Origin of the sequence: Hahella sp. CCB-MM4, assembly GCF_002260525.1 — a bacterium.
Classification (GTDB): Bacteria; Pseudomonadota; Gammaproteobacteria; order Pseudomonadales; family Oleiphilaceae; genus Hahella.
This window is the reverse complement of the sequence record NZ_MRYI01000011.1, coordinates 115,343-173,013: the sequence shown is the minus strand read 5'-3', so window position 1 is coordinate 173,013 and position 57,671 is coordinate 115,343. Positions and strand designations below refer to the sequence as shown.

Genomic DNA, 57,671 nt, shown 5'->3' with positions numbered 1-57,671 from the left:
TGCCTCTCTACCAGCGGTGGATGTTCCCCGTGATTTTGTCAGTAATGGACAGATCGTGCTGAATATCAGTCCGCATGCTGTTAGAGGGCTTTCCATAGATAATGAGTACTTGGAATTTAGCGCCAGATTTGGCGGTGTTCCCCGGCAGGTCACGGTGCCCATTGTCTCAGTGTTGGCAATCTATGCTAAGGAAAATGGTCAGGGGATGGTGTTCGGGTCAGAGCCTGGCGGTGCGCCTGATCCTGATGGAGCTTCATCTGAGGGTGAGGCTCAAAAGAAACCAGCTTCCAAGTCAGGGGGCGGCAAGCCAACTTTGAAAATCGTGAAATAAAAAAACGGGCCTTGAGCCCGTTTTTTATAGCTGTATTCGAAATAGCTGTATTCGAATGTGAGCGTCTCTCTCAATCCACCGGTCCGAACAAGGAGCGGTCAATGTAGTCGCACAGGCTGTGTATCACTAAAAGGTGTACTTCCTGAATCCGGGCGGTTGAGGTCGAAGGTACTCTGATTTCTATATCGTCCTGAGACAGTAGGGAGGCCATATTGCCACCGTCTTTACCAGTTAGGGCGACTACTTTCATTTCGCGGTCATGAGCCGCTTGAATTCCTTGAATAACGTTAGCGGAGTTTCCGCTGGTGGAAATCGCCAGGAGTATGTCTCCCGCATGTCCGAGTGCGCGTATCTGTTTTGAGAATACTTCGTTGTAACTGTAATCGTTGGCGATGGAGGTCAGGGTGGAAGTGTCCGTTGTCAGTGCGATGGCCGGTAGGCTGGGACGTTCCCTTTCAAAGCGGTTCAGCAATTCAGAAGAGAAGTGTTGGGAGTCTCCGGCTGAGCCGCCGTTGCCGCAGCATAGTATTTTCTTTTCTTCTAGCAATGCTGAAACCATCAATTGTCCCGCCGCTTCTATGTGCGCAGGCAGGGTTTCGGCTGCCAACTGCTTGGTTCTGATGCTTTGTTCAAAAAGATGGTTGATTCTTTCTATGCAGTTCATGCTCTCTCGCTCTATATTGAGTCTGGCTTAGCAGCCAAACGCATCTTTAATCCAGTTAAAATTGATCTCGGAAGCTTCCCCTGGCCGGCTCTCAATGACGTCGAAGCGGCATTGTGGTTGAGTTTTCAGGGTTTGTAGAAAAAACTGGGCGGCTAAAATAATTCGTTGTTGCTTCTTGTAGGTGACCGTTTCGCCGGGTGTGCCGAAACGGTTTGATTTTCTGTGTCTGACTTCCACGAATACCAGTGTTTCATTGTCGCGGGCGATAATGTCTATTTCGCCGCCTTTGCAGCGAAAATTCTGTCTGACAATTTTTAATCCGTGCTCTTGCAGATGCCTGGCAGCCTGCTTTTCAGCAGACTGGCCAATGCTGGTAGTGTTTCTGATGGAGGCCAGCAGCTTCATTGTGGTGATAGTGTAAGCAAGGTTTTTACCTGACCATTTTCAAAGGTTGCCCACTCCAGCTGGCGACGAATCTGATTCTTTTCATTGATGGCAAGGTTGCCCGTCATGCCAGGCAGCTGGCTGCTGGGGAATCTTTCCATCAGCGCGAGGCGCGGGGCCAGGTGGTAGGCGTCGATACCCATAGCATACAGGCGCTCATAGCGGTTGATGCCGGCCAGATATTTGATATCGCTACGCAGCGGAATGGTTTGGCTTAGTAGCCAGGGAACTTCGGTGAATCGAATATTGTCCAGGTCGTGGTCTTTGTCTTTCTGTTGAAAGCCCGCATAGATCTGAGAAGTGGCGTACACCGGCACGTCTGACGCGTAATGGAAAGCCAGCAGTGGCTTCAGTTGGCGCCCGATGGTTGGCGTGGCAATCAGTATGGCGGCATCGATGTCCTGGCGGCGCCGAGGTTCAAATTCAACTTTGCCCAGTATGTTGCGAATATCCCGGAATCGTTCGTCGCTGTCTTCGATATCCAATAATGCTGATATTCCGTTCGACAGACTGTCTTCTGGTGTGTACTCGTAGGACAGGAGTTGGAAATTATCGTTACCTTGTTCGCGTTCTTTTAGAGTGTTGACTAACTCTTCTGCCCAGGCGGCATTTGGATATATGGCGGCAATACGTGATTTTTTCTGAGAATCCAGATAGTCGAGAATCTGGCGGATTTCATCTTCTGCAGCCAGTCCGTATTGAAAGAGACCGGGTGTTGCCAGCTCGAAGGTGTCGGCATAGTTCAAGGCGAGTACTGGTGGGTTCATCTGAGGGAGAAGCGCCAGTTCGGAAACCTGATCCTTTTGTAGTGGGCCGACGACCAGATCGTAGTCTTCAATCTGGAGCTGGAGGTAAAGGTCGATAATGGAGTCGTGCTGCTCGCTGTCGATGACGTTGATTTCAGTGCTGACTGAGCTTACTTCCGCGTCGGCATAGAATGCAGCAAAGAAACCGTCCCGGATCGCTGCTCCCACTTTTTCAAGGGGGCCTGAAAGAGGAAGAATCAATGCGATTTTCTTGGGGCGGGTGTTGGGAAGCTCAATGAGCATTTGCAGCTCGTCCGGCAGATGCTGGGATGCGGCGTGCGTTGGCCAGTTTTCTCTCCACTGATTTAACGCGACCAGTTGCTGGTCCAGGCTGTATTGGTTCAGGCGGATCTGATTGATCAGTTCCAGCCAACCCTGCCAGTCGTAGTCCTGGGGTTGTTCCAATGCTCTGCTTAATTCGAGGGCAGGCACCGCTCGCAAGGCGTTCCAGATTTTGTTGTGATTTTCCCAATAGGCTTCGCCAGTGAATAAGCCTGCATTGAATGCTCTGAATCTGGCGGCTTCCAGGGGGCGTCCTGCTGCCAGTAAGGCGTTGGCTCTTAATTCTACTGCATCAAGCTGTGTTGGGAGTGGGGCTGTGGTGAATGCTTCTGAGGGGGCTTCTTCAAAGTAAGTGATTGCCAGCTCAGGCTTGTCCAGGATCATTGCCAGCTTGCCCGCGAGTAATATGTAGCGTTCGTATTGGGGCGAAGAAAGCGTGGTGGTGTTAATGGTGTTTACCGTGCGCTCTGCGTTGCTATAGTCTTCGCGCGTCAGATAGATCTCCAGGGCATTTAACAGGTAGTCGGCCCGCTCTGTCGAAATGGCCCGCTGGGCTAGCCAGAGTTGCTGTTCTGCTTCGTCCTCAGGCATGGTCTCGGTAATTTCCGGACTGGTTTTGATGCCCTCCTTAGGGGTACATGCCGATAGCAATACTCCCAGGCATACAACTGACACGAGAGCGGCATGACCTGACCTGGAAAGGTGGTGGCGTATAAAAGTGAGCATTGACGAAGCTAATGGGTTTGACATCTTGTTTCCATGTATAGACTGGGCCGACAGTTGGCGGCATTCTATCAAAGTGGCTGGGCAGGGGAAAAACGATTCAGTGATTTATATCTGACTTTCCTGTTAGTCTGTGTAACTCAGTTAGCGATATTGTCATGCCATGTTCAAGTTAAAGTCTCGCAAGATGTCAGCGGTTTGTCTGATCTAGGTGTGTAAATCCTCATTGTTTCACTGAATTTCAACGATTGGTAATGTCATGTCTAAACCTTCGGAACCGGGGTTGCTGTATATTGTGGCAACCCCTATTGGTAATTTGGAAGATATAAGTGCCCGGGCTATTGCGACGCTTAAAAATGTCGATCTGATCGCCGCTGAAGACACCAGACACAGTGCCCGCTTATGTCGTCATTTCGGGATTGCTACCCCGATGGTGTCGCTCCACTCATTCAATGAAGCATCTCGCGCCGGCCATGTGATTTCCCGATTGCTGGAGGGAGAGTGTGTGGCACTGGTATCGGATGCAGGGACTCCGTTGATCTCAGATCCCGGCTATCCGTTGGTCAGGCAGGCCAGGGCTGAGGGTGTTAAAGTGACGCCGGTGCCGGGGCCTTGTGCAATGGTGGCTGCATTATCGGTGGCAGGAATACCAAGTGATCGTTTTGCTTTTGAGGGGTTCCTCCCAGCGAAAGGCTCGGCGCGCCGTAAACAGCTTGAGAGTCTTCAGTCGGAAACCCGTACCCTCATTTTTTATGAGTCACCCCACCGTATTCTGGATTTCCTGGAAGATCTTAACGTTGTGTTTGGTGATCGCGAGGTTGTCTTGGGGCGCGAAATCACCAAAACCTTCGAGACCTTTTTGAATGGGACGCCGGACAGCCTGATTCAGCGGCTGCATGAGGATACGGATCAGCAGCGTGGAGAATTTGTTGTTGTGGTGGCCGGGGCGGCGGAAAGTCCTGAAGAAGGGGCGGGAGTTGATGTGGACAAGTTGCTGCAAGCTTTGATCAGGGAGATGCCGGTCAAAAAAGCTGCGGCCATTGTGGCGGATGTGACCGGGCTGGGAAAAAACGAACTCTATAAGCGGGCACTGATTCTGAAGGGTGAATAGTTGGCTTTCGCTATCTAGATATTTTATTTGGTGGGGAGTACGGGTAGAGGTTGCATATAAGAGTCGAAGTGGCTAATCTGCCCGCGAGTCTGTTAGACAGTCGCTGTCCGGAGGGATCGCCTATTTTATAGGTTGTCTGCCGGAGGGAGGAAAGTCCGGGCTCCACAGGGCGAAGTGCCAGGTAACGCCTGGGCGGCGCGAGCCGACGGAAAGTGCAACAGAAAGTATACCGCCTAAGTGTATCGGTTTCCGATACAACGGTAAGGTTGAAATGGTGCGGTAAGAGCGCACCGCATGGCTGGTAACAGTCCATGGCGATGGAAAACCCCACTCGGAGCAAGACCAAATAGGGGTCCAATGGCGTGGCCCACGCTGGACCCGGGTAGGTCGCTTGAGGTGCATGGTGACGTGCATCCCAGATGAATGACTGTCCTAGACAGAACCCGGCTTATCGACAGACTCACTTACACTTTTTCCCACTTTGATGGCGCTGGCTGTCATCCAAGTGGGAAAATTCTCCACCTGTATATTCCTTTCAAGCAGCTCATGAATGGGTTGTGGAAAGTCCTTAGTCGCAATACAAAAGCTTTCTCCCATCTGTTTTTTAGATCAAAAAATTCTTAAACGTCACAATTCTATTGAAGATAGATTTGTACCCTTCTGAAAATTAAGCAATTTTGTCTCTTTTCTAGCCACTGTTTCCTAACCTGCTTTGATAACTCTTTGTCTTTGAAGGGGAAGTCTTCTTCATTACCAGTCCTTCATTGTCTTGAAAAAAAAGAGATAGCTTTCTATAGTGTGCAGAAGTGGGGATTTGTGGATATTAGTGCCAGAAAGTGGAAAACAAAGGCAGAAAGTGGCGAAAGGTGTCTTTCTGTTGATCCGCAAATCCCCAGACAGATACTTCATTGGGAGCCCGGCCGGCACACATGAGTAATTTTCAGGGTAGTCATTCCATTAATATGGATGCGAAAGGTCGCATAGCGATCCCCACGAAAGTGCGTGAGGATCTCCTGGCGTTATGCCAGGGGCGCATTGTCGTGACTGCCCACAATGAAGAACCTTGTCTATTGATATATCCGGAACCCGCCTGGGAAGAGATTCGTCCCCAGATCGAAGCGCTACCCAATATGAATAAAGCTGTGCGCAGGTTGCAGAGACTGTTACTTGGACATGCAACTCCCTTTGAACTTGATTCTGCCGGTAGGGTGCTGTTGCCGCCGACATTGCGCGACCACGCCAAACTGGAGAAAAAGCTCCGTCTGATTGGGCAGGGCAAGAAGCTGGAGTTGTGGAGTGAAGAGCTTTGGAACGCATGGCTGGAAGAATCTGATGATGACGGCGATATGCCGGCTGAAATGCAACAGTTGGCATTGTGATGTCTGACGTATTTGATGAGTTTGCCCACATCACGGTGCTGCTGAAGGAAGCCGTTGAGGCATTGGCCATCAGTAAAGACGGCAAATATGTAGATGGGACATTTGGCCGCGGTGGACATAGTCGGGCGATATTGGAGCAGTTGGGGTCGCAAGGTCAGTTGCTTGGTATCGATAAGGATCCAAGGGCAGAACAGAGTGCCCATGAGTTGAAAGCTCTGGATTCCCGGTTTCTGTTCTATCGGGGCAGTTTTGCAGATATCAGGAAGGCGGTAAGTACCCAGGGGTGGGAGAAGGTTGATGGTGTGTTGCTGGATCTTGGGGTTTCTTCCCCTCAATTGGATGATGCGTCCAGGGGATTCAGCTTCAACAAGGAAGGGCCGCTGGATATGCGGATGGATCCGGAGAAAGGAGAATCCGCGGCAGATTGGATAAACCGGGCGCCGGAAGAGGAAATTGCCCGGGTGATATGGGAGTACGGTGAAGAGCGTTACTCCCGGAGAATGGCCAAAGCCATAGTGAAAGAACGTGAGAACCAGGCAATTGTGACGACTCAACAACTTTCTGAAATTGTTGCTGCTGCGCACCCTCGCTGGGAGAAGGGAAAACATCCTGCGACTCGTGCGTTTCAGGCTATTCGGATTCATATCAACAGTGAGTTGGATGATCTGGATAAAGGCCTGCAGGAGGCGTTTGATTGCTTGGCGCCGGGTGGGCGTCTGGCGGTGATTAGTTTTCACTCGCTGGAAGATCGCAAGGTTAAACACTTTATGCGGGACATCGTTAAGGGACCGCAATTGCCGAAATGGGTGCCGATTCATGATGAAGGAGCGCCAAAGGCGAAACTGATTGGGAAGAAAATCAAGGCAGGAAAAGATGAGCTGGCTGTTAACGTCAGGTCCAGAAGTGCCGTGATGCGGGTAATGGAGAAATGCGCATGATTTTGATCAGAAATGCAGGACAGGCAACACCGCTGGCGCGCCGTAGCCGTAGTTCTTCTGCCAAATCCGTATCTGTGTGGCCATCCCTGGTGGAGTGGTGGAAGGAAACCTGCTTCCTGATGGCCGGATTTATCAAGGGGAAAACCATTGTGACAGTCGCTTTGATGTTAGCCCTGGTGGTATCGGGAATTGCTGCTGCTTATGCAGTGCACCTAAACCGTCAGCTATTTATTGAATTGCAGGGATTGCAACAGCAGGAAGACCGCTATGAGCGGGAATGGACGCAGTTGTTGTTAGAGGAGAGTGCCTGGAGTGCACATAGTCGGGTCGAGCAGATTGCGAGTAAGCAATTTGGAATGGCCGTGCCGCGAACAGATCAGGTCGAAATTGTGAGATGAAACGACAACCCAACGCCAAACTCCACACGACTGGAGCATCAAGCAGATCGCCTGCGGATCAGCCAATAGCTGCCGCGGGCGATTGGCGTTTTCTGCTGGTGCTTTTGGTGCTGGCAGGATGTTTTGCCGTGGTAGCTTGGCGGGCGGTGGATTTGCAGGTCATTGATCATGAATTTCTGAGTGGTCAGGGAGATCTGCGCACCGTCCGGGTAGAAGACATTCCGGCTACCCGGGGCAAGATTTTGGATCGCAACGGTGAGCCGCTGGCGGTCAGTGCGCCGGTGGTTACCCTGTGGGCTAATCCCCGGCAGGTAGATATTTCTAATCCAGGATGGAGTGCCCTGGCTGAACTGCTGGGAAGCTCTGCTGAAGAGTTGAAAGGGCGTCTGGAGCAGAACTTCGAGCGCGAGTTCATCTACATTCAGCGACAGATGGCGCCGGAGCTGGCTGACGCGGCAATGAAGCTCAACCTTGAGGGACTATACAGCCAGCGTGATTTCAAACGGTATTACCCGGCAGGGGAAGTGGCTGCTCACGTAGTTGGGATGACGGATATCGATGAGAAAGGCCAGGAAGGAATTGAGCTGATATTCGATCAATATTTGCAGGACACCCCGGGTAAAAAGAAAGTTCTCAAGGACCGCAGGGGCTTTGTTGTTCAGGACTTGAGCCTGATCCAGGATGCGCTGCCAGGTAAGGATTTGCAGCTCAGTATAGATCTGCGACTGCAGTATATGGCCTACCGGGAGCTGAAGGCAGTGGTTGAAGCTCATCGGGCTCATTCGGCCTCCATGGTGATTCTGGATGTCCGGACCGGCGAAGTATTGGCGATGGTGAATCAGCCTTCGTATAACCCAAATAACCGGGAAAGTATTCAGGCTGAAAAGCTGCGTAACAGAGCGGTAACCGACCTTTTTGAACCGGGCTCTACGATGAAGCCGTTTACTATGTCTGCAGCGCTGAGTTCAGGGATGTATACCCCGGATAGTGTGATAGATACCAGCCCGGGTTATTTGAGAATGAATGGCCGGACCATTCGTGATCATCGGAACTATGGAAAGCTGACGCTGACGAAAGTGGTCGTGAAGAGTAGCAACGTAGGAACCAGCCGGATCGCCTTCAAAGTTGGTGGAGAGGCGGTCTGGGAAACATTCTTTAATGCTGGTTTTGGGCAGTCCACGGGTATTGAGTATCCGGGGGAAGCCATTGGCAGCCTGCCCAACTACAGCAACTGGAAGCCGGTTCGATTGGCCACACTGTCCTATGGTTATGGCTTGTCGACTACCACTTTGCAGCTGGCCCAGGCGTACATGTCCATTGCTTCAGGTGGAATGCGTCACCCTGTCAGCCTGATTAAAGGCGGGCAGAAAGGTCTGCCTTCGCAGCGGGTGATGTCAGAAAAGGTGGCCGAGTCATTAAAAGGTATTCTGGAGCAGGTGGTTCTACAGGGAGGTACTGGAACCCGTGCCCATATTTCCGAATATCGAGTGGCCGGTAAGACCGGTACCGTACATAACATAAGTGCTGGAGGCGGTTATGCAGAGGACGACTATACCTCTGTATTTGCGGGTCTGGCTCCAGTAGAGAATTCTCGTTTGGCGATGGTGGTGGCAGTGAATGGTCCTCAAAGTGGTGAATATTACGGTGGCGAAGTTTCTGCCCCGGTATTTTCCCGGGTGATGGCAAATTCGCTGCGTCTTCTCAATGTTGCTCCGGATATTCATCCGGCGCTGATGGCTTCAGCTTCCAAAAAGGCGGAGCGGGGAGGATGAACATGGCGGGAAAAGCACAGAAAAAACTGAGCGACCTGTTGTCTGACTGGGTTAGCGTGCCGGCGTGCCTTGATTGCTGGGTGGGAGATATCCAGCAGGACAGCCGAAAAATTACCCGTGGCGCATTATTTATCGCCGCGGAGGGAGTTAGTAGCCATGGGCAGGACTATATAGATGAAGCCCTTGCGCGTGGTGCCAGCGCCATTGTGCTGACTGGAGAGCGGGCGCAGGTCTATGAAAGAAGCAATGTGGTGTTTGTTGAGCTGGAAGAAGTACGCCCGCTGATAGGACACATCGCCCATCGCTTTTTTGGTCAGGTGACTGCCGGAATGACAGTCATCGGGGTCACCGGTACAAACGGCAAGTCTTCGGTTACCCACTACATTGCCGAGTTAGCGGAAACCATGGGAACCTCCGCCGCAGTGATCGGTACATTGGGAATTGGTAAGCCCGGCGCTTTAGCGTCGACTACCCATACTACGCCTGAAGCGGTGACAACCCATCGACATCTGGCGCAGTTGTATGAACAGGGTATTCGTCTGGTGGCGATGGAAGTTTCCTCACATGCGATGGACCAGTATCGGGTTGCCGGAGTTCGCTTTAAGGTTGGCGTGTTTACCAATTTGAGCCGGGATCACCTGGATTATCACGGCACGATGGAAGCTTATGAAGAAGCCAAGAAGCAACTGCTGACGTTGCCAGGGATCAAGAAGGTGATCAACCTAGACGATGCAACCGGTCGTCGTTGGGCTTTGGAAATGGTGGGGGAAAATACCGTTACTTATTCTTCCACTGATGAACGGGTAGCCAGGGTACAGGCTCGCAATGCCATGTATCGGGATCAAGGAATCGGGTTTGATCTGGCCTATGCAGGCGACGCTATCCCAGTGAACGTCTCATTGGTTGGTGAGTTCAATTTGTCTAATGTGCTGGCAGCAACAGCGTGTCTGTTGAGTCTGGGGCATTCATTGACGTCAATCGCCCAGGCAATGACCAGTCTTACGGCTGTTCCCGGGAGAGTGGAGCGTTTGCAGACGAATGACACCGCACATGGCCGCCCTTCCGTGGTGGTGGACTATGCCCATACACCTGATGCCCTGAGCGTCGTGCTGCAGGCTTTGCGAGTTCATTGTCGCGGAACCCTATGGTGTGTATTTGGTTGCGGGGGGGATCGGGATCCCGGCAAACGCCCTTTGATGGGGGAGATTGCTGAGTCTCTGGCGGATCAGGTGGTGATTACCGATGACAACCCTCGCACGGAAGACCCTCAGCTGATTATTGCCGACATCCTTAAAGGATTGGAACAACCCGAGAATGCGGCGGTTATCCAGCCACGGGATAAGGCGATTGAATATGCCATCCGGCATGCAAAGCCCGGAGATATGGTGTTGTTGGCGGGTAAAGGGCATGAAGACTACCAGGAAGTGAATGGCGTTCGGTTGGCATTCTCTGATAGCAAAATCGCCAGGGAAACACTGGAGCAACTGATTGTAAAGAAAGGAAATGAACCTCGACAGGCGGGGGGATGGGTGTGATCGGCCACTGGACCAGTGAGGATATCGCCGTGAGTTGCAAGGGCCTGCATCAAGGGACCGTGCAAGTCATTGACAATGTGGTGACAGATTCCCGGAAAGACTGTTCCGGAGCGCTTTTTGTTGCGCTCAAGGGCGAACGCTTTGACGCCCATGTTTTTGCTCCCCAAGTTGCCGCAAAAGGGGTCTCTGCAATGTTGGTTGATCACCGCTTGGAAGGCGTGGATGCCACACAAGTGATTGTGAGTGATACAAACAAGGCGTTTGGTTTGATTGGCGCTGCCAACAGAGCAAGGTTTACAGGACCTGTCGTGGCAATCACCGGCAGCGTTGGCAAGACCACCGTGAAGGAAATGGTGGCCAGTATATTTGGACAGGTGTCGGCGGTATGTAAAACCGAAGGGAACCTGAACAACCATTTTGGTGTTCCCATAAGCCTGCTGAAGCTGTCGGATGAGCATGAGGCTGCGGTATTTGAGTTGGGCGCCAGTGGTCTTGGGGAAATAGCCTATACCGTTCGGCTGGTTCAGCCGGAGGTCGCAATATTGAACAATGCGGTCGCGTCACATATTGAAGGATTTGGCAGTCTGGAAAACATTGTTCGCGCCAAAGGAGAGATTGTTGAAGGTCTCTCTGACGCGGGTGTGGCAGTGCTCAATGCGGACGACCCTCATTACCTGACCTGGGTGGCCATGGCTGGAGAACGTCGCATTGTCAGCTTTGGTCTTGCGGATAGCGCGGATGTACGCGCAGAGAATATTGAGTTGGGGGCTGACGTATCGCTTTTTGATCTGGTGACCCCCATTGGAGAAGCGAGAGTGAGCCTGCCATTCGCAGGAGAACATAGTGTCCGGAATGCTCTATCTGCCGCCGCCGCGGCAATTGGAGTGAATATACCACTAAGCCAGATTGTTGCCGGACTTGAGCACACTCCGGCTGCAAAAGGCCGCATGAACAGAAAAGTGGGTGCGGGAAATGTGGTTGTTCTGGATGACACCTATAACGCGAACCCTACTTCGATGAAGGCGGCTCTGGATGTGCTGGCTCGGCATCCTGGTCGTCATATCGCGGTACTGGGGCATATGGGTGAGCTTGGCAGCGATGTGGAAGAAGCGCATCGGGACGTGGCTGAGTATGCAAAAAATCTGGGCGTGGATCTGTGCTATGTCACAGGTGCCTGGGCAGAAAGCTATCGGCAGGGATTTGGTGCCGGGGTATTTGCAGGAAGCAACAACCAGGAATTAATCGCAGAGTTGAAGCGAAACATTCGTGCGGGAGATGTGGTGTTGGTCAAAGGATCCCGCAGCGCCAGGATGGAAGAAGTCGTGGAGGCTCTGGTAGCCGGTGAGCAGTGAACAATCGCTGCTTGTGACGCGAGTGATGCGACAGAGTGGGTGCGAACTCACCTTTAATATGAACAGTGAACTTTTAAAAACGAATAGGAAACATCGCCGATGTTAGTTTGGGTAGCTGAATTCCTGGCGCAGTATTTCAGCATTTTCAGCGTCTTCCAGTATTTGACACTACGCGCGATTTTCGGCGTGTTAACCGCGTTGGTGATTTCGCTGGTGGTCGGGCCTGTGATGATACGGAAACTGAGTTACTACCAGATCGGCCAGGCAGTACGTGATGACGGTCCGGAAAGCCATTTCAGCAAAGCGGGAACGCCTACCATGGGTGGCGCGTTGATTCTGGTGGCAATTGCCGTCAGCACACTGCTCTGGTCTGACCTGAGTAACCGCTACGTGCTGATTACTCTGGCCACAACCTTGCTGTTTGGTGCCATCGGGTGGGTTGATGACTGGCGCAAGGTGGTTGAGCGTAATCCGAAGGGATTGCCCGCCCGCTGGAAATATTTGTGGCAGTCAGTATTCGGTCTGGCGGCAGCCTGGTTGCTTTATGAAACGGCTCAAACCGTCGATGAAACGGCGTTGATTGTGCCTTTGTTTAAGGAAGTGGCGATACCTTTGGGGGCTGGCTTCATTGTCCTGACCTATCTGGTGATTGTGGGCAGTAGTAATGCGGTCAACCTGACTGATGGATTGGATGGATTGGCCATCATGCCGACTGTCATGGTGGGAGGTGCGCTGGCAATATTCGCTTACCTGAGCGGCCATGTGAAGTTTGCGGAGTATCTGCATATTCCGTATCTGCCGGGAACCGGTGAGTTGATTATCTTCCTTGGTGCCTTGGTAGGTGCCGGACTTGGATTCTTGTGGTTCAACACCTATCCGGCCCAGGTATTTATGGGTGATGTGGGAGCTTTGGCGTTGGGAGCCGCTCTAGGAGTGGTTGCCGTTATTGTCCGACAGGAGATCGTGCTGTTTGTGATGGGCGGTGTGTTTGTGATGGAGACAGTCTCCGTCATTTTGCAGGTTGCTTCGTTCAAGCTGACCGGACGGCGTATTTTCCGTATGGCGCCACTGCATCATCACTTTGAGTTAAAAGGCTGGCCTGAACCGCGGGTAATTGTCCGTTTCTGGGTGATTACGGTGGTATTGGTTTTGGTTGGATTGGCAACTTTGAAGATTCGGTAAACACCGGATCTAAGTTGGTATTGGGCGGAGCCGAGTCAGTAATGAGAGCAGCTGAGTCGGTAATGAGAACAGCTGAGTCAGTAATGAGAGCAGCTAAGTTGGTATTGAGAGACAGGATCGAATGACCATTCTTGCGCGTGATCGACATATTGTGATCGTCGGTTTGGGAGTAACCGGGCTTTCCTGTGCTCGGTATCTGCACGCGAAGGGTATGTCGTTCTCGGTGATGGATACCCGTGATGTTCCGCCTGGTCTGGAAGAGCTGAAGAATCTTTGTCCGGATGTCGACATTGTGACTGGTAGCCTGGATCGGGAGAAACTCGGTGAGGCTTCGGAAATCTGGTTGAGCCCGGGTGTGGCGCTGGCTCACCCTGATATCGCAGCGGTGAGCGATAAGGTCATTGTGCGCGGCGATGTTGATGTGTTCAGTCAGGAAGCTAAGGCACCGATTATTGCCATCACCGGCAGTAACGGTAAAAGCACTGTGACTTCCATGGTCGGGGAAATGGCCAAGGCATGTGGTGTCCAGGTCGCTGTTGGAGGCAACCTGGGAACGCCTGTGCTGGATCTGTTGGCACCTGAAGTCGAGCTGTACGTGGTGGAGCTGTCCAGCTTCCAACTTGAAACCACTGAAAAGCTAGAGGCTAAAGCCGCGACCGTTTTGAATCTGTCGCAGGATCACATGGACCGCTATCCGGACATGATGGCCTATCACTTGGCGAAGATGAGAGTGTTCTTTGGTTGTCAGCATCTGGTGCTGAACAAGGACGATGTATTGGCTCAGCCTCCCATGATTCAGGGAGCGGCTGTCACCTGGTTTAGCCTTTCATCTCCAGAGCCGCGGCAGTTCGGACTGGTGAGTTCAGGTGACAAGCATTTTCTGGCCAAGGGCAATGAAGTGTTGCTGGATACTGACGAACTCCGAATCAAAGGGCGTCATAACTGGAGCAATGCTCTGGCGGCGCTGGCATTGGCGGAAGCTGCTGGGTTGTCGTTGCCGATTTGCCTGGAGACGCTGAAGGATTTTACAGGGTTGGAGCATCGGTGTGAGTGGGTGGAATCTGTCAACGGTGTCGATTTCATCAATGACTCCAAAGCCACAAACGTTGGTGCCACCATTGCGGCGCTGGAAGGATTGGGACCTGTCACCGCCGGCAATTTGATTCTGATATGTGGTGGCCAGGGCAAGGGTCAGGATTTTAGTGCGTTGTTTGACTGTATGGAGCGATATGTCCATGCGGCCGTGGTACTCGGAGAGGATCGTCAGCTGTTGAGGGATGGTCTGGCAGCGAAAATGCCGGTACACGAGGTCAATACAATGCAGGAAGCTGTATCTACTGCAGCTTCGCTGAGCAATGGAGGGGATCTGGTGTTGTTATCCCCTGCCTGCGCAAGTCTGGATATGTTCCGTAACTATGTGGAGCGGGGCGAAGAGTTCAAACGATGGGTGAGGGCGTTATGACAACAATGACGCTTAGTCATCATCGAATATCCCACGCGGTGGAAGTGGATCTTCCTCTGTTGGGAGCTGCAATTGCCTTGCTGGCGTTTGGTCTGGTGATGGTGACCTCTGCATCTTTGGATGTAGCGGATGTCAGAAACCATCAAGCGCTTTATTACTTCTGGCGGCACGGCGCATACATCCTGATTGGGTTGTTTGTCGGGTTTGCCATGTTACGGGTGCCGTTACGGTGGTGGCATGAACAGAGCTGGGTATTGCTGGCCATTGCATTGGCGGTGCTCCTGGCGGTTCTGATCCCGGGCATCGGCAGGACTGTAAACGGCAGTACCCGCTGGGTTGGGTTGGGGATTATCAATATCCAGCCATCGGAAATCGCCAAGGTATGCATGGTGATCTATACCGCCAGCTATCTGGTACGGCGGATGGACGAGGTTCGTGGCAGCTGGTGGGGATTTATCAAGCCGTTGCTGGTGTTAATGCTGGTCGCACTACTGTTGCTGATGGAGCCTGATTTTGGCGCGCTGGTGGTCATCATGTCGGCGATTGTCGGAATGATCTTCCTCAGCGGTGTGGCGTTGAAACACTTCGGGGCTTTGCTGGTGATGTGTGTCTCCAGTGTGGCCTTATTGGCGATATCACAGCCTTATCGTCTGAAACGGTTGACAGCTTATACCGATCCCTGGGCGGACCAGTTTAATTCTGGATATCAGCTTACCCAGTCGTTGATTGCGTTTGGGAGAGGGGAGCTGACCGGAGTGGGCCTGGGTAACAGTGTACAGAAGCTGTTTTATCTGCCGGAGGCTCACACAGACTTTGTGTTTGCCATTATTGGTGAGGAGTTGGGGTTAATTGGTGTGCTGGTAGTACTGGCTCTATACGGTGTGTTGCTGTGGCGGGGAATGTCCATCGCCCGCTCCGCCGAGAAAGCCGGTCAATTGTTCAATGCTTATGTGGGTTATGGCATCACGTTGTTATTGGGAGTTCAGGCTCTGATTAACCTGGGGGTAAACACCGGATTGTTGCCTACGAAAGGACTGACACTGCCGTTGATCAGTTACGGCGGCAGCAGCCTTATTATCAGTTGTCTGTGTGTCGGGATCCTTCTGCGCATCAGGGCAGAGCTTGGAAGTGCATCAGAATCTGAGGGAGGTCGATCATGAGTAAGACTTTCCTGGTGATGGCGGGAGGCACGGGTGGGCACGTTTATCCGGCCCTCGCTGCCGCTGAAGCACTACGGCAAAACGGTGCCCGCGTGGTATGGCTGGGCTCGGCCGGTGGTATGGAAGAACGCATTATCGGCAATACCGATATTCCGATGCAGCTTCTGAGCATCGGTGGATTGCGCGGTAAAGGGGTGATGACTTTGATCAAGGCCCCTTTGAATCTGCTGCGGGCACTTTGGCAGGCGTACAAGGTATACCGCAGGGAGCATCCGGATTGTGTTCTGGGCATGGGCGGGTTCGCTGCCGGCCCTGGTGGAATTGTGGCCATGTTGACCCGGACACCTTTGGTGATCCACGAACAAAACGCGATTGCCGGCATGACGAATCGTTGGCTGGCCAAATGGGCCAAAACAGTTTTACAGGCATTTCCCGGAGCATTTACCGGTAAGGAAATTGTCGGCAAGGATAAGGTGCATACGGTGGGCAACCCCGTCAGACAGGAATTGACGACGCTGGCGTCTCCAAAGGAGAGAGGGATCGGCAGCCGACGTCCGACTGTTGTCGTGCTCGGCGGCAGTCGTGGTGCTCAGGCCCTGAATGAAATAGTGCCCGCAGCCATGGCAAAAATTGAGGAACATGATCGTCCAGCCGTTATTCATCAGGCTGGAGCAGGAAAAGAGGAGTCTTGCAGAGCTCTGTATGAGCAGTCTGGAGTTGACGCCCAGGTTTTCGATTTTCTCCACGATATGAGAGACATCTACGAAAAGGCGGATCTGGTCATTTGCAGGGCCGGCGCCTTAACCCTGACAGAGCTGACTGCGGTCGGTGTCGGGGCGATCCTGGTGCCGTATCCCTATGCGGTGGATGATCACCAGACGGCGAATGCCAGATATCTGGAGCAGGCTGGGGCAGCCATTATTTTTCAACAAGCAGAATTAACGGTGGATAAGTTGGCAAGCAGTATCAGCCAATTACTGGCGCAGCCCGAGAGGCTGCTGGACATGGCCGATAAAGCCAATCAACTGGCGCAGCCTGAGGCCACTCAGAGCGTGGTTCGTTATTGCCTGGAGGCTTGCGCATGAGCAAAGACAAAGTGACAACAGTGGCAGCAGAACCGGCAACTCTGGAGTTGTGGGAACCCCCGGAAATGAGACGGGTCAGACAGATTCACTTTGTCGGTATCGGTGGTTCCGGGATGTGCGGTATTGCCGAGGTCTTGTTGAACCAGGGTTATGACATCAGTGGTTCCGATATCAAAGAGTCCGCGGTAATTGCACATATGCGTCAACTGGGTGCGAAGGTGATGATCGGGCATAAATCCGAGAATATCAGTGGTGCCAATGTGGTGGTGATTTCCAGTGCCGTCGCACAGGACAATCCAGAGGTTGTGGCGGCTAAAGAGCAGCGGATTCCTGTGATTGCCCGCGCCGAAATGTTGGCCGAAATCATGCGCTATCGTCATGGGATTGCCGTTGCCGGAACTCACGGTAAGACCACGACCACGAGTCTGGTTGCTTCGGTGTTTGCTGAGGCCGGGCTTGATCCGACGTTTGTGATTGGTGGTCGGCTCAACAGTGCGGGTACAAATGCCAAGATGGGAGCTTCCAGGTTCCTGGTGGCAGAGGCGGATGAGAGCGATGCGTCATTCCTGCATCTGACGCCGATGGTGTCAATTGTCACCAATATTGATGCGGATCATATGCATACCTATGGCGGCGATTTCGACAGGCTGAAACAGACATTTGTGGATTTCCTGCACAACCTTCCGTTTTACGGAACAGCGGTCATGTGTGTGGATGATCCGGTAGTACGGGAAGTGATTCCTCGTGTAGGCCGCGCGGTGATTACCTATGGATTTTCCAAGGATGCGGACATCCGGGCTGAGGAGTTGACCCAGCACGAGCAGGAAATCCGCTTTGTTGCCAAGCGTCCTGCCGGGTATCCGGATCTGAACATCCGCCTGAATATGCCTGGACGCCACAATGTATTGAATGCTCTGGCGACGATTGCCGTGGCGTCTGATGAAGGTATTGCGGATCAGGCGATCATTGATGGATTGGCAAAATTCCAAGGCGTTGGCCGCCGGTTCCAGGTTTACGGCGAATATCCGGTGGTCAATGGTGGACAGGTCATGCTGGTGGACGATTACGGTCACCATCCGCGTGAAGTGGAAGCAACGATCAAGGCCATCCGGGATGGTTGGAAGGATAAGCGGCTAGTCGTGGTGTTCCAGCCTCATCGCTATACCCGCACCCGTGACTTGTATGAAGACTTTGTCCAGGTGCTGTCCAAGGTGGATGTCTTGGTGCTGCTGGATGTTTATCCGGCCGGGGAAAAAGAAATCCCCGGAGCAGATGGCCGTAGCCTGTGTCGTTCTATTCGCCAGCGCGGACAGATCGACCCGATTTTCGTTGAGCGCGGGGAAGACGTTCGCGTTGTTCTCAGCCGGGTTCTGCAGGATGGTGACCTGCTGGTGACCCAGGGAGCCGGGGATGTTGGCGCGATTGCCGGAAAACTGGCTGAAACCGGTTTGATGCTGGAAGAAGAGAAGAATTAGGCGGTGGTGAAAACCATTCTGGCCTGAATGAATCAAGAATTTGCATAAAGAGATTGTAGGTAAATGACGATCGAGCAACTCAAACAACGTGTTAAGTCTCTGGACGTATCCGAGTTCGGGCGCGTTGCCGTGTTGTTTGGTGGAGATTCCGCCGAGAGAGAGGTTTCCCTGAAAAGTGGTAAAGCCGTTCTTGATGGGCTGCTTGCAGCGGGTGTCGATGCGTTTGCTTTGGATCCCCAGGATGGCCTTTCAAGTGTGGTGGGAACTGAGTTTGACCGCGCATTTATCGTTTTGCATGGCCGGGGTGGTGAAGACGGCACGATGCAAGGCGTCATGGAGTTGCTGGGTAAACCATACACCGGAAGTGGTGTTCTCGCGTCTGCCCTGGCAATGGACAAGTTGCGCACCAAACAGATTTGGGAATCCATGGGGTTGGCAACACCAGCATACCGGGTGCTTGAAGAAAATACCGATTGGGATGCTGCCATTAATGATCTGAATGGCTGCGCCATGGTGAAGCCTGCACACGAAGGATCCAGTATCGGCATGCGCAAAGTGTCATCAGCACAGGAATTGCGTGATGCGTATCTGGAAGCGGCGAAGTACGACTCCCTGGTGTTCGCCGAAACCTGGATCACCGGAGCGGAATATACCGTCAGCATCCTTGAGCGGTCGGCATTACCCGTTATCGGGCTGCAGACTCATCATGAGTTTTATGACTATGACGCCAAGTACATTGCCAATGACACGCGTTACCTGTTGCCCTCGGGGTTACCGGATGCCACTGAGACAGAGTTTAAGGAGCTTTCTGAAAGAGCCTATCTGGCAGTGGATTGTGAAGGCTGGGGACGGGTGGATCTGATGGTCGACGCTGACGGGCAGTCCTGGTTACTGGAAGTGAATACCGTGCCGGGCATGACTGATCACAGTCTGGTTCCGATGGCGGCAAAACAGGCGGGGTTTTCGTTTGAAGAGCTGGTGGTGGCGATATTGTCCACGACCCTGAGTGCAACGCGGGAAAGGGGTTAACCACCCATGATGCGGAAAGGCTCCAACAATACCAAGGTCAAGGTTCGCCGGGGGGCAAGTGCCACCCAGACCCGGAGTAAAAGCTCGTTGCGCACTTCGGCCTTCCGAAAGCGGCTGGCGCAGATGCCCTGGGCGAAGCTGGGAATACATGTCGGCATTTTTATGTTTTGGCTGGCATTGCTAAGCGGTTTTTCCTATGGCGTTGGCTGGTTGGATCAGCCGATTACGAAAATCGAGGTGACCGGGGATCTGCTACATACCCATAAGAAAGATGTTGAAGCAGTATTGGCGGCCAATTTACAGAAGAGCTTTTTCACTGTGGATCTGGCCCAAATCAGGGAGCAATTGGAAAAAGCGCCCTGGACCAAGGTAGCTGCAGTATCCCGTAGGTGGCCGGATACATTACGGGTGCAACTGGTGGAACAGGAAGCCGTTGCAAGATGGAATGAGAAAGGATTCATCAATATTGCCGGAGAAGTATTTACGCCGGAACAACAGGAACAGGTTGTGGATTTGCCCCAACTGAGCGGACCGGAGCACAAGGTCGGGGATGTATTTTCACGTTTCAACGAGTGGCGGAATGAACTTGGGAGTATCGGTCTGGAAGTCTCCCGGGTATCCATGGAGTCGAGAGGAGCGTGGCGAATCGGATTTGCCGATGGCTGGGAACTGAACCTGGGTAAACAGGATGTCGAGGAACGACTGAAGCGGTTTACCACCCTGTTTGTTAAAAAGTTACACCTGGAGCGGGAGCGCATTGCGTCGGTGGATGCCCGTTATACCAGGGGGGTTGCAGTGACATGGAAAGAAGCCGACACCCCGGAATCAAGCTGATGCATTTATTGGGAATTAAGCAAACACAGAGTCTGACAATATGGCGAGTTTGAGTGGGAATATGATCGTAGGACTGGATATAGGCACCTCCAAGGTGGTTGCGATTGTCGGTCAGAAAAACGATGAAGGCGACATCGAAATAGTCGGAATTGGCTCCCATCAATCCCGCGGCTTGAAGCGTGGTGTCGTGGTCAATATTGAGACCACCGTGCAGGCCATCCAGAGAGCCATAGAAGAAGCAGAGCTGATGGCTGGATGTCGGATTCATTCGGTTTATGCAGGGATCGCCGGCAGCCATATCCGCAGTATGAACTCTCACGGAATTGTCGCCGTGCGGGAAAGAGAGGTGATTCAGGCAGATCTGGACCGGGTTCTGGATGCTGCGCAGGCGGTAGCCATACCGGCGGATCAGCGGGTGTTGCATGTGATTCCCCAGGAATATGTGATCGACAATCAGGAAGGGGTTAAAGAACCTCTGGGCATGTCCGGGGTAAGGCTGGAAGCCAAAGTGCATTTGGTCACCTGTGCCGTGAACGCCTACCAGAATATTGAAAAGTGCGTAAAGCGTTGTGGTCTTGAAGTCGACGAAATCATCCTGGAGCAGGTGGCTTCCAGTTATGCGGTGCTGACGGATGATGAAAAAGAGCTGGGGGTCTGTGTGGTGGATATCGGCGGTGGTACCACCGATATTGCGATCTTCACCGGTGGGGCGATTCGCCATACCGCGGTGATTCCAATTGCCGGCGATCAGGTCACCAATGATATCGCCATGGCATTGCGCACTCCCACGCAGAATGCTGAGGAAATCAAAATCAAATATGCCTGTGCACTGACGCAACTGGCAGGGGCTGATGAAACGATCAAAGTGCCCGGTGTTGGGGATCGTCCGGCCCGGGATTTAAGTCGGCAGGCGCTGGCAGAGGTTGTGGAGCCTCGTTATGAGGAGCTGTTTACCTTGATCCAGTCGGAACTACGCCGTAGCGGCTATGAAGACCTCATTGCTGCGGGCATCGTACTGACCGGCGGTACATCAAGCATGGAAGGTGTGGTGGAGCTGGCGGAAGAGATATTCCACGCACCGGTACGTCTGGCAGTACCTCAATCGGTAACCGGTCTCAGTGATGTGGTGAACAATCCGATGTATTCAACGGCGGTAGGGCTACTGCTCTTTGGCTTCAGGCAACAGGAACTTGGGCTGGGAGTCCAGCGCAAGTCAGAACAGGCCGTGAACATGTTCGAAAGAATCAAGAACTGGTTCATGGGGAACTTTTAAGGGAATGCCGGAGCTTCCTCTTTTGGAGGCTCTGCAGGTGGTACATGCAGGTACCACAGAAACGTCGGAAATCCCGACGCTTCTCCAGGCAGGCTATAGGGATCAGGTCTGATCTGGAAGATGTAATTAAAAACGCAGACATTGAAATAAGTGAAAGGAGAAGGGGATGTTTGAACTAGTCGATAACGTACCACAAAATGCGGTCATTAAGGTCGTCGGGGTCGGTGGTGGAGGCGGCAACGCTGTCCGTCACATGTTGGAAGGCTCCGTTGACGGTGTTGAATTTATTTGTGCCAATACAGATGCTCAGGCGTTGCGTGATGTGGATGCCAAGCATGTTATTCAACTGGGTGGCACTATTACTAAAGGTCTTGGGGCTGGAGCTAATCCGGAAGTAGGTCGCCAGGCAGCGATGGAAGATCGTGATCGTATCGCCGAAACTCTGAAAGGCGCCGATATGGTCTTTATCACTGCCGGTATGGGCGGTGGAACCGGTACCGGCGGAGCTCCGGTTGTTGCAGAAATTGCCCGCGAAATGGGAATCCTGACAGTTGCAGTGGTAACTCGTCCGTTCCCGTTTGAAGGTGGCAAGCGGATGAAAGTGGCTGAAGCCGGTTTGAAAGAACTGTCACAGCATGTGGATTCCCTGATTACAATTCCCAACGAAAAACTGTTGAGCGTCATGGGTAAAAACACCAGCTTGCTGGATGCTTTTGCTGCTGCCAACGACGTATTGTTGGGCGCCGTACAGGGTATTGCCGATCTGATTATCCGCCCGGGTATGATCAACGTCGACTTTGCAGACGTTCGTACCGTGATGTCTGAAATGGGTATGGCGATGATGGGAACCGGAATTGCTTCTGGTGATAATCGCGCACGTGAAGCAGCCGAGCGCGCAGTTCGCAGCCCATTGCTGGAAGATATCAATCTGCAGGGCGCACGTGGAATCCTGGTCAATATTACTGCCGGTATTGATCTGTCTCTTGGTGAGTTCTCTGAAGTTGGTAACACCATTGAAGAGTTCGCATCGGATTCCGCTACAGTTGTGGTTGGTACAGTCATCGATCCTGAAATGAAAGATGAGCTGCGGGTCACAGTTGTTGCGACCGGATTAGGCGGTATACATGACAAGCCGACTAAAGTGGTCGATAATTCGCGCCAAGTAAATGGCACCACAGATTACCATCAGTTGGAGCGCCCAACGGTAATGCGGAAACGTACTGCTACTGTGGGTAATGCTGCTGTGGAGCGCCGGGCAGTAGGAGACGAGCAAAGCGTTGAGTATCTTGATATTCCAGCGTTTCTGCGTCGTCAAGCCGATTAATTTGACGGTTTGGTCAATTAGGTTGGAGGCCCTAAAGGCTTTCTGGTATGATTTGGCCGAATTTCGTCCAGTTTTGGTGAATCGCCGCAATGATTAAACAGCGCACTTTAAAGAACATCATCCGTGCGACGGGGGTGGGTCTGCACTCGGGTGAGAAAGTCTATCTCACTTTGAAGCCGGCTCCTGTTGATACCGGAGTTGTTTTCTGTCGAACGGATCTTGACCCGGTCGTGGAAATCCCGGCTCGGGCAGAGAATGTAGGGGAAACCCTGCTTTCGACGACCCTGGTTAAGAACGGCGTGAAAGTCGCCACAGTTGAACACTTATTGTCTGCGTTAGCAGGCTTGGGGATCGACAACTGTTACGTGGAACTTAGTGCTGCGGAAGTGCCTATCATGGATGGTAGCGCAGGACCCTTTGTATTTTTGATCCAGTCTGCGGGAATCGAAGAACAACAGGCGTCCAAGAAGTTTATCCGCATTAAGCGTGAAGTTACTGTAACGGAAGATGACAAGAAAGCGACCTTCCTGCCGTTTGACGGGTTTAAAGTCACCTTCAGTATCGACTTTGACCATCCTGTATTTAAGGGACGGTCACAGGAGACAACGGTGGACTTTTCCAGCACGTCTTTCGTGAAGGAAGTAAGCCGGGCCCGTACTTTCGGGTTTATGCGTGATATTGAAAAGTTGCGGGCAATGAATCTTGCTCTGGGTGGCAGTGTGGACAATGCCATCGTTGTGGACGATTTCAAAATTCTGAACGAAGACGGCCTGCGCTATGACGATGAATTCGTCAAGCACAAGGTGTTGGATGCCATTGGCGATCTTTATCTGCTGGGTAAAAGCCTGGTAGGAGAGTTTCGTGGGCATAAATCCGGTCACGGCTTGAACAATAAACTTCTCCGCGAATTATTAGCCCAGAAGGATGCTTGGGAGATCGTGACTCTGGAAGACACTCAGGATGCCCCTATTTCCTTTATGAAGCCTGTATTGGCCTGACACTGTCAGGTCTCTAGGGAAGGCCTGCCGCGAATGTGGCAGGCCCGAACTATTTTGCGTGAGATGCGAGTGATTCCAGCACCTTGCGCAACTCTTCATCGTTACAATACTCTGCCTCTTGCAGCAGAAGCTCCGCGGTCCGCGTTGAAATCGGGCTGGTTTTGTTCTTGGGCTTCGGTTTTTCTGTGATCGGTTTAACCCGTGGGGTTATCTGATACACAAACTCAAATTCCTTAAATTGCCGCAGGCTTCTCAGTATTTCGTGCTGATTCATACGAACCTGGTTAGCGACCAGGGCATTGGGAACCACCACTGTAATTTTGCCGTTTTGTTCACCAGCAAATTGAACGCTCTCCTTTAAAGAGTCCGGAAGACCATGGGCAAAAAGCTGCTGTAGCTGATTAATCATGCCTGTACGACTGATTAACCGCCCAAGATCAGAGCGGGAATCGGAGAAGAGTTCTGTTACCTGCTTACGCATAGCGGAATGACATTAAATAATGGTTAGACAAGTTTAATCGACTCTCGATGGACTGAATCATTTATATATTGGCATTATATTGGGGTTTACTAAACCTGCTCCCAGGGCTTATTTTATGCGTTTTAGGCACATAATGCCGGTATTTTAGAACATCCTGTAACAAAAACCTGAATATTAACCACATTGTGCTGCTGCATTTACTTCTATAATGAAATTGGATACTCTGCCTCGTTTGATATTTTACTGTATTTAACAATCTGGTCCCGTTAGGGCAAACACGAATCCACGAAAACACTATGGACATTATTGTTCTAAATCGTAGTCATGACCGATCACGGTCCTTTACGCTGAATAAGCTGGTTGTTTTCGGCGCCGTCAGTCTTTTACTGGGTGCCATGGGAGCTGTCTCTTATTTAGGGTTTCAGATTGGTGCGTCTGCGCGGTCTGCGTCCTCCGCGGACCTGGTTGACAGTGAAATCATCCAGAATTGGGAAGGTAAGCTGGCAACACAGCAGCAGCAAATCGAAGAATATAAAGTCAAATCGGCTCAGCATATTGATGCCCTGACCCTCCGTATGGGAGAGCTTCAGGCACGTCTGCTGCGGCTGGATGCATTAGGACAAAGATTGACGGATGTTGCGGGGCTGGATGAAGGGGAATTTGATTTTGTCTCCACTCCGGCACTGGGTGGTCCGGAAGAAGTTGGTTTGGAGCAGTCGTATACGGTGCCTGAATTGACGTCGGCCCTGGAAGCGATCGAGCAACAAGCCGAATCCCGTGAGCAGCAATTGCGCCTTATGGATGAGCTGTTTGTGAATCAGAAGTTCCAGCGCGAGCAATTTGTTGCCGGGCGCCCGATTCTGAAAGGGTGGTTGTCATCCTATTACGGGTATCGTTCAGACCCATTTACAGGTAAGCGGGCCTGGCACGCCGGAGTTGATTTTGCCGGTAAAGAAGGAAGTGACATTGTTGCAGTAGCGGGCGGTGTTGTGACCTATGCGAGCGAACGCTATGGCTACGGTCAACTAGTGGAAATTAACCATGGTGGCGGTCTGGTTACCCGTTATGCGCACTGTAAGAAAATTTTAGTTTCTGTAGGTGATGTTGTTCAGAAAGGTCAGGAATTGGCTTTGATGGGTAGCACCGGTCGTTCAACCGGTCCTCATGTGCACTTCGAAGTGCGGAAAGACGGTAAGCCGACAGATCCTGCCAAGTTTATACATCGGGCAAGTCGCTAACAGAATTCAGGTTGTCCGGTAAATTATTTTCGATCCCGTTTTTTGCCAGGGTGATCGATGACAAAAGGCTCAAGCCTGGCTGACGGCCAAATTGAAATGGCCGTCAGACAACATTTTCTTCTCATCTTCTGAATATTTCCTACTATTAGACTTTTAATTTCTATTCGCAGCCTATATTGTTACTTGGCGTAACAAGTGTGCACTAATCCCTTTATTGCTGTAACAAGATGGGGTTAGAATGCGGAGCTTGGATTTAGGCTCCCTCTAGACGGCATACCCAAAAGCTCTGACAGGGAGTCTGTGCGAAAGCTTTATCAGTCCTTTTATGGTCAGCTTCAAATGAGGCTTTTGCACAGGCTTACCAACAGCGCCCGATGTCATTGAGCACTCAAGTCGTAATTCCGCCCAAGAAGAACGCGTACATATAAAAAGGTATTTTGGTCAGTTATGTTTGCATCCATCGCCAAAAAGATTTTCGGCAGCAAAAATGCCCGAGAAGTAAAACGTCTGGGAAAACTCGTCAATTCCATTAACCAGATGGAAGAGGCCATAAGTGCTCTGGACGAGTCAGCTCTTAAAGCCAAAACCCAGGAGTTCAAAGAGCGTCTGGCTAAAGGGGAGTCCCTGGATCAGCTTTTGCCAGAAGCTTTCGCGGTGGTGCGAGAGGCAGGTAAACGAGTGCTGGGTATGCGTCACTTTGACGTGCAGCACATCGGTGCCATGACTCTTCATAACGGCAAGATTGCGGAAATGCGGACCGGTGAGGGTAAAACCCTTGTGGCCACTCTGGCGGTCTACCTTAATGCGCTAACCGGCAAAGGTGTCCATGTTGTTACTGTAAACGATTATCTGGCTCAACGTGACGCAGAGTGGATGAGGCCGTTGTATGAATACGTCGGGCTATCCGTTGGCGTGGTCGTCAGTGGTCAAGACCCTGTCACGAAGCGTGCTGCCTATTCTGCAGATATCACATACGGAACCAATAACGAGTTCGGTTTTGATTACCTGCGTGACAACATGGCGTTCAGCATTGAGGATAAGGTTCAGCGAGGGCATCATTTCGCCATCGTGGACGAGGTGGACTCAATTCTGATTGATGAGGCCAGGACTCCACTGATTATCAGTGGTCCCGCTGAAGACAGCTCCGAAGTTTATCGCAAGATTGATAAATTGATTCCGTTGCTTAAGAAAGGTGAGCTGGACGCTGAAGGACAGCTTGCGGTTGATGGCCACTTTACCATTGATGAAAAAAGTCGTGGAGTAGAGATGACCGAGTCCGGGCATGTCTACGTGGAAGAGCTTCTGGTTCAAAATGGTTTGCTGGATGAAGGTGATAGCCTGTACGCACCATCTAACCTTGGGTTGCTTCACCACATCAATTCAGGTCTGAGAGCTCACCACTTATACCAGCGTAACGTTGAGTATATTGTGCAGAACGGTCAGGTTGTCATCGTTGATGAGCATACCGGTAGAACGATGCCGGGCCGTCGCTGGGGAGAAGGTCTGCATCAGGCCATTGAAGCCAAAGAGGGTGTCAATATCCAGGCTGAAAGCCAGACTCTTGCCTCTACCACCTTCCAAAACTACTTCCGCCTTTATGAAAAACTTGCCGGTATGACCGGTACAGCCGATACCGAAGCATTCGAATTCCGTCAGATATATGGTCTTGATGTTGTCGTGATACCCACGAACAAAATGGTCAAGCGTATTGACTATAATGATTTGGTTTATCTGTCTGTAGAAGAGAAGTTCCAAGCGGTTATCGACGATATCAAAGATACTGTGACACAAAATCGACCAGTGCTGGTGGGTACCGCATCGATTGAAGCTTCTGAATATCTCTCTGCCATGCTGAAAAAAGAGAACATTGATCATAATGTTCTGAATGCCAAGCAGCACGAAAGGGAAGCCCATATTATCGCCCAGGCAGGTCGTCCCGGAGCAGTGACCATTGCCACCAACATGGCCGGTCGCGGAACTGACATCGTGTTGGGCGGGAACTGGGAGGAAGAAGTACACGCGCTTGAAAATCCCACCCAGGAACAAATCGATAAAATCAAAGCAGATTGGCAAAAGCGTCATGAGTTGGTCATTAGCTCTGGCGGTCTGCATGTCATTGGTTCCGAGCGCCATGAATCCCGTCGGATCGATAATCAGTTGAGAGGTCGTTCCGGTCGTCAGGGTGATCCAGGGTCGACACGTTTTTACCTGTCTCTGGAAGACAACCTCATGCGTATCTTTGCTTCTGATCGTGTGAAGAATATCATGCAGGCGCTGGGTATGCAGAAGGGTGAAGCGATTGAGCACCGTATGGTGAGCAATGCGATAGAGAAAGCCCAGCGTAAAGTGGAAGGTCGCAACTTCGATATCCGTAAATCGTTGCTTGAATACGATGATGTCGCTAACGATCAGCGTCGGGTTGTATATGAGCAGCGTAACGAAGTCATGGCACGGGACGATGTCTCCGATATGATTGCTGCCATACGTGAGGATGTTGTTAACAGCTCCTTGAACCAGTATATCCCGCCCCAGAGTCTTGAAGAGCAGTGGGATATTCCGGGTCTGGAGAAGTTCCTCGAAACTGAAATGGCTATCCAATTGCCCGTTCAGAAATGGCTGGATGAAGACAAGCGCTTGCACGAAGAAACTCTGCGGGAAAAAATTCTCCAGGAAGTCGTGTCAGCCTATCAGTCGAAGGAATCTGTGGTCGGCGCGGAAACCATGCGCAAATTTGAAAAACAGGTATTCCTGCAAGTGTTGGATACTCTTTGGAAAGAGCATCTATCCAATATGGACTTGCTGAGAATGGGGATTCATCTGCGTGGCTATGCCCAGAAAAATCCCAAGCAGGAATACAAGCGTGAAGCATTTGAAATGTTTCAGGGTATGCTGGATTCCATCAAAACTGACGTTGTCAGAATCCTATGTCATGTAAGGGTGCAGACACAGGAAGAGCTGGAAGAAATGGAGCGTCGCCGTCGTGAGGCATTGGAGCTTCAGATGCAGAGAGCTGAGGCTCAGCATCCTGAAAGCCAGGCCGGTCAACCTGAGCAGGAAGACGGAAGCGAAGGCTCTGACGGAGAGGAAGCGCACCCGGCGCCATTTGTCAGAGAAGGTCGAAAAGTCGGCCGTAATGAGCCTTGTCCCTGTGGTTCAGGTAAGAAATACAAGCAGTGTCACGGTAAGGTGGAGTAAGTCCAATGGCCGTAGGTCCGGGGGCTTTGCCCGAGTTTTTGCCTGTATCTGGAGTTCGTATCGGAATTGCGTCAGCGGGTATTAAAAAGCCGGGTCGCAAAGACGTTGTTGTTTTCGAGTTGGCTGACGGGGCGAACACCGCTGGCGTATTTACGAAGAACCAGTTCTGTGCAGCACCGGTTGTGCTGGCGAAACAGCATCTGTCAGTCAAAGCCCCTCGCTATCTGTTGATCAATACCGGGAATGCCAATGCTGGTACTGGGGCAAAAGGTCTCCAGGATGCAGATGTCTGCTGCCAGTCTCTGGCAGATGAAGCCGGTTGTGAGAAATCCCAGGTAATACCTTTTTCAACCGGTGTTATTGGTGAACCTTTACCAGTCAATAAAATTCAGTCTGCTTTGCCATCTGCTCTGAATAACCTGGCTGATAATCATTGGCCGGATGCCGCTGCGGGCATCATGACCACGGATACCAGGCCTAAGGGTGCAACTGCCGAAGTGCTGGTCGGTGGTAAGCCGGTGCGTATCAGCGGTATTAGTAAAGGCGCAGGCATGATCCGGCCCAATATGGCAACAATGCTGGCTTTTGTCGCGACTGATGCTCCTGTGCACCAGGAAGTGTTGCAACAGCTGTTGAGAGAGGCGGTGGAGCAGTCTTTCAATCGAATTACGATTGATAGTGATACATCTACTAATGATGCCTGCATTCTTGTTGCGACTGGGAAAGCAGATGTGGCGGCTATGACGGACTTGAATCAGCCGGACTGGCAGGAATTCCGTCGCGTGTTACAGCAGCTGATGAAAGAGTTGGCACACGCAATTATCAGGGATGGAGAAGGAGCGACCAAGTTCGTTGAAGTAAGGGTAGAGCAGGCGGGCACCACTCAGGAAGCCCTGGACGTAGCGTATACGATTGCTCATTCGCCGCTGGTGAAGACTGCGTTGTTTGCCAGCGATCCCAATTGGGGGCGTATTCTTGCGGCTGTAGGAAGAGCAGGCATTGCTGATCTTGATGTAGACAAGATAGATATCTACCTCAACGATGTGTGCATTGTTGAAAATGGTTGCCGTGCGTCGGCCTATACTGAAGAGGCAGGGCAATCTGTTATGAATCAGGAGGAAATTCTGATTCGGGTCGTATTGAGGCGTGGATCGGTGGCGGATCAGGTGTGGACCACTGACTTGTCACACGAATACGTTCGTATTAACGCCGAATATCGTACCTGAAACCAATTTGCGGTTTTTCGGCGCAATAGACCCTCGCGCCACCTGCCTGTCTGGCTCTGTTGCCAAAGGTTCAAATCTTTGGTAACACGAGTCTAAGTCCTAGCTTGAAATGTCCCTCCCCATTTCGCCTTTCAGGTGTTTTTGGAAACTTCAAACCACAGCCTGATAAATTGACCGGATAGTGAAACCGAATAGAAAGTGAAACCCGGATAGATAAATACAGGAGAGAATCGTGAAATCTGTCCATGTGGCGGTTGCAGTACTGTTTGATGCTGACGGAAAATTGGTTATTGCCAGAAGACCGGATCATCTCCACCAGGGGGGTCTATTGGAGTTTCCCGGTGGCAAGGTTGAGGTTGGTGAATTGGTGGAGGATGCTCTGGTTCGCGAACTTAAGGAAGAGTTGGGAGTGGATGTATCCGCATCGCCGAAGCAGCCGTTAATTTGTATTGAATTTACTTATCCTGATAAGTCTGTCTACCTGGATGTGTGGACGGTTCAGGGATTTGATGGAGTACCTCACGGGCGTGAGGGGCAGTCACTGTTCCGAATGAATATGGAGGAGTTGAGGGCAGACGCTTTTCCCGCCGCAAATAAACCAATTATTGACGCCCTGAAGCTGCCTGATCGATGTGTGATTACAGGAGAATATGATGATGAGCAGGATCTTTGTCTCAAGATGGAGAGAGTCCTGGCTCAAGGCGTGCGTATGCTTGTCCTGCGAGCACCGCAACTGAGTATGCAGGCCTATGAAGAATGGGTTGCGTTTGTCGTCGGGAGCTGGCGTAAAAGGATTGAATGCTTGATTGTTCATGGGGAGCTGGGTTTGTCTCTCATTAAGAGCACCGATCTGCCAGTAGATGGATGTCATCTTAGTTCAAGGCTTCTTAGTGCTTTCACGGACCGCCCGATTCCTTCTTCGATGTGGTTGGGGGCTTCCTGTCATAGTGTCGCCGAAATTGAAAGAGCGGCCCGGCTGCAGTGCCAATATGGTTTTGTATCGCCTGCGTTACCTACACTATCTCACCCTGGCGGGAAGGTGTTAGGATGGGAGGGAATTGAAAAGTTGTCACGATGTTCAACTTTTCCGGTTTTCGCTTTGGGAGGTGTGAATGACTCTCATATCCCGGCAGCCAGAATGGCAGGGTGTCAGGGGGTGGCGGGAATCCGTGCATGGTGGGAAAATGACTGACATATCACTGGTTTTATTAATTTGTAATACGGGAAGCTGAAATGGCCGAACTGACCCATCTGGATGAAAAGGGCGCTGCCCATATGGTGGATGTGGGAGATAAGGATATTTCCACAAGAATCGCCCGCGCTGAAGCGAGGGTTGCGATGTTACCCGAAACACTTAAGTTAATTATGGAAGGTGGCCATAAGAAGGGGGATGTTTTAGCCGTTGCCAGAATTGCCGGCATTCAGGCGGCAAAGAAAACTTCGGAACTTATTCCCTTGTGCCATAGTCTTAACCTGACGTCGGTAAAAGTGGAACTTACTCCCGATACTGAGCGTTCTGAGCTGGTTATTCAATCCATGTGTAAGCTTGACGCCAAGACAGGCGTGGAGATGGAAGCACTGACCGCCGCCAGTGTAGCGGCTTTGACCATTTACGATATGTGCAAGGCTGTCGATAAAGGGATGGTGATTCAGCAGGTTCGGTTGTTAGAAAAGCTTGGGGGACGGTCTGGTCATTGGCAGGCTTTGGATATGGGCGTGGCCCCTGAGGAGAAGTCTGATGGTTAAGATCCTGTTTTTCGCCAGGCTGAGGGAAGCTATGGGATGCGCCGAGATGGAGATTGCCTGGAATGGCGATGGCAGCGTAAACGATGTGAAAGATTTGATTTGCCAGCAATTACCCCAGGCGAAGGCGGTTTTTGAGCAGGGTAAGGTTCTGTGTGCAGTCAACCAGGACATGGTAAAGGCTGAGCATGCTGTCCTGGATGGTGATGAAATTGCCTTTTTCCCTCCGGTTACCGGGGGCTGAAACAGCGGCAGCTGTATTATAGGAGAGTCGTATTATCGCTATGACAACTCACGAAAGTGCAAACAGTGCTCTGATTGATCGGTTTGGTCGACAGGTGAACTACGTGCGTCTGTCGGTCACTGATCGATGTGATTTTCGCTGTGTTTACTGCATGGCTGAAGATATGACTTTTCTGCCCCGCCAACAAATATTGACCCTGGAAGAACTCTATGATGTTGCCCGGGCATTTGTATCGCTTGGAGTGAAAAAAATTCGCCTTACCGGTGGAGAGCCGTTGGTAAGGAAGAACATTCTCTCGTTGATAGAGCGACTGGGCCAGTTGGAAGGGCTGGATGAGCTGGTGCTGACCACTAACGGTTCCCAGTTGCCCAAGATGGCAAAGGACCTGAAAGCCTTTGGTGTAAAGCGTATCAATATTAGCCTGGATAGTCTGGACCCGGTCAGATTTCGTGAGTTAACCAGAACCGGCGATTTGTCCAACGTTATCGCGGGGATCGATGCGGCCAGGGATGCAGGGTTTGAGCGCATCAAGATCAATGCAGTCATTATGCGTGGGCGAAATGAGGATGAAGTTCTCAATCTGGTGAATTTTGCCCGGGAACGGAAGTTGGATCTCTCATTTATTGAAGAAATGCCGTTGGGGAATATTACTGAGCATGACCGTCAGTTGGCTTTTATTTCCAGCAGTGAGTTGCGGGATATAATTTCAGCCACGTTTCCCTTGCATCCTGTTGTAAATGACGCCTCCACATATACCGGAGGGCCTTCCGAATACTATTCCATGTCGGACTCCGCTGTGCAGCTTGGTTTCATTTCACCTCACAGTCACAATTTCTGCCATTTGTGTAATAGGGTAAGGGTGACCGTTGAAGGACGATTGTTGTTATGTCTTGGAAATGAGCATTCTGTGGATTTAAAAGAAATTCTTCGGGCCCATCCGGGTGATTCGCAGTTACTGAAGCAAAGTATACGTGAGGCGATGAATCTGAAGCCGGAAAGGCATTATTTCAGTCTTGAGGATGAGCCCCAAATTGTCCGGTTTATGAATATGACCGGAGGTTGAATCTCCGCTGACTTAAAATCACCGGAGCGGTCAGTAGGATCCTGATGGTGGTATGGCGGTGAAAATATCAATATTGGTGAAAGTATCAAAAGTTGGGAGTTCGTCGCCGATCTGCTAAAATCGGCGCCCCAATCAGGTTCAGAGGGTCCATGAGTGTCAGTCACTTATATAGCCAGTTGTAAATTGCCGACTCCTTTTGGTGTCTTTGACATGCATGGATTTCAGGAAGATGGGACCCAGAAAGAGCATATTGCACTGACCCTGGGAAATATTAAGTCTTCTGATCCTATTCTTGCCCGCACCCATTCCGAATGTCTCACTGGAGATGCACTGTTTAGTATGCGCTGTGACTGTGGATACCAGCTGGATGAGGCTTTGCGCAGCATTGCCGCAGAAGGACAAGGGATTCTGCTTTACCTGCGCCAGGAAGGTCGTGGTATTGGTCTACTGAACAAGATTAAGGCGTACAGACTTCAGGATCAGGGCGCGGATACGGTAGAAGCCAATGAGAGGTTAGGCTTTGCAGCAGACCTGAGGGATTACACCATTTGCAAGCCGATGCTTGAGCATCTTGGGATCAGTCGAATCAGATTAATGACGAATAATCCAAGAAAAGTGGATTCGCTGCGTCAGTTGGGTATTGATGTTGTGGAGCGGGTCTCATTGGAAGTGGGTCGAAATCCCCACAATCAGCATTATCTGGCGACCAAGGCAGGTAAGCTCGGGCATTGGCTGACAACTCACCAGGATGATGAAGACCCGGCTGAGTTGGTCTCAGAAGCTCAGAAGTAATTTACTTCGCGCGCCAGCAGGAAGATGTAACTTTGGCTGCTCGGATTCGCAATGCCAATCACTGCCGGGGAGTGGTTTGACCCCGGCGTAGTCTCCGGTTTAGTTCAATGTGCCGGTCTTTTCTTCGGTAATATCCAGCAACTTGAGTCGACGGGCAATACTGTCGGCGATTCCCTTGGTATTCAGTCCTGTTTCTTCATGCAGTTCAGCTGGTTTGCCGTGCTCAATGAACTGATCGGGCAGGCCCAGCATCAGTGTTGGAATGCTGACAGCAGATTGGGCCAGAAATTCCACGACACCTGCACCTGCACCGCCCTGAATACTGTTTTCCTCCAAAGTGACCAGCAGCTCATGCTGAGCAGCACAGGAGAGTATGGTCTCGACATCCAGCGGTTTGACGAATCTCATGTCGACAAGAGTGTAGTTATTGGCTTCGGCAACGGGTCTGGCTGCCTCGAGTAGCGTGCCGAATGCTAAGATGGCTACTTTGCTACCTTCGCGAATCTGTCGGGCTTTGCCGATTTCTACGGCTTCAAGCGAGTCTTCGATAATTGCCCCTGGTCCCGTGCCTCTGGGGTAGCGAACAGCCGCTGGGCCGGAAAAGTGGTAGCCAGTAGACAGTAGCTTGCGGGTTTCGTCTTCATCCGACGGAGCCATAATCACCATGTTGGGAATACAGCGCAGAAAGGTAAGGTCGAAACTTCCGGCATGCGTAGGTCCGTCTTCTCCCACCAGGCCGGCGCGGTCGATGGCAAAGAGCACGTCAAGATTCTGTATGGCCACATCGTGAATCAACTGGTCATACGCTCTTTGCAGGAAGGTTGAATAAATGGCAACGACAGGTTTGGCTTCATCGCAGGCCAAGCCGGCTGCAAGTGTCACTGCATGCTGTTCGGCAATGGCGACATCGTAGTATCTGTCCTTATACTGCCTGGAAAACTCCAATAAGTCGGACCCTTCACACATCGCCGGTGTGATGCCGACCAAGCGTTCGTCAGCAGCAGCCATGTCGCATAGCCATTGACCAAAAACATTGGAATACTTGGGCTTTTTGGCGACTTGGGGTTGTGTGTCCTGGACGTTGGGCTTAGGTTCGATCTTGTTGATCGCGTGATAGCCGATAGGGTCTGATTCTGCCGGGGCAAACCCCTTGCCCTTCTGAGTAACCACATGAAGAAATTGAGGGCCGCTTAACTCTTTAATGTTACCAAGAGTTTCCACCAACAGAGGGAGGTCGTGGCCGTCTATTGGGCCGATATAGTTAAACCCGAGTTCCTCAAACAGAGTTCCCGGAGCGACCATCCCTTTAAAATGCTCTTCAGTCTTTCGCGCAAATTCCATCAGGCCGGGAGTGCTTTGTAACACCCGCTTGCCGCTGTCCCGTACACTATTGTATGTCTTGGATGCCAGAATTTTAGCGAAATAGTTGGATAATCCCCCAACATTGTGGGAGATGGACATGTCATTGTCATTCAGGATAACCAGCAGGTCCGCCCCGGTATCAGCCGCATGGTTGAGGGCTTCAAAAGCCATTCCAGCAGTCATTGCACCGTCGCCGATTACCGCAATGGCTTTGCGTTGCTTCTGCTGCATGCGAGCGGCGATGGCCATTCCCAATGCGGCACTGATCGAGGTGCTGGAATGACCCACACCAAAAGTGTCGTAGGGGCTTTCTTCGCGATTGGGAAATGCTGCCAGGCCATCTTTTTGCCTGATGCTGGACATTTGTTCGCGGCGTCCTGTGAGGATCTTGTGGGGATAGGCCTGATGACCCACGTCCCACACCAGACGGTCTTCGGGGGTGTTGAAAATATAATGCAGGGCGATGGTCAGCTCTACGACCCCCAGGCCTGCGCCGAAGTGCCCGCCGGTCTGGCCGACACTGTACAGCAGAAAAGCCCGTAACTCATGGGCCAGACGCAACAGTTCGCTGTCGTTGAGCAGGCGCAACTGGGCTGGAGTATCTATCCGGTCCAATAATGGAGTATTGGGGCGGCGGGTCGGGATTTCTTGGAAAACGTAGGGCTTCTGCATGGCCAACGGCTGTCTGGTATCCATAAGATCAAATTCGCCGCACATTATAAGCGAAGTTAAGGCTAATCACACCGTCTGACACAGAGAATGGGGGAGATCGCCTTAATTTGCCAGAATTAGCAGTAAAAATGACAGAAATGTCGAGAAATCTTAGTAAGTTCGCTCAACGATGAAAGATGCCAGCTGCTCCAATCTTGAGCCTTGCAGATCAAGTCGTTCCAGGCTTTCCTGTGCTGTTTCGAATAGCTGGGTTGCTTTGGCTTTCGCCCCGTCAATGCCGAGTAGGCTGGTGTAGGTCGGCTTGTTGTTTGCCGCGTCCTTACCCTGGGTTTTGCCCAATTCATGGGTATCGCTTTCAATATCAATAATATCATCGCGCACCTGGAATGCGAGGCCAATAGCCTGTGAAAAGGTGCGAAGATGTTTGATGAGTGTGGCATCACTCATTTGGCATGACATTGCTCCGAGCACAACACTGGCTTCAATGATCGCGCCGGTTTTGTTCAGGTGCATCTGCTCCAGCTCGTCAAGTGTCAGAGTTTGTCCGACGGCAGCAAGATCAATAGCCTGGCCACCTACCATTCCGGTATCGCTGCTTGAAGTTGCCAGTTCGTTGATCATGGCAATGCGATGGTCTGTCGGAATATCTGTAGCGCCGGCAATGTGCTGAAAAGCGAGAGCTTGCAGCGCATCACCAACCAGTATGGCTGTGGCTTCATCATAAGCGATATGGCAGGTGGGCTTGCCTCGTCTGAGATCATCATCGTCCATGGCGGGAAGATCGTCGTGGACAAGTGAGTATGAATGGATCAGTTCCACTGCAGCCGCAGGGGCCAGTCCCAGTTCGGTATTGAAGCCCAGTGCTTCAATGGTTGCAAAAACCAGGAGGGGACGAACACGCTTGCCGCCGTTGAGCACGCTGTAACGCATAGCTTCCCGGAGGCGATGTTGAGCGCCTTGAGGGGAAGGCAGCATATGCTCCAGGTATTGGTCTATCAGTTGGCGGTGGTGGTTGGAAAAGCTGGTGAAATCAGCGAGAAGGTTGTTACTCACCATTTTGCTCATCAAAAGGCTTTTCAGCGCCGGAGTTTTGATCGTCCGCCAGTTGTGTCACCTTCTGTTCCGCATTTTTTAATGCTTGCTGACATTGACGGGTAAGTTGAACGCCTTCTTCAAATGCGACTAAAGCATCTTCCAGATTCAATTCGCCCTGCTCAAGTTTATTTACCAGCTCTTCAAGCCGGGCGAGGGAGTCTTCAAAGTTCGAGGTAGTCGAAGGTGTTTTGCTCATGGTTTCACTGAACTGTACTACAAGAAAAATGGCTGGTGGATACAGCTGCGCTAACCCTACCGCAGCCGTGAGGGCGGGTCAATTACAAAAAACGTATAAGTGAACAGTTGGATGTTGCTATCGATTTCTTTACTCAATCGACTAAGGTTTGGAAAATACAGAAATTTTTCCAAACCCTGACTATACTTTTCGTGATTCTCTCAACTGCAGCTGAATGTCAGCAAATAAATGAATGATTTATTATTTTCTCTGAATAGGAGTGATAAGTGGATTTAGCGACCCTGCTGGGCCTTCTTGGGGGATTGGCCATTGTAGCCATGGCAATGTTGCTTGGCGGCTCAATTGCCATGTTTGTAGATGTGCCCTCCATCCTGATTGTCTTCGTAGGTACCATCCTTGTTGCATTGATGAAGTTTTCACTGGGACAGTTTCTGGGGGCAGGAAAGGTTGCGACGAAAGCGTTTATGTTCAAACTCGATAAACCTGAAGAGTTGATTGAGTCTGTAGTTGAGCTGGCAGATGCGGCAAGGAAAGGCGGACTGCTGTCACTGGAAGGTAAGGAAATTCCCAATCAGTTTCTGGCCAAGGGGATTCAGCTGTTAATCGATGGCCATGATGCTGATGTCGTACGCTCTCTCATGAGTAAGGACAAGAACCTGGCTGTGGAGCGGCACTCTCAGGGGGCGGCTGTGTTTGGGGCAATGGGGGATGTGGCCCCGGCGATGGGCATGATCGGAACCTTGGTAGGGTTGGTGGCCATGCTGTCCAATATGGATGACCCCAAATCGATTGGTCCGGCCATGGCGGTTGCGTTGCTTACCACGCTTTATGGCGCGATGCTGGCCAACATGGTTGCCATTCCTATTGCTGACAAGCTCAAACTGCGAATGTCGGAGGAGGAGCGCATTAAGTCCATGGTGATCGATGCGCTGCTGGCAATACAGGCAGGACAGAATCCACGAGTGATTGAAACCATGTTGCGAACTTATCTGCCGGAAGGGAAGCGGCAGGTGGCTGAAGAGGCTGCTTGATAGCGTGGATGAGAACAGTCGAGTAGTGCCTGATGAGTGACGAAGAAGAGAAAAAATGCGACTGCCCACCGGGTCTTCCTGCCTGGATGGCAACCTTCGCAGACCTCATGTCCCTGCTGATGTGCTTTTTTGTGTTGCTATTGTCGTTTTCGGAAATGGATGTTCTGAAATTTAAGCGATTGGCTGGGTCCATGCGGGAGGCCTTTGGGGTGCAAAACGTGATTAATGTCACCGCTATCCCTAAAGGCACCAGTGTGATTGCCCAGGAATTCAGCCCGGGTAAGCCCGACCCCTCTCCTATTCAGACCGTTATGCAGCAGACCACGATTACCGATCTGCCTAACCTTGAGCAGATCTGTGACGAGGAAGTGGAAAAAGCATTAAAAGAAGAGTGCCCCAAGGTCCAGGGGCAGGAGCTCAGTGATATCGTGCTTGAGAAGATCAAGATGCTGGTCGAAGAGACTGAGAATGACGCGATCACCATGGCTTCAGCGCTGGAGCAGGAAGTCCGGAATAACCAAGTGGAAGTTGAAACCCGCGGACGCAAGATTGTTATCAGAGTTCAGGAAAAAGGCTCATTTGAGTCAGGCTCGGCGGACCTGAATCCGGAGTTTTATCCGGTGATCGATAAACTGGTTGATTTACTGGCTGAGATGGAAGGGTCTGTCTCGGTGGAAGGGCATTCCGACAGTATTCCCATTCATACTGCCCGTTTTCGCTCCAACTGGGATTTATCCGCCCAGCGGGCTTTGGAAGTGGCCCACGCCCTGTTTGAGTCAGGTCAGTTGGATCAGTCGCGCTTTAATGTCGGCGGATACGCGGATACGCGTCCCCTGGTACCCAATGACAGCCCTGAGAATCGTGCACGGAACCGGAGGGTGGAGATCATTCTTCAGCAGCCTTTGGATGAGCAGACCAAGGAGGAAATAAGACAAGCGAGGGAAGCAGCTCCCGGGGTGATACCGGAAGGTGAATTGAATGATTGGGGTGGACTGTCGCCCGATGAAATTTTCTAATTGGAGTTGACCTCCCCCATCTGTAATCCCGGAGAGTTGTATGAATAAGCAAAATCATGAGCGTAGACGGTATTTTCGGGTTAACGATACGCTTGATCTAAGCTTCCGTGTTGTCCAGATCGGGGAACTGGTGGAGTCGGGAACCTCCCTCCGCAGCCGTTCAGCGCAATGGTTGAAGTTGGAAAATGATGTGCATATTGCTCTGGAGAAAGTTCGTCAACAGTCCTCTGAAATTGCGGAAGTTCTGGCGTTGTTCAATCAGAAGATCAATATGCTGGAGAGTGATATGGAGGTGGGCTCCAGTCATGACTTCACCAACCAGCCCTCAGCCTCCGTCAATATCAGTGCATGTGGCATTGCCTTCAAAGTAGTAGAGCCGGTTTTTGTGGGGTCCCCATTGCAGCTGCATTTGAGACTCTATCCCACCATGGTGGAGCTGACCATCGGGGCGACAGTTATTGCCTGTGAAAATCTGGAGAGCGAGGCGACTGAAGGCGGGGAGGCGCAAAGTGAGGAATCGGAAAGCGAGTCTTCATTTTTGATCCGTGCGGACTTCACCCATTTACAGGAAGAGGCGCAGGAAGTGCTGATTCAGCATGTGCTCAGATGCCAGACCAAAGAGTTGAAGCGCAGGCGCGAAGCGAGAAATCGCCAACAGAGCTGAGTTACTTTCAATCCGGATGGAATCGGATTAAAAGACTTTCTTCGCCCACATATCCTTCTTCGCCAAAATTCCGCTCTATCATTGCTGCCGTCCGATCACCTTTCCAAAGTACAATCGTACTGGCTCGGGTGCCGTAGTTCTCTGAGCGAATAAATCGAGAGGATAGAAGCTTTTCCCACTCGAGGCTGATACCTGTGTCCGGGAGTTCTTCGTCGGCCGCAGTCAGTTTGTCTGCCAGCAAATCCCATATTCGATCAAGTTTTGGGGGGGCTGGTAATGATCCGTTTTGCAGGGCTTCTTTAAATATTGGCATTCCACGGCTGATTTTGGGCCAATCGGAATTCAGCAATCCATTGCTCAATCCATAATAACCGGGGGCCAGTATCTGAAAATGCTCAGAGTGCCGATTGCTGCAATATATTAATTGCTTCCCATCATAACTCAGGGTATTGAAACCTCCGTATTCCTGGGCGGTTTCGGCAAGTTCTGATTGAATGAACTCCAGTTGGGACGGCGTATTCAAGAGGTCTTTAACCAGGTTGCCGCGTGATCTCGGTGCTGTGGCGGCAGCGCCGGACCGGTAGTTGGTGACGGCGGCAAAACGACCCTGCTGGTGCAGCCCCATCCAGGTTCCGCCTTCCTGTAAGTCCCTTCCGGCATAGATCTCAGGATTGTCTGTCCAGCGGTGCAGCGCCTGGGTTGGACGGGCGTAGAACTCATCCCGGTTAGCTGCTACCACCAGGGGATAATCCGGATGAGTTTGGAAGGCGGCAAATATCAGACACATTATAAAACGCTCATGTCGATGTAACTGAATTTGTGTATCATACCAGCTTTCATTTTTCCGGCGCCCGGTAGTTGGGCTGTGAAACGAGCCTGAGATGAGGGCGTGATGGTATTTGTAGCATACATGGTGTTAGGCGCCCTGGCGGGTGTACTGGCCGGTTTATTTGGTATCGGGGGCGGTTTGGTCATCGTTCCGGTACTGATATTCAGCTTCGATATTCTTAAAGTCGACCCGTCTGTTGCCACTCATTTAGCGGTGGGAACCTCCCTCGGGACGATCGTGTTCACTTCTTTATCCTCCATAAAAACTCACCATGATAAGCAGGCTGTTCTCTGGTCCGTATTCAAGCCGATGGCAATAGGGCTGGTGGTTGGCTCCATGGTTGGTGTGTTCACTGCTGGCATGTTATCAGGCATGGTTTTGCGTCTGATCATTGGAATTTTCGCAGTAGTCATCGGTATTAAAATGGCGCTGGCGATACAGCCCAAGCCCCACCGTGAACTGCCGGGGAACGGTATGCTGACTGCCGTTGGGGGTGGTATAGGATGGGCTTCTGCGATATTCGGTATCGGAGGAGGTTCTCTGTCCGTTCCTTATCTCACCTGGTGTAATGTTCGTATGCAGCAGGCTGTGGGGACTTCAGCCGCCTGCGGTTTCCCGATCGCTGTCATGGGCGCTTTAACCAATATTTATGAGGGCTATGGTGAATCTGTGCTGCCGGACTGGAGCCTGGGATTCATCTATTTACCAGCGTTGGTCGGGATTGTGCTGACCAGCGTACCCTTTGCCCGACTGGGTGCCCGACTGGCGCATAAACTGCCGAGCACAACTTTGAAACGCATATTTTCTATTCTTCTGTTTATTGTTGGTGGAAGATTCTTATACCAAGCCTGGGGGGCACTGTGACGGAACGCTGGTTTGATTATCCTGATATTGATCCTGTAGCGATATCTTTGGGACCACTGCAAATCCACTGGTACGGTATTATGTATCTGATTGGTTTTGGTGCTGCCTGGTGGCTGGGTAAACTCCGCGCTCGCAAGCCCTATACTCCATTGCAGGAACTGCAGGTTGCGGACCTGATATTCTGGGGCGCTCTGGGAGTTGTATTGGGAGGGCGGCTGGGATACGTATTCTTTTACAACTTTGGTAAGTTCCTGGATGACCCACTCTGGCTGTTCGAGGTATGGACCGGTGGAATGTCATTTCATGGAGGATTGATTGGAGTCATCGTTGCCATGTGGCTGTATGGTCGGTCGCTTGGGCTGAAATTCTTTCAGGTTGCTGACTTTGTCGCTCCGCTGGTCCCTATTGGTTTGGGGATGGGAAGACTGGGCAATTTTATCGGCGGAGAACTGTGGGGCAGGCCGACGGATGTGCCATGGGCTATGGTATTCCCGCGGGACCCGCTAGGTCTTGCCAGACATCCCTCACAGCTATATCAGTTTGCTCTTGAGGGTGTGGCTCTTTTCTGTATTTTGTGGTTTTTCTCGCGTAAGCCTCGTCCACGTATGACGGTCTCAGGGTTGTTCCTGTTGTGTTACGGCATCTTCCGTATATTGGTGGAGTTTGTTCGCGAGCCAGACGCTCACATAGGATATCTGGCTTGGGGATGGCTGACGGAGGGGCAATTACTGTCCATGCCCATGGTGATCGTGGGCCTGTTGTTTATCGGCTGGGGATTGAAGTTTCATCAGGTGGAAACCTCTCCACCTGCGGCGGCCGTGAAGGTTGGCAAAGGCTAAAAGTTAAAGCTTAAAGGTAAGTTAAACTTTAAAAGTAAGTAGATTAAAGGTAAGTAGAATGCAGCAATACCTCGACATGATGAGGTTCGTCCGGGATCACGGAAATGATAAGACTGATCGTACCGGCACAGGCACGTTGAGCACATTTGGCTATCAGATGCGTTTCAACCTGCAACAGGGCTTTCCATTACTCACCACGAAAAAGCTGCATATTCGCTCAATCGTTTATGAGCTGCTCTGGTTTCTCAACGGGGATACCAATATTCGTTATCTGAAGGACAACGGAGTTTCCATCTGGGATGAATGGGCTGATGAGAATGGTGAGCTGGGTCCGGTATACGGTTATCAGTGGCGAAGCTGGCCGGCGCCCAATGGTGAACATGTCGACCAGATCAGCAACGTATTGCGGCAAATAAAGAATAATCCGGATTCCCGCCGTCATATGGTGGTTGCGTACAATCCGGCTTTTGTGGATCAAATGGCTCTTCCTCCCTGTCATGCAATGTTCCAGTTCTATGTGGCCGACGGGCGTTTGTCATGCCAGCTCTATCAGCGCAGCGCGGACATATTTTTGGGAGTGCCGTTCAATATTGCCAGTTACGCGCTGTTAACCCACATGTTTGCCCAGCAATGCGATTTGGATGTGGGAGACTTTGTCTGGACCGGAGGCGATGTTCATCTGTACAAGAACCATCGTGAGCAGGCTAAAGAACAGCTGGAGAGAGAGACGAGGCCCTTGCCTAAGCTTGAAATCAAGCGCCGCCCCGAAACGTTGTTTGACTACCAGTTCGAGGATTTTGAGATTACGGGTTATGATCCTCACCCGCACATAAAGGCCCCTGTCGCAGTGTGATTTCTATGGTGCCGGCGGTAATTTTGCCGGTAGCCTGTGGACATTGCCGGGGAGTCTTTGGATATTAATTGGAGAAAGTTCCTGATGCCCTTACCTAAGTTATCCTTAATCGTCGCCAGAGCTGAAAATGGCGTCATTGGTATGAATAACCAGTTACCCTGGCGGTTATCCAATGATCTCCAATACTTCAAGCGGGTGACCATGGGGAAGCCTATTATTATGGGGCGCAAGACATATGAGTCTATCGGCAGGCCGTTACCGGGAAGAACCAATATCGTAGTGACACGAAATCCTGAATGGCGGGCGGATAATGTTGTGGTGGTGCATTCCCTGTCGCAGGCGCTTGAAGCCGTTCATGACGCGGATGAAGTCATGCTGATCGGCGGCGCTGAACTATACCAGCAGGGCTTGGGGCTGGCCTCAACGGTGTACCTGACTGAGGTGAAAGCCAGTCCTGAGGGCGATGCGTACTTCTCCGAACTCTCGGAGGAATGGGAAGAGGTCAGTCGACAACCCCAGGAGGCTGACGAGAAGAATCAGTTTGAGCATGATTTCGTCGTATATAAGCGATCTACAGTCTGATGTGAACAGCGCCATCGTCGTTCCACTGTCAAAAAAATGAATTAGTTAAGCTATTTTTCTGTCATTTTTTTTTACACAAAGCCAATTATTACTTTGATTTATTAAATTTTCCTTACTATTTTTCATGGGAAATTTAATTATTGGCTAATTTCTTGCTTTTAGTAGGATGTTAAGCGGGAGACTTAAAATATGAAAACCTTTAATAAGCTATTGATCGTGGCAGGATCGCTCGTGGCTGTTCCAGCCATGGCAGCGACCCAAACCTGGAATCTCAATAGCGGTTCATTCAATAATTATAATTATGGAAATGTAATGACCGTTAATGGGGCTGATGGTAACGACCTCCAGTTGTCTGGCTGGGCGGATACTACAGGTTCCGGGGACGCTGAAATCCAGAGCGGACAATTAACCTATAACAGCAGCTATGGCCTGATGTTGCGTAATCGTGACGAGGACACGTCTGTGCCTTCTCACTCAATCGACAACTTTGACGGTGACTATGATATGGTCCTGTTGTCTTTTGAAGAAGCCATCGATTTGGAAGGATTCTCAATCGGTTGGGCGACAGAAGAGAACAGTGGTGGACAGGCTGATATTACCTTGGCGGCATTTACCGGCGCGGGTGATTTCAGTTTTGGTTCCGGTGATACCTGGTCAAGCGTTTTCAATGATGGGTGGTCGACAATCGCTCATTACGGCAACGTAAGTGACTATAGCTATCAGGCCGTAACTACTGATGTTACCTCCAAATACTGGCTCATCGGAGCGTATAACCCGATATTTACCGGTGGCGATACTTACGGTGGTGCTCTCGGTACGGCATATCATGATGGAATGAAGCTGAAAGCTATCAAGGGAACTACAAGCACTCCGCCTCCGACCGACGTACCTGAGCCAGGTACACTGGCAATTCTGGCAGCGGGTTTTGCTGGTCTTGTAGCAAGACGGAAAAAAGCGAAGGCTTAATTCCTTTCAGTGTTCCGATGTTAAAGGCGAAACAACGTTTCGCCTTTTTTATTTGGCCGGTTAAACAATGTTGGTCTAAAACTATCTGTTTAGCTAAGGCTTTTATCATTCCAATTCCTCTCGCAGAACTTCGATACTGAATATGCAGCAGCAAAATATTTTGTCAGTTACGTTTACACTCTTACTTTTTCTGTTCTCATTCTCTGCTTACGCTGATGATGTGGTAGACAACTATGAGTTGGCTACCAGGGCATTCAATGAGAATAACCCCAACGAGGCGTATATCTACTTGAAGAATGCCCTCCAGAAAGATCCGGATCACCTGCCATCCAAAATTCTGCTGAGCAAAGTGTATCTCAATGCGGGCAATATGCCTGCGGCTGAACAAGAGCTTACTGACGCCCTGAACCTGGGTGCAGACATCAATCTGCTGCTTCCGATGTTGGGAAGTGCACTGATATTGCAGGAAAAAGCAGATGCTGTTCTGAACCTGGAAAAATACAGCTCAAAACTGACCAAGCAAAACAAATTCGAGTTGGCTCTGTTGAAGGGGCAGGCCTATCTGGTCAAGGAAGATGAAACGCTCGCGCAGATGCAGTTCGAGCAGGCGATAAAGGAAATGCCGGACAGTGTCAGAGGTATGAATACGCTGGCAACGTTGTACTTGAAACTTGGGTGGCTGGATAAAGCCGATCTGATTATCAAGCGGTCGTTGGATATCGACAGTCGTAATGAGAAGACGCTGGTGCTGAGCGGTGACCTGGCACTTCGAAAAGGGAATACCGATGAGGCTCTGGCGAATTATCTGGCCGCTTATGATAAGGATAGCGATGATCCCCGTGTCCTGCGCAGTTTGGTCTCTGTCTATTTGAAGCTGGATAATCGCGCTGAAGTGAAGCGTTATATCAATCTGATCCTTAGTCAGTCTCCGAATGATCCGGCAGCGACGTTAATCAATGCATGGCTGTTGATTGAAGATAATGACTATGATGTGGCCAAGCAGTCTCTGGCGGATCTTACCGCCCAGTTGTCCCTGCTCGATGACCCTGAGCTGGCACAGGACGCTTCACTGATCTTCATTCAGGGGGCTTCGGAGTTTATCCAGGGGAACCTGGAAAAAGCTAAACAACAGCTGGAATTATATTTGTCCCATGAACCCACCAACCTGGCTGCATTGCGCATGCTAACCGAGGTGTACATCAAAGGTGGGAATGCTCGTAAAGCCCGAGAGGTGCTGGAGTCAAGGCGTCATGATATCGAGGCGGACTCCGGGCTGCAGTTTCGGCTGGTGCAGTTGTATATCCAGGAAGGAAAGCTGTTGTCGGCAGATCAACTGCTGGCCTCGCTGGCATCCAAATATCCTGACAGCTCCTTTGTCATCTATCTGAAAGCCCTGGTTGAGAAGGGGCGCAGGCGTCCACAGCAGGCATTGGATTTATTGAATTCAGTGAAATTTAAGGAAGCTGAGCCGGTATCTTTTGCCTTGTTGCGTGGGGAGTTGTTGGTGCAGTTGAATCAGCTGGATGCTGCCATGGCAATTGCAAATGATTTTGCTTCCCGCAATGTGGATCAGACAGAGGCGCTGAACTATATCGCGGCAGTTTATCTGAGGGCAGGAAAGACGGATCTTGCGATGACCTACATTGAACAGGTGTTGGCTCAGGATAGCTCTGAACTTAGTGCTCTCTTTAACAAAGCGATCGCTTTAAAATCACTCAACAGGATGGATGAGTCACGGGGAATTCTTTCAGGCATTCTCAAGAAAAATGAACAGCACACGCCGTCTTATCTGCTTATGGCGCGTATAGATCAACAGGCTGGGAAACTTGAAAATGCCTTGAGTTGGACAAATAAAGTGTTGGTCTATGATGCTGCCAATCCGGAGGCGTTGGAAACCAAGCTCTCTATCTATAAGCAGCAGCAGAACTGGGTGGAAGCTCTGGAAACGGCTCGGCAACTTAACAAAGTTGATCGATTGAATGCGACTTATCTTGTTGAGCTGGTGAATGGCCTGGTTAAGTTGGGGCGGCAGAGTGAGGCTGACCGTTATTTGAAAATACTGCACAGTATCTGGAGTGACGATGCAGTCAATCTGGGCTACCTCGCCAGACTCCAAATGACAGCCGGAATGACCGATGCAGCGCTTGAGAGCATGGAAAAAGCGGTCCAGTTAGCGCCCACCTCGCTCAATCTTCAGCTTGATCTGGCACGGATGTATTTTGCCCAGGGCAAGCTTGATATGGTGTCGGACCTTGTCGAGAAAATTGAAAGTAAGTTTGGTCGTCAGGCTCCGGTGGTTTTGTTGGAGGGGGATATTGCCCGGTCACGGGGAGAGCATGATAGAGCCAGGAAAGCATACTATGAAGTAGTGAAGCTTGACCCGGAAAACCCGGCTCCCTGGTTTAATCTGTACCAGCTCACCCTCAACAAAGTAGGGGAAGAGCAATTTGCTTCCACTATGGAAAGCAAAGTGAAGTCCGCTAATGCCAAGCCCTGGATGAGAAAGCTGCTTGCAGACAGCTATCTTAACCGGGGCATGCTTGATCAGGCTCAAGGTCATTATGAGCAGCTTAGAAAAGTGCCTGGATTGGGAGATGATCCAGCTATTTTGAATAATCTGGCCAACATCTACGCAAATTCGGACCTCAATAAAGCGCTGCAGACAGCAACCCAGGGGTTGGAAAAAGATGAGAAAAATCCTGCATTGCTGGATACCGTGGGATGGATTTTGGCCCGCCAGGACAAGTATAAGGAAGCCCTGCCATATCTGCGGAACGCGTATAGCGTTGATGCCAGAAGTGGCGAAATTCGTTATCACCTGGGCTACACCCTGCTTAAACTGGACCGGTCCCGTGAGGCTCTGGTTGAACTGGAGGCTGCTGTAGCTGCCGGAAATACCTATCCGGAGTTCAATAAGGCTAAGGCGCTACTTGAGTCTCAGAAATAGCGAAGGCAGGTGGTACAGGGAAACGAAACCCTAACCCGATGGACGGGTTAGGGTGTTAGATTAGGGGAGTTGGATTACAGCAAAGATTTATCCCGGACAGCGCCTTTGTCCGCGGATGTTGCCAGAAGAGCGTAGGCTTTCAGGGCTGTAGTCACTTTTCGTGGACGGGTCGCAGCAGGCTTCCACGCCTCATCGCCTTTGGCATCCATGGCAGAACGACGATTCTCCAATTCTTCAGAACTCAGGTCGACATTGATCGTACGGTTGGGGATGTCGATCAAAATGGTATCCCCTTCCTCAATCAGCCCGATGGCTCCCCCTGCGGCAGCCTCAGGGGAACAATGTCCAATCGACAGCCCGGAAGTACCTCCGGAGAATCGGCCATCAGTTAGCAGTGCGCAGGCTTTGCCCAGGCCTTTTGATTTCAGGTAACTGGTGGGATACAGCATTTCCTGCATCCCGGGACCGCCCTTAGGTCCTTCATAACGGATAATGACGATATCACCTTCTTTGACTTGATCCGCAAGAATGCCCTTAACCGCATCGTCCTGGCTTTCAAATATTCTTGCTTTGCCTTTAAAGACCAGAATGCTGTCATCGACCCCGGCTGTCTTAACAATACAGCCGTCTTCTGCAATATTGCCGTACAGTACTGCCAGGCCGCCTTGCTTACTGAAAGCATGCTCAAGGTTACGAATACAGCCGTTTTCCCTATCCAGGTCGAGAGATGACCAGCGGGTTGACTGGCTGAAAGCTGTTTGTGTGGGAATGCCGGCGGGACCTGCCTTGTAGAAAGTCCGAATGGCTTCTTCCTGGGTTCTGACGATGTCCCACTCATTAATGGCGTCCAGCAACGTCTTGCTGTGTACCGTGGGGACATCCGTATGCAGAAGCCCTGCGCGTTCAAGTTCACCCAGGATCCCCATAATGCCGCCGGCGCGGTGCACATCTTCTATGTGATATTTGGGGGTGTTGGGAGCCACTTTGCAGAACTGACCGACTTTGCGGGATAGCTGGTCGATGTGGGTCATGCTGAAGTCTACTTCTGCTTCTTGCGCGGCAGCTAACAGATGGAGAATGGTATTGGTGGAACCGCCCATGGCGATATCCAGAGTCATCGCATTTTCAAAGGACTTGAGACTGGCTATGGAGCGGGGCAGGACTGACTCATCGTTCTCTTCGTAGTATTGGCGGGTGATGCCGACAATACGGCGGGCCGCTTCCAGGAATAACTGTTCACGGTCTGCATGGGTGGCCAGCATTGTGCCGTTCCCGGGAAGGGAGAGTCCGATCGCCTCAGTCAGGCAGTTCATGGAGTTCGCAGTAAACATACCGGAGCAGGAACCGCAGGTAGGGCAGGCTGAACGTTCATATTCATCTGCCAGTTCGTCGGACGCATTGGAGTCAGCCGCAATGACCATGGCATCAACCAGATCCAGCTTATGTTCTGCCAGTTTGGTTTTGCCTGCTTCCATTGGGCCGCCGGAAACAAAAATCGTCGGAATGTTGAGGCGCAGTGAGGCCATCAGCATTCCCGGGGTGATCTTGTCACAGTTGGAAATACAAACCAGGGCGTCGGCACAATGGGCGTTCACCATGTATTCCACAGAATCGGCAATGATCTCGCGGGAGGGCAGGCTGTAGAGCATGCCGTCATGTCCCATGGCTATGCCGTCATCCACCGCGATGGTATTAAATTCTTTGGCGACGCCGCCTGCTGCTTCGATTTCCCGGCAGACCAGTTGTCCCAGGTCTTTCAGATGCACGTGCCCTGGCACGAATTGGGTAAAAGAGTTGGCTACGGCAATGATGGGCTTGTCGAAATCTTCTGATTTCATCCCGGTAGCCCGCCACAAGGCCCGGGCTCCGGCCATATTGCGGCCTTTTGTTGTTGTCGCTGAACGATAGGTCGGCATGTCGTGCTCCGTACATCCTGATTGAAATGGGATCAGATCGGGAAGAATAGCATTAATAGTTTTTTCTATAAATGCCTGCTATACGCGGGGAACGGGCGTATTGAAGATGTCATATGAGTCTGGTGGTATTCGGTTTATATCCGTAGTAATTTAATTGTGCCTGGTGAGTTAAATGGTTTTCAGGCGCACGCAATTCTAAAATCTTTGCTATAACAGTCTTACCGGTGGCAGGTTGTGCCGGATTCGAAATCGATGAGAGAAATGGAATCCTGATGGAAGACCTCAAACATAATCTGGAAGCGCTGAAACACTTCACCCTATTGGAAAAGTTGTCTGACGAGCAGTTGATCGTATTGGCATCCCGAGCTGATTCGAGGGAGTATCGGCGGGGACAGGTCATACTTGAGCGCGGCAGCCGTGACAGTTCTGACTATTATCTCCTAGAGGGAGAGGTGAAGCTCGAAGCTCAGGACGGGCGTAGTGTCCAGGTCGCTGCAGGCTCAGAGAGGGCGCGTCAGCCTATTGCCCACCTTCAGCCGCGCCAATTCACCGTGACAGCCGTCAAACAATCCACCATGTTGATTGTCGATCAGCCGACGCTGACTCAAATGCTCAAGAATGCCCCGCAGGAATTCTCTATGAGTGAAGCCGGGACGGCGATGGAACATGCGGACAATCCGGCATATGCCCTTGTGTCGTCTTTTTATCAGGATCTCAATGCCCATCGTTTAAGCCTGCCCAGTCTTCCGGATATGGCTATGCGGATTCGAACCATGACGGAGCAGAATGACTGCAACATTGTGGATGTCGCCAAGGCCATCATGCGCGATCCTTCCATCACTGCCAAATTGATTCATGCAGCCAACAGCCCGCTATATCGGGGCTTTAAAGAAATTGAGAGCTGTGAAGATGCGGTTGTGCGCCTGGGGCTGGATGCCACTCGTCAATTGATCACTATTTTTACCCTGCGTGAATTGTTCAAGAGCAAATACGAACTTCTGCAGAAGAAAATGTCTGCCCTTTGGAAGCACACCATGGAAGTGGGCAGTATCGCGTTTGTGCTGGCCCGGATGACGCCGGGACTAAAACCAGAGCAAGCCATGCTGGCGGGCATTCTCCACGATATCGGTGTGGTTCCCGTCATCAAGTATGCGGAGGAGCACCCTGTATTGCGCACCCATCAGGACATGTTGGAGGCGATTATCCCTGAAGTGAGGGAGGAAATCGGATGTGCTTTGCTTGAAAACTGGGGGTTCCCGGATGTGTTTGTTGAAGCAGCCCGGCAGGCAGAGAACTATCGTTATGATTCCGGTAATGACAAGCCCAGCTATGCCGATATTGTGATAGTCGCGCAAGTCCATGCTTTCATCGGTAAGCCGGAGCATGCGGCCATACCCCAGATGGATCAGATCCCTGCGTTCCATAAACTGGCGTTGGGTGAGCTTTCCCCTCAGCGCAGTCTGCAGGTCATGCAGATGGCCCGCGAGGAAATTGAGGGCATGCAATCGATATTACGCTGAGTGTTACCTTCAGCAATCCATCTCAATCAGGTTCCTTTTTCTTAGATCTTTTTCTGGAGGTTGGTTGAGTAGGAGGTGTTTTCCTGCCAGCCACTTCTTCCAGCAGAGTGCGCATCTCCGCCAATTCGTCTTCAAGATGGTTGATCTTCCGAAGAATTTCGTTTTCTTTACGGCGCAACTGACCTTCTTCTTCGCTGAGGAAAAAGGCCGCAAAGCTGGCGGTCAATACCGATATCATGCCCAGGCCGATAATGATGAGTATTGAAGCAAAGAGTCTTCCGGCAGTACTCTCTGGAACAATATCCCCATAACCAACGGTCGACATAGTGACCAGTGCCCACCAAATACCATCCATAGGGGTATCGATAGACGGCTCTATTCCTGCCACGATAAAGCCCGCCATGATGATCATGATGAACCCCAGGGCTAGTGTGGTGCCAAGATTGTGTTGGGATAGTAGTTTTCTTGTGGTCTTGGATATTTGCAGAAACAACCCGAGCATGGCCAGAATCCGCAATGTACGTAGGGCGCCTGTGAAAGGGAAATACCACCAAATCAGCGGGAACCCGAATATGATGATGACCAGATTGATCCAGTTGCGTTTAAGGTAATTGAGTTTTTTATCGACCAGACTGGCCAGAATGATTGTTTCCGCCAGGAAAAACAGCCAGACAATCCAGTCAGTTAAGCCGATCACAGCCTTCGTCAGGTGATGGCCTGCTTCCAGATACCAGGACACAATGATCCACAACGCCACAAGTATCATGGGCCACTCAAGATAACCGGCCCAGCGTTTGGCTTTGGCATTCTCTCGTATGTCGACGCCGGCCAGGCCGAAAATCTGGCTGATGTGATCATGAGTGGTCATAAAGCTCTATCCGTGTTTTTTACTGTATGGGGCCCGTCGGTGACCCTGTTTCAATTGAATTCCGCACCTTTATAACATAACCGCCGTTCTGAACCGAGCATGGCTCATGACGGTAGATCAGGGCAGGGAATTTGCCTTAGTGATCTATCACTGACTAATATCAGAGTAGTCTCCTGCATGGCGGCTTTAAATTATTGTGCTATTTAATAGGGGCAAGTTTATAGGGGCAAGCCGGGAGGATTTGGTTTGCCGGTCATAAGAAAATTGGGAACGGTGTATAGCGTAAGGACCAAATCATGGAGTCGTCCAAGTCATTTCAGCAAGTGCCCTTGTTTCCCCTGAAGACTGTTCTGTGTCCAAAAGGCAAACTGCCGTTGCAGATATTTGAGCAGCGCTACCTCAGCATGATTACACGTTGTCTGAAAGAGGAGGCAGGGTTTGTTGTGGTGCTGATCAAGGAAGGCAATGAAGTGGGAGACGATGTCCGCATGTTTGACGTTGGTACCTATGCGAAAGTCGTGGACTTTCAACAGTTACCCAATGGGCTGCTAGGTATCACTGTGGAAGGTGTCAGTAAGGTGGCGATTCATCATGTGACCCGTCAGGACGATGGTCTTTATGTAGGCGATCTGCTGCCGGTACCGATGGAAAGCGAGTCGGATATACCGGACAGTTTTTTTGAGTTGGCTGAGCTGTTGGAAGAGCTGTTGCGTCATCCGGTGGTCAGGATTCTTGGAATGGATGTCAATTATGCCGATGCCAGGGAAGTTGGATGGCGGCTCATAGAACTCTTGCCGCTGGAGTTGCAGGATAAGCAGTATCTGTTGACGCTGGATAATCCGGTTTACCGGCTTGAACAGATCCGTTATCTGATACATGTCCTGGCAGAGTAAGCATGCCTTTCATGGCTAGCCTGTATGACAGACCGGCATGACTTGGTGGCATGACTAGCCTGAGAATAATTGAAACCTGGCAATTGCCGCAGGGAAAGTCAGCAAGAGATAGCTGATCACCAAAATAGCGGCACCGAATCCGAATACCGCAATCCATTTATCTGTCCATACGGGCTGACGGTCGTAAGGACTCTGCAGGGTTCTGATCAAACCACAGAGCGTCAGTCCAAGCAATGTCCCTCCTACTATGTCGCTTAGCCAGTGAACCTGCAGGTATAGCCGACTGCAGGCAATCAGCAGCACCCAAATTCCACCTGTGACATAGATCCCCCAACGATGGTGGGGGAGGCGTTCCCGGGCAATAAAGGCGGTGATTAATCCATAAACCAGGATAGCGCCGCTGGTGTGTCCGCTAGGGTAGGCAAATGAATCCGGGATGCCCGGACTGTCAGGACGTTGGATTTGCAGGACGGCTTTCAGGAAGCTCGTCAGGGCGTGGGCGGAAAGACCGCCCAGAATGCAAAGAAACGCCAGATGAAAACGTTGTCGAACAACCAAAAGAGTGACGAACCACCCGAAAAACAGATAAAGAAATCCGGGATTGCCCAGTAGTGTCAGGCCCACAAAAATCATGTCCAGCAGTGGAATATGTATGTCGGTCAGGACTCCTGCAACCGTCAGGTTAAGCTGCTGAACAGAAGGCAGGTACAGCGTTAGCAAAGTGACAAAGGCAAAACCGAACACTCCCCCCGTAAACAGCAGTGCGGAACTGATGGGGTATTCCCTTTCACCATTGCGCAGGCTGTACAGGTTGTCCCAAAGCCGATGAGCGAATCCTGACGTCTCGAATCGGTTGCTGATCCAGCGATAAAACGAGCCGCTTGGACGAAGGTGCCAGTGCAGTTGAGTAAAGAGCCCCGCTGTTAGAACAATAATGAGAAGCAGGCTGCCCAATACGGGATAGAAGTGCTGGGGGAGTGGGGTTTCAATGTCGATGGCGGCTCCGACCAGGAAGCCGGGGAGGATATACCATGGAGCCCAGGCGATTGCCGAAGCGACATTGAAAGCGATAAATCGGGAGGGAGGCATTCCCAACGCGCCCACTGCAAGCGGGAGAAAGCATCGTAGAGGTCCCACAAAGCGGCCGATGACAACGCTCTTGCCGCCGTGCTGCTTAAAAAAACGTTCGGACTGGATGATCAGCTCGGGATAGCGGGTAAGCGGCCATATGGACTGAGTCTGAGTACTGTACCTGCGGCCGACGTAGAAACTGAGTCCATCTCCCGCAACGGCGCCGAGGAAGGCCGCAAATAGTGTACTTTCCAGACTTAATGCGCCTCCTCCACAAAGTGCGGCGAGACCGAATAACAATACCACTCCAGGAATAAATATGCCGATAATGACCAGAGATTCGAGGAAGGAAACAAGAAAAATGGTGATGGCCAGCAGCTCAGGATATTGCCCAACCCATGTGATGCTCTGGTTGACCCAGCCGCTGAAATCCATACTCTAACCGATGCCCTGATGATCAATATATCCGCGCCATATTTTATGGGGTCGACGCGGGGATTGAGAAGTTAACTTACTTCTTTGGAAGATTACTTTTTGCTTAGGGTCTCTTTTTACTGAAGATCACTTCTAACTTAAGATCATTTTTTACTCAGGATCACCTTGTTGCGTCCTGATTTCTGGGCTTGTTTCAGAGCGGTTTGAGTCCGTTCCAGAAGAAGCTTGTCGTCGACCTCTCCAGCAGAGCGGGTAAGACATCCAATCGATATGCTCAGTTTGTCCACGACTGGCCAGGTTTGCTCCTCCACACTGCGGCGTAAGCGCTCTGCGATGACCAGAAGGCCTTCCTCGGGTGTCACTGGAAGCAAAATATAGAATCGCCCCTTTTCCGCATAGTAAATGCTGTCGCCGGCCCGGGTTGCCTGTAGCAAGCGCTGGCCAAAGGCGGCGAGAAGTTCGTTGGCGAAATTGGGGCCGTGGACTTCCAGCTGCTGATCAAAAAAGTCGATCTCCAGGACGATAATGGACAGGGGGTGAGCGGTGGTTTCCGAGCGTGAGATTTCCTGCTTGAGCGTAAAGTCCAGGTGCTTGAGATTGTAGGCCCCGGTGGTGGGATCTTTGATGGAAACTTCCACCAGGAATCGGGATTTATGGTGATAAAGGTAAGCATACATCCCTGCCAGCCCAACCAGCAGCGAATAGCTCGTGGCGAATCTGAGCGTAATGTAGAAACTTTCGTTCAATGACAATGCCAGGCTGCTGCAAACAAGGGTGGCAATATTGAAAACAAAGGCCTTCTTGAGTGGCAGTAGTAGAAAGCTGAATAACCCCAGACCATAAAGCCAGTGGCTGATGGCGGTCTCGCCCAGACCCAACTGAATCACAATGACGATCAGCATAAAGGTCAATACACAAAGATGGCCCCGGTGCGCATTCAGGTCACTACGGCGACTCCAGGCATACACCGCTCCGATAAGCATGATCGGAGCAAGCAATATGCTCATGTAGAACAGATCGTACAGGCCGTAGCGAACATTCTGGACAGCCATGAATAACAGAAGAAAGGCACTGGTAACGTAAAGGGCAATGCGTGCCCGGGTCCGTAGATAGGATTCAGCCAGCAAGGTTAGCCTCCTCAGTAGTGGCAATGTCGAGATAGGCGACGGTGTGATTGTTGCCCTTGGATCTGGCTACTGTCAGGGCTTTGCGTGCATTGGCGATCAGGGTTTCAGCGGTGTCGCCAACGTTGAGGGTGGAAACTCCGATACTGATTGATACGGTACTCTCCCGGGTGCTGAGTTCCTGACGGGTCTTTAAACGCAGCTGTGCAGCTTTCTTATTCGCTTCTTTGGAACCGGTGTGAGGCAGCACAATAATGAAATCGACACTTTCATAGCGATAGTAACTGTCAAACAGTCTCAAATTTTCGTGCAACAGTCCGCCCAGCTGGTGCAACAGGTGATCTTTATCCTCCTGAGTGGCCTGGTGTACGGACGAAGTATCCAGACTCAAAGCCAGCACTGACAGGTCGGTGCCTTCGCGTTCGCTTCTTTGCACTTCCTTGTCCAGGTCCTGAATCAGGTATTCGCGGGTACAGGCCAGGGTCAGGTTGTCGGTTCGGCGCAACGGGCGCAGTTGTTGTTCCTTGATTTCCCTCAGATATACAAAGGCCAGGGTCATGGCCAGGCTCAGCAGATAAATGAAGAAAAGCTGTACCTTTTCCGGGCCCTGGTAGTAACCGATCAGGGCAATTGCCAGAGCGATAGAGTAGCCGGCAGTCAGGAAAGTGGCGATCTGGATCCGATAGATCAGAAAGGCGATGAGAGGAAGAATATAACACCACTGTTCAGCGGTATGCTGGTACTTGACCAGGCTGGCGAGGGTGGTGACGATCAGGAAGCCCACAATAACATGGGACAGCCACATCGGAGCCGGCTGGTCAGCATGGCGTGCGTTCAATCGCCAGTTGGCCGTCAACAGAATGGCAAAGGTGACGGCAAAGCCCACCATTAGCCATTCACCGCTGAGCAGTGAGCCCAGTGCGAGTATTGCCGCTACCACTGACGCCAGTGAGTAGGCCTTGCTGCGGAGTTGATTGTTCAGTTCAACAGGTGTCATCCCAGTCTCTTGAGGTGCAGTTGTTATTATGGCGTCGGGATGCGAAACTCCTGCATTCCCAATCAAACGTTTCTGGGTGAGTCCCAGATAACGTATAATATGCCGTTTATAGCAAATTACGAAACACTGACGCAAAGCAGAGGGCTTTGAATTCATGGATATCGAAGCGTATATGCGCGAAGTCGGGCAACAGGCCCGTGTCGCATCGCGACAAATTGCCAAAGCATCCACCGGCGCTAAGAATGCTGCACTCCTGGCGATTGCAGAGGAAATTCAGGCAAGCCGGGAAATGCTCATGGCTGAAAACCAAAAAGATTTGGATGCCGGTCGTAGCAACGGTCTGGAGCCAGCTCTGCTGGATCGCCTGGAACTGACGCCGGCACGCATCGATACCATGATAGAAGGCCTGAAGCAGGTGGCTGCATTACCGGACCCGGTAGGTGAAATTACTGGCCTGAACTACCGCCCAAGTGGGATTCAGGTAGGAAAAATGCGTGTTCCTCTGGGAGTTGTCGGCATTATTTATGAGAGTCGCCCCAATGTGACCGTGGAAGCGGCCAGTCTGTGCCTGAAGTCCGGCAATTCCACCATCCTTCGTGGAGGCAGTGAGGCGATTCATTCCAATCAGGCGGTTGCTGCTTGTATTGCGAGAGGGCTTGAGTCCGCCGGTTTGCCTGAATCTGTCGTGCAGGTTGTAAAAACCACTGACCGTGCAGCAGTGGGGCATCTGATTACCATGCCTGAGTTTGTGGATGTGATCGTACCCCGTGGCGGAAAGGGACTGATTGAACGTATCAGCAATGAGGCCAAGGTTCCTGTGATCAAACACCTGGATGGTATCTGCCATGTGTTTATTGATCGCGATGCAGATCTTGAAAAAGCCGTCAGAGTGGCAGTGAATGCCAAAACCCACCGTTATGGTACGTGCAACACCATGGAAACTCTTCTGGTTGACGCTCCGGTGGCATCAACTGTTCTGCCTTTGCTGGCTGAGCAATACCGTGAAAAAGGTGTGGAACTTCGGGGTTGCGAACGTACACGTGAAATTCTGGATGATGTCGTTCCGGCAACCGAGGAAGACTGGCACACAGAGTATCTGGCACCTGTTCTGGCGATTAGAATTGTGGACGATATTGATGCCGCGATTGAACATATCAATACTTACAGTTCCCAGCACACCGATGCGATCATTACCGAGAACTATACAAAGAGCCGTCAGTTTGTCACAGAAGTTGATTCCAGCTCTGTAATGGTAAATGCTTCCACGAGATTTGCGGATGGATTTGAGTATGGCCTGGGAGCCGAAATCGGCATTTCAACCGATAAGATTCATGCTCGTGGACCTGTTGGATTGGAAGGACTGACTTCACAGAAATATGTGGTGTACGGTGA

The 57,671-nt window shown here is 51.2% G+C and carries 51 protein-coding genes and 1 other RNA gene (2 of these 52 running past the window's edge); 39 read left to right on the top strand and 13 right to left on the bottom strand.

The window, feature by feature from the left end; all coding sequences use genetic code 11:
• On the top strand, positions 1-331 hold the 3' portion of the coding sequence (locus BTA51_RS18510) for a ClpXP protease specificity-enhancing factor (protein WP_094709948.1). 83 nt of this gene lie to the left of the window's left edge; 331 of the gene's 414 nt are visible here — the last part of the coding sequence; its start codon lies off the left edge, out of view; it ends in the stop codon at positions 329-331.
• 70 nt (positions 332-401) lie between these two features.
• On the opposite strand, the gene BTA51_RS18505 is transcribed toward BTA51_RS18510, so the two are convergent.
• Genes BTA51_RS18505 through BTA51_RS18495 form a run of 3 tightly spaced genes read right to left on the bottom strand, consistent with a single transcriptional unit; the run spans position 402 to position 3,277 of the window.
• Complete coding sequence (locus BTA51_RS18505; RefSeq protein ID WP_094709946.1) at positions 402-995, bottom strand: phosphoheptose isomerase; 594 nt, start codon at positions 993-995, stop codon at positions 402-404.
• A gap of 27 nt (positions 996-1,022) precedes the next feature.
• Positions 1,023-1,400, bottom strand: coding sequence for a YraN family protein (locus BTA51_RS18500; protein ID WP_094709944.1), 378 nt, complete (start codon positions 1,398-1,400; stop codon positions 1,023-1,025).
• A complete protein-coding gene (locus BTA51_RS18495) occupies positions 1,397-3,277 on the bottom strand; it encodes a penicillin-binding protein activator (RefSeq protein WP_246841088.1) in 1,881 nt (626 codons plus the stop codon). The genes BTA51_RS18500 and BTA51_RS18495 overlap by 4 nt, the downstream gene beginning before the upstream one ends.
• Positions 3,278-3,509: 232 nt before the next feature.
• Here BTA51_RS18495 and rsmI point away from each other — a divergent pair, with 232 nt between their 5' ends.
• The 18 genes from rsmI to lpxC all read left to right on the top strand — a co-directional run bounded on the left by rsmI (position 3,510) and on the right by lpxC (position 23,557).
• Complete coding sequence (rsmI, locus tag BTA51_RS18490; RefSeq protein ID WP_094709940.1) at positions 3,510-4,361, top strand: 16S rRNA (cytidine(1402)-2'-O)-methyltransferase; 852 nt, start codon at positions 3,510-3,512, stop codon at positions 4,359-4,361.
• Between the two features lie 84 nt (positions 4,362-4,445).
• An RNA gene (gene rnpB, locus BTA51_RS18485) (RNase P RNA component class A) lies at positions 4,446-4,828 on the top strand.
• Between the two features lie 462 nt (positions 4,829-5,290).
• Complete coding sequence (mraZ, locus tag BTA51_RS18480) at positions 5,291-5,740, top strand: division/cell wall cluster transcriptional repressor MraZ (protein WP_094709938.1); 450 nt, start codon at positions 5,291-5,293, stop codon at positions 5,738-5,740.
• On the top strand, positions 5,740-6,678 hold the full coding sequence (gene rsmH, locus BTA51_RS18475; protein ID WP_094709936.1) for a 16S rRNA (cytosine(1402)-N(4))-methyltransferase RsmH: 939 nt from the start codon (positions 5,740-5,742) through the stop codon (positions 6,676-6,678). Before mraZ ends, rsmH begins: the two co-directional genes overlap by 1 nt.
• Positions 6,675-7,076, top strand: a complete 402-nt coding sequence (gene ftsL, locus BTA51_RS18470) for a cell division protein FtsL (RefSeq protein WP_094709934.1) — start codon at positions 6,675-6,677, stop codon at positions 7,074-7,076. The genes rsmH and ftsL overlap by 4 nt, the downstream gene beginning before the upstream one ends.
• Complete coding sequence (locus BTA51_RS18465; RefSeq protein ID WP_094709932.1) at positions 7,073-8,848, top strand: penicillin-binding protein 2; 1,776 nt, start codon at positions 7,073-7,075, stop codon at positions 8,846-8,848. Before ftsL ends, BTA51_RS18465 begins: the two co-directional genes overlap by 4 nt.
• A gap of 2 nt (positions 8,849-8,850) precedes the next feature.
• Entirely contained in the window at positions 8,851-10,383 is a 1,533-nt protein-coding gene (locus BTA51_RS18460; protein ID WP_246841087.1) for a UDP-N-acetylmuramoyl-L-alanyl-D-glutamate--2,6-diaminopimelate ligase, read from the top strand.
• Entirely contained in the window at positions 10,374-11,735 is a 1,362-nt protein-coding gene (gene murF / locus BTA51_RS18455) for a UDP-N-acetylmuramoyl-tripeptide--D-alanyl-D-alanine ligase (RefSeq protein WP_094709928.1), read from the top strand. The genes BTA51_RS18460 and murF overlap by 10 nt, the downstream gene beginning before the upstream one ends.
• A 99-nt stretch (positions 11,736-11,834) precedes the next feature.
• Positions 11,835-12,917, top strand: coding sequence for a phospho-N-acetylmuramoyl-pentapeptide-transferase (gene mraY / locus BTA51_RS18450; RefSeq protein WP_094709926.1), 1,083 nt, complete (start codon positions 11,835-11,837; stop codon positions 12,915-12,917).
• Between the two features lie 121 nt (positions 12,918-13,038).
• Positions 13,039-14,379 (top strand): UDP-N-acetylmuramoyl-L-alanine--D-glutamate ligase, encoded by a 1,341-nt coding sequence (murD, locus tag BTA51_RS18445; RefSeq protein ID WP_094709924.1) that lies wholly within the window; start codon positions 13,039-13,041, stop codon positions 14,377-14,379.
• Entirely contained in the window at positions 14,376-15,539 is a 1,164-nt protein-coding gene (gene ftsW, locus BTA51_RS18440; protein WP_094710021.1) for a putative lipid II flippase FtsW, read from the top strand. The genes murD and ftsW overlap by 4 nt, the downstream gene beginning before the upstream one ends.
• Entirely contained in the window at positions 15,536-16,624 is a 1,089-nt protein-coding gene (gene murG / locus BTA51_RS18435; RefSeq protein WP_094709922.1) for an undecaprenyldiphospho-muramoylpentapeptide beta-N-acetylglucosaminyltransferase, read from the top strand. The genes ftsW and murG overlap by 4 nt, the downstream gene beginning before the upstream one ends.
• A complete protein-coding gene (murC, locus tag BTA51_RS18430) occupies positions 16,621-18,099 on the top strand; it encodes a UDP-N-acetylmuramate--L-alanine ligase (RefSeq protein ID WP_210404868.1) in 1,479 nt (492 codons plus the stop codon). Before murG ends, murC begins: the two co-directional genes overlap by 4 nt.
• A gap of 63 nt (positions 18,100-18,162) precedes the next feature.
• Positions 18,163-19,128 carry a D-alanine--D-alanine ligase gene (locus tag BTA51_RS18425; protein ID WP_094709920.1) on the top strand — a complete coding sequence of 322 codons (966 nt, stop codon included), beginning with the start codon at positions 18,163-18,165 and terminating at the stop codon, positions 19,126-19,128.
• A gap of 6 nt (positions 19,129-19,134) precedes the next feature.
• Positions 19,135-19,962 carry a cell division protein FtsQ/DivIB gene (locus BTA51_RS18420; protein WP_094709918.1) on the top strand — a complete coding sequence of 276 codons (828 nt, stop codon included), beginning with the start codon at positions 19,135-19,137 and terminating at the stop codon, positions 19,960-19,962.
• 40 nt (positions 19,963-20,002) lie between these two features.
• A complete protein-coding gene (gene ftsA / locus BTA51_RS18415) occupies positions 20,003-21,235 on the top strand; it encodes a cell division protein FtsA (RefSeq protein WP_094709916.1) in 1,233 nt (410 codons plus the stop codon).
• Positions 21,236-21,401: 166 nt separating this feature from the next.
• Complete coding sequence (ftsZ, locus tag BTA51_RS18410; RefSeq protein WP_094709914.1) at positions 21,402-22,559, top strand: cell division protein FtsZ; 1,158 nt, start codon at positions 21,402-21,404, stop codon at positions 22,557-22,559.
• Between the two features lie 89 nt (positions 22,560-22,648).
• The gene (gene lpxC / locus BTA51_RS18405; protein WP_094709912.1) at positions 22,649-23,557 is read left to right on the top strand and encodes a UDP-3-O-acyl-N-acetylglucosamine deacetylase; all 909 of its coding nucleotides are present in this window, start codon (positions 22,649-22,651) and stop codon (positions 23,555-23,557) included.
• 49 nt (positions 23,558-23,606) lie between these two features.
• Here lpxC and BTA51_RS18400 read toward each other — a convergent pair whose 3' ends face one another.
• Entirely contained in the window at positions 23,607-24,038 is a 432-nt protein-coding gene (locus BTA51_RS18400; protein WP_094709910.1) for a DciA family protein, read from the bottom strand.
• Between the two features lie 296 nt (positions 24,039-24,334).
• On the opposite strand from BTA51_RS18400, the gene BTA51_RS18395 reads away from it, so the two are divergent.
• The 8 genes from BTA51_RS18395 (at position 24,335) to ribA (ending at position 33,539) form a co-directional block, all read left to right on the top strand.
• The gene (locus BTA51_RS18395; protein WP_094709908.1) at positions 24,335-25,276 is read left to right on the top strand and encodes a M23 family metallopeptidase; all 942 of its coding nucleotides are present in this window, start codon (positions 24,335-24,337) and stop codon (positions 25,274-25,276) included.
• A gap of 447 nt (positions 25,277-25,723) precedes the next feature.
• Positions 25,724-28,471, top strand: a complete 2,748-nt coding sequence (gene secA, locus BTA51_RS18390) for a preprotein translocase subunit SecA (RefSeq protein ID WP_094709906.1) — start codon at positions 25,724-25,726, stop codon at positions 28,469-28,471.
• Positions 28,472-28,476: 5 nt separating this feature from the next.
• Positions 28,477-29,697: a bifunctional glutamate N-acetyltransferase/amino-acid acetyltransferase ArgJ gene (gene argJ / locus BTA51_RS18385; RefSeq protein ID WP_094709904.1), complete on the top strand. Its 1,221-nt coding sequence runs from the start codon at positions 28,477-28,479 to the stop codon at positions 29,695-29,697.
• Between the two features lie 232 nt (positions 29,698-29,929).
• On the top strand, positions 29,930-30,889 hold the full coding sequence (locus BTA51_RS18380) for a Nudix family hydrolase (RefSeq protein WP_168188215.1): 960 nt from the start codon (positions 29,930-29,932) through the stop codon (positions 30,887-30,889).
• Between the two features lie 41 nt (positions 30,890-30,930).
• Positions 30,931-31,443 carry a cyclic pyranopterin monophosphate synthase MoaC gene (gene moaC / locus BTA51_RS18375; protein ID WP_094709900.1) on the top strand — a complete coding sequence of 171 codons (513 nt, stop codon included), beginning with the start codon at positions 30,931-30,933 and terminating at the stop codon, positions 31,441-31,443.
• Positions 31,436-31,684 (top strand): molybdopterin converting factor subunit 1, encoded by a 249-nt coding sequence (gene moaD / locus BTA51_RS18370; protein WP_094709898.1) that lies wholly within the window; start codon positions 31,436-31,438, stop codon positions 31,682-31,684. Before moaC ends, moaD begins: the two co-directional genes overlap by 8 nt.
• A gap of 40 nt (positions 31,685-31,724) precedes the next feature.
• Positions 31,725-32,747, top strand: coding sequence for a GTP 3',8-cyclase MoaA (moaA, locus tag BTA51_RS18365; RefSeq protein WP_094709896.1), 1,023 nt, complete (start codon positions 31,725-31,727; stop codon positions 32,745-32,747).
• Between the two features lie 153 nt (positions 32,748-32,900).
• The gene (ribA, locus tag BTA51_RS18360; protein WP_094709894.1) at positions 32,901-33,539 is read left to right on the top strand and encodes a GTP cyclohydrolase II; all 639 of its coding nucleotides are present in this window, start codon (positions 32,901-32,903) and stop codon (positions 33,537-33,539) included.
• 99 nt (positions 33,540-33,638) lie between these two features.
• On the opposite strand, the gene dxs is transcribed toward ribA, so the two are convergent.
• From dxs to BTA51_RS18345, 3 genes are all read right to left on the bottom strand, one after another.
• Positions 33,639-35,573 (bottom strand): 1-deoxy-D-xylulose-5-phosphate synthase, encoded by a 1,935-nt coding sequence (gene dxs / locus BTA51_RS18355; RefSeq protein ID WP_094710016.1) that lies wholly within the window; start codon positions 35,571-35,573, stop codon positions 33,639-33,641.
• 150 nt (positions 35,574-35,723) lie between these two features.
• Positions 35,724-36,638 carry a polyprenyl synthetase family protein gene (locus BTA51_RS18350; protein ID WP_246841086.1) on the bottom strand — a complete coding sequence of 305 codons (915 nt, stop codon included), beginning with the start codon at positions 36,636-36,638 and terminating at the stop codon, positions 35,724-35,726.
• Positions 36,619-36,864, bottom strand: coding sequence for an exodeoxyribonuclease VII small subunit (locus BTA51_RS18345; protein WP_094709890.1), 246 nt, complete (start codon positions 36,862-36,864; stop codon positions 36,619-36,621). The genes BTA51_RS18350 and BTA51_RS18345 overlap by 20 nt, the downstream gene beginning before the upstream one ends.
• A gap of 266 nt (positions 36,865-37,130) precedes the next feature.
• Between BTA51_RS18345 and pomA the strand changes: the two genes are divergently transcribed.
• The 3 genes from pomA to BTA51_RS18330 are packed head-to-tail and all read left to right on the top strand — an operon-like array spanning position 37,131 to position 39,575.
• Positions 37,131-37,895, top strand: a complete 765-nt coding sequence (pomA, locus tag BTA51_RS18340) for a flagellar motor protein PomA (protein WP_094709888.1) — start codon at positions 37,131-37,133, stop codon at positions 37,893-37,895.
• A gap of 32 nt (positions 37,896-37,927) precedes the next feature.
• Entirely contained in the window at positions 37,928-38,911 is a 984-nt protein-coding gene (locus BTA51_RS18335; protein ID WP_094709886.1) for a flagellar motor protein MotB, read from the top strand.
• A 40-nt stretch (positions 38,912-38,951) separates the two neighbouring features.
• On the top strand, positions 38,952-39,575 hold the full coding sequence (locus tag BTA51_RS18330) for a hypothetical protein (RefSeq protein WP_094709884.1): 624 nt from the start codon (positions 38,952-38,954) through the stop codon (positions 39,573-39,575).
• 7 nt (positions 39,576-39,582) lie between these two features.
• Here BTA51_RS18330 and BTA51_RS18325 read toward each other — a convergent pair whose 3' ends face one another.
• On the bottom strand, positions 39,583-40,362 hold the full coding sequence (locus BTA51_RS18325) for an NRDE family protein (RefSeq protein ID WP_094709882.1): 780 nt from the start codon (positions 40,360-40,362) through the stop codon (positions 39,583-39,585).
• A 105-nt stretch (positions 40,363-40,467) separates the two neighbouring features.
• On the opposite strand from BTA51_RS18325, the gene BTA51_RS18320 reads away from it, so the two are divergent.
• The 6 genes from BTA51_RS18320 to prsT all read left to right on the top strand — a co-directional run bounded on the left by BTA51_RS18320 (position 40,468) and on the right by prsT (position 47,455).
• Positions 40,468-41,268 (top strand): sulfite exporter TauE/SafE family protein, encoded by an 801-nt coding sequence (locus tag BTA51_RS18320; protein WP_094709880.1) that lies wholly within the window; start codon positions 40,468-40,470, stop codon positions 41,266-41,268.
• Positions 41,265-42,107, top strand: coding sequence for a prolipoprotein diacylglyceryl transferase (gene lgt, locus BTA51_RS18315; RefSeq protein ID WP_094709878.1), 843 nt, complete (start codon positions 41,265-41,267; stop codon positions 42,105-42,107). The genes BTA51_RS18320 and lgt overlap by 4 nt, the downstream gene beginning before the upstream one ends.
• A 58-nt stretch (positions 42,108-42,165) precedes the next feature.
• A complete protein-coding gene (thyA, locus tag BTA51_RS18310) occupies positions 42,166-42,960 on the top strand; it encodes a thymidylate synthase (protein WP_094709876.1) in 795 nt (264 codons plus the stop codon).
• Positions 42,961-43,044: 84 nt separating this feature from the next.
• Positions 43,045-43,542, top strand: a complete 498-nt coding sequence (locus tag BTA51_RS18305; RefSeq protein ID WP_094710014.1) for a dihydrofolate reductase — start codon at positions 43,045-43,047, stop codon at positions 43,540-43,542.
• A gap of 189 nt (positions 43,543-43,731) precedes the next feature.
• A complete protein-coding gene (gene xdp1 / locus BTA51_RS18300) occupies positions 43,732-44,508 on the top strand; it encodes an exosortase-dependent surface protein XDP1 (protein WP_094709874.1) in 777 nt (258 codons plus the stop codon).
• 160 nt (positions 44,509-44,668) lie between these two features.
• Entirely contained in the window at positions 44,669-47,455 is a 2,787-nt protein-coding gene (gene prsT / locus BTA51_RS18295) for an XrtA/PEP-CTERM system TPR-repeat protein PrsT (RefSeq protein ID WP_168188214.1), read from the top strand.
• A gap of 74 nt (positions 47,456-47,529) precedes the next feature.
• Here prsT and ilvD read toward each other — a convergent pair whose 3' ends face one another.
• Positions 47,530-49,371: a dihydroxy-acid dehydratase gene (gene ilvD / locus BTA51_RS18290; protein WP_094709870.1), complete on the bottom strand. Its 1,842-nt coding sequence runs from the start codon at positions 49,369-49,371 to the stop codon at positions 47,530-47,532.
• A 272-nt stretch (positions 49,372-49,643) separates the two neighbouring features.
• Between ilvD and BTA51_RS18285 the strand changes: the two genes are divergently transcribed.
• Entirely contained in the window at positions 49,644-50,891 is a 1,248-nt protein-coding gene (locus BTA51_RS18285) for an HDOD domain-containing protein (RefSeq protein WP_094709868.1), read from the top strand.
• A gap of 22 nt (positions 50,892-50,913) precedes the next feature.
• Here BTA51_RS18285 and BTA51_RS18280 read toward each other — a convergent pair whose 3' ends face one another.
• Positions 50,914-51,759 carry a potassium channel family protein gene (locus tag BTA51_RS18280; RefSeq protein WP_094709866.1) on the bottom strand — a complete coding sequence of 282 codons (846 nt, stop codon included), beginning with the start codon at positions 51,757-51,759 and terminating at the stop codon, positions 50,914-50,916.
• A gap of 296 nt (positions 51,760-52,055) precedes the next feature.
• On the opposite strand from BTA51_RS18280, the gene BTA51_RS18275 reads away from it, so the two are divergent.
• Positions 52,056-52,652, top strand: a complete 597-nt coding sequence (locus BTA51_RS18275) for an LON peptidase substrate-binding domain-containing protein (protein WP_094709864.1) — start codon at positions 52,056-52,058, stop codon at positions 52,650-52,652.
• Between the two features lie 54 nt (positions 52,653-52,706).
• On the opposite strand, the gene BTA51_RS18270 is transcribed toward BTA51_RS18275, so the two are convergent.
• The 3 genes from BTA51_RS18270 to BTA51_RS18260 form a co-directional block, all read right to left on the bottom strand.
• Positions 52,707-54,158, bottom strand: a complete 1,452-nt coding sequence (locus tag BTA51_RS18270; RefSeq protein WP_094709862.1) for a bifunctional DedA family/phosphatase PAP2 family protein — start codon at positions 54,156-54,158, stop codon at positions 52,707-52,709.
• Positions 54,159-54,301: 143 nt separating this feature from the next.
• Entirely contained in the window at positions 54,302-55,285 is a 984-nt protein-coding gene (locus tag BTA51_RS18265; protein ID WP_094709860.1) for a GGDEF domain-containing protein, read from the bottom strand.
• A complete protein-coding gene (locus tag BTA51_RS18260; RefSeq protein WP_094709858.1) occupies positions 55,275-56,279 on the bottom strand; it encodes a diguanylate cyclase domain-containing protein in 1,005 nt (334 codons plus the stop codon). The genes BTA51_RS18265 and BTA51_RS18260 overlap by 11 nt, the downstream gene beginning before the upstream one ends.
• A 154-nt stretch (positions 56,280-56,433) precedes the next feature.
• Here BTA51_RS18260 and BTA51_RS18255 point away from each other — a divergent pair, with 154 nt between their 5' ends.
• Positions 56,434-57,671, top strand: partial view of a glutamate-5-semialdehyde dehydrogenase gene (locus tag BTA51_RS18255; RefSeq protein ID WP_094709856.1) — the 5' portion only. 19 nt of this gene lie beyond the right edge of the window; only the first 1,238 of its 1,257 coding nucleotides appear in the window; its start codon is at positions 56,434-56,436; its stop codon lies off the right edge, out of view.

Bases quoted from the DNA above. Each gene is read 5' to 3' on its own strand.
- BTA51_RS18505 (WP_094709946.1), bottom strand. From the start codon at position 995: ATGAACTGCATAGAAAGAATCAACCATCTTTTTGAACAAAGCATCAGA.
- BTA51_RS18500 (WP_094709944.1), bottom strand. From the start codon at position 1,400: ATGAAGCTGCTGGCCTCCATCAGAAACACTACCAGCATTGGCCAGTCT.
- BTA51_RS18495 (WP_246841088.1), bottom strand. From the start codon at position 3,277: ATGTCAAACCCATTAGCTTCGTCAATGCTCACTTTTATACGCCACCAC.
- rsmI (WP_094709940.1), top strand. From the start codon at position 3,510: ATGTCTAAACCTTCGGAACCGGGGTTGCTGTATATTGTGGCAACCCCT.
- mraZ (WP_094709938.1), top strand. From the start codon at position 5,291: ATGAGTAATTTTCAGGGTAGTCATTCCATTAATATGGATGCGAAAGGT.
- rsmH (WP_094709936.1), top strand. From the start codon at position 5,740: ATGTCTGACGTATTTGATGAGTTTGCCCACATCACGGTGCTGCTGAAG.
- ftsL (WP_094709934.1), top strand. From the start codon at position 6,675: ATGATTTTGATCAGAAATGCAGGACAGGCAACACCGCTGGCGCGCCGT.
- BTA51_RS18465 (WP_094709932.1), top strand. From the start codon at position 7,073: ATGAAACGACAACCCAACGCCAAACTCCACACGACTGGAGCATCAAGC.
- BTA51_RS18460 (WP_246841087.1), top strand. From the start codon at position 8,851: ATGGCGGGAAAAGCACAGAAAAAACTGAGCGACCTGTTGTCTGACTGG.
- murF (WP_094709928.1), top strand. From the start codon at position 10,374: ATGGGTGTGATCGGCCACTGGACCAGTGAGGATATCGCCGTGAGTTGC.
- mraY (WP_094709926.1), top strand. From the start codon at position 11,835: ATGTTAGTTTGGGTAGCTGAATTCCTGGCGCAGTATTTCAGCATTTTC.
- murD (WP_094709924.1), top strand. From the start codon at position 13,039: ATGACCATTCTTGCGCGTGATCGACATATTGTGATCGTCGGTTTGGGA.
- ftsW (WP_094710021.1), top strand. From the start codon at position 14,376: ATGACAACAATGACGCTTAGTCATCATCGAATATCCCACGCGGTGGAA.
- murG (WP_094709922.1), top strand. From the start codon at position 15,536: ATGAGTAAGACTTTCCTGGTGATGGCGGGAGGCACGGGTGGGCACGTT.
- murC (WP_210404868.1), top strand. From the start codon at position 16,621: ATGAGCAAAGACAAAGTGACAACAGTGGCAGCAGAACCGGCAACTCTG.
- BTA51_RS18425 (WP_094709920.1), top strand. From the start codon at position 18,163: ATGACGATCGAGCAACTCAAACAACGTGTTAAGTCTCTGGACGTATCC.
- BTA51_RS18420 (WP_094709918.1), top strand. From the start codon at position 19,135: ATGATGCGGAAAGGCTCCAACAATACCAAGGTCAAGGTTCGCCGGGGG.
- ftsA (WP_094709916.1), top strand. From the start codon at position 20,003: ATGGCGAGTTTGAGTGGGAATATGATCGTAGGACTGGATATAGGCACC.
- ftsZ (WP_094709914.1), top strand. From the start codon at position 21,402: ATGTTTGAACTAGTCGATAACGTACCACAAAATGCGGTCATTAAGGTC.
- lpxC (WP_094709912.1), top strand. From the start codon at position 22,649: ATGATTAAACAGCGCACTTTAAAGAACATCATCCGTGCGACGGGGGTG.
- BTA51_RS18400 (WP_094709910.1), bottom strand. From the start codon at position 24,038: ATGCGTAAGCAGGTAACAGAACTCTTCTCCGATTCCCGCTCTGATCTT.
- BTA51_RS18395 (WP_094709908.1), top strand. From the start codon at position 24,335: ATGGACATTATTGTTCTAAATCGTAGTCATGACCGATCACGGTCCTTT.
- secA (WP_094709906.1), top strand. From the start codon at position 25,724: ATGTTTGCATCCATCGCCAAAAAGATTTTCGGCAGCAAAAATGCCCGA.
- argJ (WP_094709904.1), top strand. From the start codon at position 28,477: ATGGCCGTAGGTCCGGGGGCTTTGCCCGAGTTTTTGCCTGTATCTGGA.
- moaC (WP_094709900.1), top strand. From the start codon at position 30,931: ATGGCCGAACTGACCCATCTGGATGAAAAGGGCGCTGCCCATATGGTG.
- moaD (WP_094709898.1), top strand. From the start codon at position 31,436: ATGGTTAAGATCCTGTTTTTCGCCAGGCTGAGGGAAGCTATGGGATGC.
- moaA (WP_094709896.1), top strand. From the start codon at position 31,725: ATGACAACTCACGAAAGTGCAAACAGTGCTCTGATTGATCGGTTTGGT.
- dxs (WP_094710016.1), bottom strand. From the start codon at position 35,573: ATGCAGAAGCCCTACGTTTTCCAAGAAATCCCGACCCGCCGCCCCAAT.
- BTA51_RS18350 (WP_246841086.1), bottom strand. From the start codon at position 36,638: ATGAGCAAAATGGTGAGTAACAACCTTCTCGCTGATTTCACCAGCTTT.
- BTA51_RS18345 (WP_094709890.1), bottom strand. From the start codon at position 36,864: ATGAGCAAAACACCTTCGACTACCTCGAACTTTGAAGACTCCCTCGCC.
- BTA51_RS18335 (WP_094709886.1), top strand. From the start codon at position 37,928: ATGAGTGACGAAGAAGAGAAAAAATGCGACTGCCCACCGGGTCTTCCT.
- BTA51_RS18330 (WP_094709884.1), top strand. From the start codon at position 38,952: ATGAATAAGCAAAATCATGAGCGTAGACGGTATTTTCGGGTTAACGAT.
- BTA51_RS18325 (WP_094709882.1), bottom strand. From the start codon at position 40,362: ATGTGTCTGATATTTGCCGCCTTCCAAACTCATCCGGATTATCCCCTG.
- BTA51_RS18320 (WP_094709880.1), top strand. From the start codon at position 40,468: ATGGTATTTGTAGCATACATGGTGTTAGGCGCCCTGGCGGGTGTACTG.
- thyA (WP_094709876.1), top strand. From the start codon at position 42,166: ATGCAGCAATACCTCGACATGATGAGGTTCGTCCGGGATCACGGAAAT.
- BTA51_RS18305 (WP_094710014.1), top strand. From the start codon at position 43,045: ATGCCCTTACCTAAGTTATCCTTAATCGTCGCCAGAGCTGAAAATGGC.
- xdp1 (WP_094709874.1), top strand. From the start codon at position 43,732: ATGAAAACCTTTAATAAGCTATTGATCGTGGCAGGATCGCTCGTGGCT.
- ilvD (WP_094709870.1), bottom strand. From the start codon at position 49,371: ATGCCGACCTATCGTTCAGCGACAACAACAAAAGGCCGCAATATGGCC.
- BTA51_RS18285 (WP_094709868.1), top strand. From the start codon at position 49,644: ATGGAAGACCTCAAACATAATCTGGAAGCGCTGAAACACTTCACCCTA.
- BTA51_RS18280 (WP_094709866.1), bottom strand. From the start codon at position 51,759: ATGACCACTCATGATCACATCAGCCAGATTTTCGGCCTGGCCGGCGTC.
- BTA51_RS18275 (WP_094709864.1), top strand. From the start codon at position 52,056: ATGGAGTCGTCCAAGTCATTTCAGCAAGTGCCCTTGTTTCCCCTGAAG.
- BTA51_RS18270 (WP_094709862.1), bottom strand. From the start codon at position 54,158: ATGGATTTCAGCGGCTGGGTCAACCAGAGCATCACATGGGTTGGGCAA.
- BTA51_RS18260 (WP_094709858.1), bottom strand. From the start codon at position 56,279: ATGACACCTGTTGAACTGAACAATCAACTCCGCAGCAAGGCCTACTCA.